The organism is Mesorhizobium zhangyense, assembly GCF_011045115.1.
Taxonomy (GTDB): domain Bacteria; phylum Pseudomonadota; class Alphaproteobacteria; order Rhizobiales; family Rhizobiaceae; genus Mesorhizobium_M; species Mesorhizobium_M zhangyense.
The window spans coordinates 168737-226407 of the sequence record NZ_JAAKZG010000002.1; the positions used below are offsets into that span (position 1 = coordinate 168737).

Genomic DNA, 57671 nt, shown 5'->3' on the forward strand with positions numbered 1-57671 from the left:
GTGATGGCAAACACCACCAATACGCCGACAAGACCGCGCAAGAATAGCAATAAGGACATTGTTATATCCTCATGCCATTAGTGTAATAGTTTCGGTTGCCCGAAATCATGCGCAGATACCTCCCTCCCAAACACACACCTACGATCTGCAGCCAGCACGCAATCTGATCTTCTGATTTTTCGGAGCCGTACGCCACTGCAAAGGCGCGTATAGAGGAGATATATTGAACCTGAGGTGAACGCGCAACATCACGAATTGGTTTCTCATCCATTCTTTCATTGTGCATCGCTTTGAATCCAAAGGATGTTGCAGCGCAATATCGGTTGGAAATAATTTCAATCATGACATAGATTTATTGGGCTAACATAGGTTAGAATATTAAGGATATACAAGAATGAGTTCAATTTTCTTCCAAGAGTTCCTCAATAAAGTTTGGATTGATTATAAGTATTATAAATAGATTTCAAAAAATGCACCTAAAACGATCAATTTTTACTAAAGCTCGCGGTAAAATATCCTCACCTAAATCGACTGTTATGTAAACGAGCGTCACAAATTATGATCTAAATCGGTTTTCCCGTCTGATTTTGATCACAGACATGACATATCCCCCGGTGTACAAATGTTATGTTGCGTTGCAGCATTTCGCATCGTTCCTGACCATTCTCGTGGAGCAGCCAAATGAATTACGCCGCCGTACTGGCAAACCTATCCCGACGATTCCGATCCGGCACCGAAGCCCAGCCGCCGATCGGAGGAGCTATCAAGAGGGGCTTCGACATTCTCGGTGCTGTGGGAGGACTCGTATTACTCAGCCCGCTTTTTCTGATGCTGGCAGCCCTGGTCAAATTCTCTGACGGCGGCAGCATTTTTTATGGCCATCGCCGGATCGGCCGGAATGGCAATGTGTTCCATTGCCTGAAGTTCCGCACCATGGTGCAGAATGGCGATGACGTTCTGGCAGCCTATCTCGCCACCAACCCGCAGGGCCGCGAAGAGTGGGAAGCCACGCGCAAACTGCAGAACGACCCGCGTGTGACCAGGGTCGGCACCGTCCTGCGCAAGCTCAGCCTCGACGAACTCCCGCAGATCATCAATATCCTGCGCGGGGATATGAGCATTGTCGGCCCGCGTCCGGTGGTGAAGGACGAACTCGAGCTCTACGGTCAGGCGGCAGACTACTATCTGAAGTCGCGTCCGGGCCTCACCGGCCTTTGGCAGGTCAGCGGCCGCAACGACGTTTCCTACAATGCGCGCGTCGCCTTCGACCGTCACTATGTCGAGAACTGGTCATTCGCTTCCGACCTGAAGATCATCTTCAAGACGGTTCCGGCCGTTTTCTCGTCGCGCGGCAGCTATTGACCACGCAATAAAGGCCGTTCCGTACGTTCGGGCCGGCCTGCGCTTCGGCGCCAAACACCAGATGACCCGACAAACGCAGCCAGAAAGGCATGCTTTGACTATATCCCATCCCGTATGGCGCGCCGGCAGGCGTTTTTTCTGCTTTAGCGCGGCCGCTATCGTCATGCTTCTGCCCATGGCGGCACAATCTGCCGACTATCAGCTCGGCACCATGGACAAGCTGCGCATCCGCGTCGTCGAATGGCGCACGGCAGAGGGCGCTGTGCGCGACTGGTCGTCGATCAGCGGCGACTACACCGTCGGCCCGGCGGGCAACATATCGCTGCCTTTCATCGGCGAGATGCCGGCGTCAGGCAAGACGACCACTGAAATCTCGACCGCCATCGGCGAGGAACTGCAACAGAAATTCGGCCTGCTCGACAAGCCCGATGCCTCCGTGGAGCTTGCCGAGTTTCGCCCGGTCTTCCTTTCCGGCGATGTGGAAACACCCGGCCAATACCCCTTTGCACCCAATCTGACGGTGCTGAAGGCGCTCAGTCTTGCCGGTGGCCTGCATCGTGCCGATTCGGGTCAGCGCATAGAACGCGACTTCATCAACGCGCGCGGCAACTACGATGTTCTCGTGTCGCAGCGAAACGGCCTTCTCGCCCGGCGCGCGCGCCTGATTTCCGAGGCGGAAGACAAGGATATCGAGTTTCCCAAGGAGCTGCAGGACAGCGCAGACGGAAAGAAGCTGATCACCGACGAGACCAATTTCAAATTGGCCCGCGCAAAGAAGCTCCGCGACCAGCTCCAGTCGAACGAAGACCTCAGGAACCTCCTGCAGAGCGAGATCGCCTCGCTTGAAAAGAAGATCGTCACGCAGAACCGCCAGATGGAGCTGTATCGCAAGGAACTCGACAGCATCGGCAACCTGGCCGATCGCGGACTTGTGGTGAATTCGCGTGTGCTTTCGCTCGAGCAATCCGTATCCGACCTGCAAGGCAAGGTGCTCGACATGGAAACGGCGTCGCTGCGCGCCAAGCAGGACATCAGCAAGGCAACGCAGGACGCCGCCGACCTTCAGAGCGATCGCGATACCGAGATCGCCCAGGACCGTCAGTCGACGGAGGCCGATATCGAGGGCCTGAGCCTGAAGATCGGCATGTACAAGGATCTGATAGCCGAAGCGTTGTCGCATGATCCGGCCGCCGGGCGCAGCTCAAGCGCCGGCGAGGCCCCGCCGGTCAGCTACTCCATCGTGCGGGACAACGACGGAAAGGCCAGCGAGATACCGGTAGACGAGAACACGCCGGTGCAGCCGGGTGACGTCATCAAGGTCGGGATATTGCCGATCCCCGCTAACTGATCGGCGGTGGACCGGATATGAAGATCGCCAAGGCACGCTTTGTCAGTCCCGACCATAATTTCTGGTATGGCTTCTTTGCGATCACCTTGTCGGTCTTCGTCTTCGCCTATTCGAGCCGCTTCGGCCAGGTTTCGATCCTGGCCTATTATGCGCTCTGGTTTCCGTTGATCCTGATTGACTATCGCCACTCGCTCGGCAACTACGCGAAGTTCTACTGGATCTTGGCCTTCGGCATTTTTGCCTGCCTGTCGGTTTTCTGGTCGGCAGCCCCTAGCGTCACCATGCGCGCCAGCCTTCAATATATGACGCATATCGTCTGCGCGCTGATCGTCGCGCGCACGATGAACATCCGCACGTTGACGATGGGCATGCTCGCCGGCGTCTGCATGGTGGTTCTCTTTTCGCTGGCATTCGGCGGCTACAATTACGATTCGATGGACGGCAATTTCAGTTTCGTCGGCGCTTTTTCGTCCAAGAACCAGCTCGGCTTCTACTGCTCGGTGGGCATTTACTTTGCCTTCGCCGCCATTTTCATTCTGCGCGAACGCGGCATCTGGCGTCTGCTGGCCCTTGGCACGCTGGTTCTCGCCGGCTACGCGCTGCTCGCCTCGCAATCGGCAACCTCCATCATCGCGACCGCCGGAACGCTCGCGGTCGTAATCGGGTTGAGCCTCCTGCTGCTGTTTGCGCCGCGCACGCGAAAGATGTTCTTTCTCGTCGGCCTTATAGCTGCCATCGGCCTCGCTTTCGCCGCCATCAATCTCGGCGGTCTCGACCTTCTGCTCGGTGCCTTCGGCAAGGACACGACGCTGACCGGCCGAACCTATCTGTGGGGCGAAGGCATAGCCGCCTGGCGCCTGTCACCCTATTTCGGCGTCGGTTACCAGGCCTATTGGGTCCAGGGTTTTTCGGAAGCCGAGCGGCTCTGGGAGGAATTCTACATCGCCTCGCGCAGCGGCTTCCATTTCCACAACACCTATATCGAATTACTGGTCGAGCTTGGCGTGGTCGGGCTTTTCCTGCTCGCCGTGGTGATCGTCCGGGTTCCGGTCGGCCACCTCATTCGGCTTCTTGATGACCGCGACGATGTCGCCTCCTACGTCGTCTTCGGCATGTCGGTCATGCTGGTCGTGCGCTCCTTCTTCGAGGTCGACATGATGCATCCTTATGCGATCGGCTCCTTCCTTCTCTATTATTCAGCCGGCCTGCTCGCGACCTCGCAATCGACGCGACGCTACGAGGCGCCTGCGAACCAGCACGAAATGCAGATGCGTCCCGCCTGATGAAAAAGCTCTACGGTATCCAGTATCTACGCGCCTTTGCAGCGCTTGCAGTCGTCGTCTTTCACGCCGCCGAGCGCACGGGCGGGCACTTCGCCATCGGGGCTGCCGGCGTCGACGTGTTCTTCGTCGTCAGCGGCTTCATCATGTGGACGCTTGCCCAGTCGCGGCCCGTCACGCCCTTGCAGTTCCTGCGAGAACGGCTGGAGCGCATCGCACCGGTCTACTGGATCGCCACGGCCGTGATGGTCGCAGGCGCATTTGCCGGGCTGTTCCCGAACATGAAGCTCACGCTCGGCCATGTGCTGGGTTCGCTGTTCTTCGTTCCGCACATTTCGCCGAGCAATGGCGAGATCTGGCCGGTTCTGGTCCAGGGCTGGACGCTGAATTACGAGATGTTCTTTTATGCCGTCTTTGCCTGCACCTTGCTGCTGCCAGCGGCCAGACGCCTGCCGGCGCTTGCGGGCTTGTTCATCCTATTGACCGCCATAGGCCTTTCATTCGACAGCGATAATCCGCTTTTCCGTACCTATACCAACCCGGCGATCCTCGAATTCCTGCTGGGCGCGGTCATTGGCAAGTTCTGGCTGGAGGGCAAGATTCCGTCGCCGGCGAGTGGTCTCGCGCTGATCCTGCTTACCGTTTTCGGCTTCGTTTTCGTTGGCGTCACCTATGTCGGCTTTCATCCCTTCGTCTTCGGTCCACTTGCCGTCGCCCTTGTAACTGGTGTGCTTTCGCTGGAGCGCGCTGGCATGATTTCCGATTTTCGCCCGCTGACATGGCTCGGCGACGCCTCCTATTCCATCTACCTCTGGCACACGCTGGCGGTTTCGGTGGTGGCGAAATTCGCGCCGGCGATATCCTTGCCGGCTCCCCTTGCGCTGGTCGTTGCCGTGCTTGCGGGCACCGCGGTCGGTGTTGTCGCCTACGAACTGCTGGAAAAACCGATTGCTGCCGCTTTCAAGGCATCGCGCCGGCGCGGCGCAATCAGGGCGTCGACCATGACACAGCCTTCCGAGCGCGGAATCGAAGCAGTGACGAAGACATAACTTCGTTCCGCGAAGTCGAGGCCGAATTTTTCTCGAGCCGAAAAATAAAATTGGCCTATTCAGCAGTAAAGCGTAATTGCGTTTCTTGTTGCTCGAAGGTATTTTTGCCCACCTGCGATGAGCGCAGTGGGGGAAGATTATGCAATTTTCGGATTCCGGGGTCGCAACGCTGTTTTGTGCGGCCATTCTTCTGTTTGCCGGCGTAAATCTTGCTGCCGCCGATGCCACTATTCCCACTGCCGACATCGAAGGTGCCGCCGACAATGCGCTGGCCAAGCGCTATGACGGCTCGTTCATCGTCAGCTACGAGAAATTCTCCTACACCGATTTCACCATTCCGCTTTCGCCGCTGAAGCCCAGCGAGGACGAAGATGCGCGCGATTCCAGCAACAACCGCGTTTTCGCCCCTGAAAAGAAGGTCGAGGTCGAAGGCGCGTTGACCCGCATCGCCTATGTGCTGCCCGGCGAACGCTCGCCGCTGGAAGTGCTGCGTAACTATCAGGATGTGATCGAAGAGGCCGGCGGCGAAGTCCAGTTCGAGTGCAAGAAGGAAGAATGCGGCGGCGACGCCACCCGTTCGAGCAGCGGTGGCGGCGGCCATATGAGCCTGATGCAATACTTCTTCCACGAGGCCGATGTGAAGGATACAGCCTTTTCCAACGGCAATTGCGCCCTGACCGCCGGCATCAATGACCAGCGCTATTTCACCGCCAAGGTGCCGCAGTCGGCCGGTGACGCTTACGTCACCGTACAGGCCTATCAGTTGGTCGACGACCTCTATTGCAAGGAATTCAACGGGCGCACCATTGCCGTCGTCCAGATTCTGGAACCGAAGCCGCGCGAAAAGAAGATGGTTCTGGTCGAGGCCAAGGAGATGGCCGATTCGTTGAGCGAAAAGGGCAGCATTTCGCTCTATGGCATCCTGTTCGACACCGACAAGACCGACATCAAGCCGGAATCCGAGCCGACCCTGAAGGAAATCGCGGCCCTGCTGAAGAACGAGCCGAATATCTCCGTCATCGTCGTCGGCCACACCGACAATCAGGGCGCCTTCGATTACAATCTCGACCTGTCGTCGCGGCGCGCCAATGCCGTGAAGGATGAGCTTGCCGCCAAATACGGCATCGAAGCTGCTCGCCTGACCGCCGCCGGCGCCGGCATGATGGCACCCGTCGCCAGCAATGACGACGAGGCCGGCCGCGCCAAGAACCGCCGCGTCGTGCTGGTCAAGCTCAACTGAGCAGGCATCGGGCTTCAGCCTGCCGATTTGCTTCGGATGATGGTAGACTGTGACTGGACGCGCGGCCGTTTCGTTGGCAAGACGGGCGCAATTCCCGTAACATCGTTCAGTTTTACCAAGCATCGGAATTGCCATGACCAATGTCGCCCTCACCGGGCTCGCCCGTGATCTTGCCAGACGTGCGGAGGAGGGGCGGCCGGTTCGTATCGGCGTTATCGGCTCGGGCGAAATGGGCACCGATCTGGTCACGCAGGCGATGCTGATGAAGGGCGTAGAGGTCTGCGCCATCTCTACCCGCCGCCCACATACCGCGCGCGAGGCGATAAAAATTGCATACGGCGACGAAGCCATGGCGCGCGAAGCCGACACCGCCTCGAAGATCACCGAAGCGATCGAGGCCGGCAAGATCGCCATCACCTCCAACGAAATGCTGGTCACCAACCCGCTGGTCGATGTCGTCATTGATGCCACGGGCAAGCCCGGCGTCGCAGCCGATTTCGACCTGAAGGCGATGGAGCACGGCAAGCATCTCGTCATGATGAATGTCGAGGCCGACGTCACCATCGGCGCTTATCTCAAGCAGGAAGCCGACCGGCTCGGCGTCGTCTATTCGGTCGGCGCCGGCGACGAGCCGTCGAGCTGCATGGAACTGATCGAGTTTGCGTCGGCACTCGGCTACACGATCATTTCCGCCGGCAAGGGCAAGAACAACCCGCTCAACCATGATGCCGTGCCCGACGACTATCGCGAGGAAGCGATCCGCCGCAACATGAACCCGCGCATGCTGGTCGAGTTCATCGACGGCTCGAAAACCATGGTCGAGATGGCGGCCATCGCCAATGCTACCGGGCTGGTGCCCGACAAGCCCGGCATGCACGGCCCCAAGGCCGACCGCGACCAACTGGCCAAGGTGCTGATTCCGCGCGAGGACGGCGGCGTGCTGAGCAAGAAGGGCGTCGTCGATTACACGATCGGCAAGGGCGTGGCGCCGGGCGTCTTCGTGATCGTCGAGGCGACCCATCCGCGCATCATCGAACGCATGGATGATCTGCATGTCGGCACCGGTCCCTATTACAGCTTCTTCCGGCCATACCACCTGACCTCGCTGGAAGTGCCGCTGACTGCGGCCCGCATCATGCTCTACGGCAAGCCCGACATGGTGCCGTTGCCGAGGCCGGTAGCCGAAGTCTGCGCGGTGGCCAAGCGCGACCTGAAAGCCGGCGAGACCTTCGATGCCATCGGCGAAACCTGCTACCGCTCCTGGACGATGACCGCAGAAGAAGCCCGCGCCGGCCACGCCGTGCCTGTCGGCCTGCTGGAAGGCGGCAAGGTGCTGAAGCCGGTCAAGAAAGGTGAGCTGCTAACCACCGACAACGCCGGGCCGGATGTAACGACGCGGCTGTATGAGTTGCGGCGGCGGCAGGATTTGATGCTTTATGGGGCTGCTGAGAGTTTGGCGGCCCTTGTTTGAGTGGTGGTCGACGGACGAGTGATGGAGCAGTCATGAAGAAGAAATTCAAGACTTCCCTGACCGAGGTGGCAATCGACGCCCCAGTGCCACCTGAACTCAAACGCGAAAACGGCCGCTTACCCTTGGCCGAGCGCCTTGCGACAATCGCCGGAAACCTCAAAGCCGGAAACGGTGAGGGCGGCAAATAGATGTCCAAGGACGAAATCGATCAGATGTGGGGCCACACCTGATATCTACCGAATTGCTGGCCGGCGCCCCCTACTTCCCCAACTCCACCGACCTCACTCGCGCCGCCTCTACCGCTTCGGTCAAGAGGTTCTTCAGCCGGTCCTGACCCATCAGTACCGCAAGCGCTGCCGCTGTGGTGCCGTTGGGGCTTGTCACCTGCTGGCGCAGAACGCCGGGTTCTTCGGCACTTTCGGCGGCGAGGCTCGCCGCGCCGAACACGGTCTGCATGGCGAGCAGCTTTGCCGTTTCCTTCGGCAGGCCGGCGTGCTCGGCTGCGGCAGTCAGGCATTCGATGAAGTGGAAGATATAGGCCGGGCCTGAGCCGGAAACCGCGGTCACGGCGTCCATCAGGCCTTCGTCATCGATGGTCGCCACCGCACCGCTGGCTGAAAGAAGCTCCTCAACGAAGCTCTTGGTTTCCGGCGATACATTGCCGTTCGCATAGACAACCATCATGCCCTTGCCGATTGCGGCGGGCGTATTCGGCATCACCCGGATGATCGGCGTCTTGCTGCCGAGGATGGCTTCGAAGGTCGCAACCGGCGTTCCGGCGGCGACGCTGACGAAGGTCGTCTCACCGTTGCCGAGATGCTTGTAGGCGGCTGTCACGTCGCGGATCACCTGCGGCTTGACCGCCAGCACCACCAGCTTCGGCGTTTCGCCAGCCGGCAGGCCGCCGGCATCCGGACTTGCCGCAGCACCCAGCGTTTCGGCACGCGCGCGCAAATCCGCATTCGGCTCGACGACGAAGGTTTCGGCTGGCTTCAACTGGCCCGATTTCAGCCAGCCCGCGAGCATCGCGTATCCCATATTGCCGCAACCGGCGAGCACGACTTTGATTGTCATTTCAGTTCTCCAGATCAGACCTCAATAGACGGTCATGTCCGGATAAAAAAGGGTGGCCGTGCAACTGGCCCAAATCCTCGTCAGGGCGTGTCCAGCTTCTTGCTGAAGGCATTGGTAAAGATCATCTCGCCCCTGTCGCCGACCGCCTCGGCCAGCGCGACATCCATGTAGTCGTTGGTGACATGGACGATGGCAAAGCCGCCCATATAGGCGGCCTTGGGCTTGAAGATATCGAGCCCGTCGCGCTGGTAGATCATCGCCGTCTCGTGCTGATGGCCGTGAAAGATGCCGACGACATTGTGGCCGGACAATACCGCCAGCAGTGCCTGGCGGTCGTCCTCGCTCCACCAATGCGGTGCGCCAGAGCCGTCATCGTCGAATTGTTTTTTCGCCGGGTCCCATTTTTCCGTTGAGAACGGATCCCAGCCATAGTGCTGGAACAGGATCACCGGCTCGCCGTTGCCGGCATAGGTCGCCAGATCCCGTTTCAGCCATGGCAAGCCGCTCACCGCACCCTTGGCGGTGTCGCCGGCAAAGCGGTGCGTCTGGACCAGATGTAGGCCGCCCCAGTTCCAGGAATAGTCGTCCGAAGCGCTGTCGTAGTTCTCGGCCGGCACCGGCGGCTTGAAGAACACACTCGGGCGGTGGTTGATTTCGATATAGTCGCGCAGTTCCTGCCGGTACCAGTCGGTTTGCGGCGGCGGGCCGTCCTGGTCGAGATCGTGATTGCCGAGGCCGGCATAGACGGGAAAATGCACGCGGTCCGGCCCACTGCCCTGCTGGTAGCGATGGCTGAATTGCAGCAACTGGGTACCTTCCCGCGGTTGCGTCATCTGCCCGCCGCCATCGTCGGTCAGGTCGCCGCCGACCACCACGCCGAGCGGCCGGGAAATCTTCCTGCCTGCGCCCGCAAGCCCGCTCGCCGCGCCATCGATATCCTGCGGCCAGCGATTGTTCGGAACCCGGTTAAGTGCTGCGATGTGGCGTAGCAGGTTCTGGTCCGTCTTGCCTTCCTGCAGGCAGTTCGGACTGAGGCCGCTGGCCATGCGGCAGGCGTGAACGTCGTTGGTGAAGATGAAGGTGGCGTCGATCATCCGGCCGGAAGCCGGCGCCACGGCGAAAGCCTCGCGCGGCAAGGCAGGCAGCACAGCCAGCCCGAGCCCGCCAAGGATCAGTTCTCGCCGGGACAGCCGGACCGGAGGAGCAATGTCACGCGCGCTCATGCGGTGAAGATGTGACGTCCGCATGCGCTTTGCAACTAGCGTTTCGTCCGTGTCGCCACCGGAAAACGCGCAACCAGCCTGAGCCCGATGATGCTGAAGACGAAGAACAGCCAGACCGGATCGGCGCGGCGGAAGAAAAAACTCTCCAGGAAGGAGTTCAGCGCGGTGAACAGAAGGATCATCATAAAGAAGTCGCCGAGATAGACGTTCTCCTTGCGCATCGGGATGCGCATGTAGTCGCGCAGCGGCGCGATGAAGAAGGCCCAGGCCGCCACGCAAAGTGCCGGAATGCCCATGATGACGGCGATGTCGAGATATCCGTTATGGCCATGTACGATGCTGCGGATGTCCCATGGCCGGTCGAAGGGCTGGTCCATGGTCCAGAGGAACATCGTGCCCCAAAAACTCTCATAGCCGTAGCCGGTCCATGGCTTCTTGGCGATCATTTCGCCGGCGAACTCCCACAGCGTGGTGCGGCCGGTATAGGTCAGGTCGGGGAAGTTGTGGTGGACGAACAAACGCAACGGCTCGATGAAGACGATGCCGAGCGTGCCGATCGTCGTGCCGATGATCGCCAGCAGGAACAGGGCCGGTGTCAGAGAGCGCACCCCGAAGATTCCCGGCACCGCCACCATCAGGATCGCAAGCGGCACCAGCCCGGCAGTGGTCTTGGAGCCGGTGTTCATCATGAAGATCATGGCGGCGACCAGCAGGAAGGGACCTGTGATCTTCCAGCCGCGCCGGAACAGATAAAGCCCGCCGAAGCTGAAACAGGCCATCACCGGACCGGCGATGTTCTTGTGGGTGAACACGCCGCGCCACAGCCCGGCATGTTGCGGCTCGGCGCCGGCGGTCGTGTGCTTGGCCTCGTTTGGAAACAGCACCAGCCCGACGAAACACAGCACCACGATGAAGATGCCGGAAAAGGCGATAACGGTCGAGAATGCGTCGGCGTCGCGCGGAATGGCCAGGACCGTCGCCATCACCAATATGCCGATGATGGTGAAGGAAGCGGCACGCAGTGCCGCCATCGGGTCCGTCGCATTGGCGACCGAAAGCATCAGGAAACCGAGCAGCAGCAGGAAAGACGGCGCAAACAGCGCCATCAGCACGCGCCGGTCGGCAAAGGTGAACAGCGAGAAGATCGAGATCGCGCCCAATGCGCCGAAGCCGAGCTGGTTGACGATGTCGCCGCCCGCCGACGGCATCTCGGCGCCGCCCGGCTGGAACGGCCGGAACGATATCATCACGATGGTCAGCAGCAGCGAGGCGATCGCGGTGGCGATGCCGGTGCGCGTGAAGGCGCCGGCCAGTGTCGTTCGCAATGAAATCTTTCGAGGACTCGTTCCGCCGAGGTGTATAGCGTGGTTTTCGAGAAGCGGAGCGGAGCGGACATGCGGTCCGTGAGCACCGGAAGCGGAGAAAATCGCGTCAGACGACCGGTGGGGCGAAGTCATCGAAAGGTTTCTCAGTTCTTTTCGGGCTGACGATATTGCTCATTGGCATATCCGAATTCGGCCATCACCCGGCCGAGCGCAACATAGACGGGATAAAGTCCGACAGAAAGCGAGCGCGTTTCATAGAGCCGCCGTGCGCCGCGGATCGGAGAAGCCGCCAGCAGCGCCAGGCTTTTCAACAGCACTTTCGTGTTGGCGAAAGGCGTGCCGGCCCGCTTCTTCTTTTCCACCAGCGTCGAAATCACGCCATTGCGCAAGGCACGGGCGCGGATCCAGTCGGCCTCGACCCGGCGAGCCGGTACAGCCTCGTGGACGGGCGCTTCCGCACACCAGCCGAGCCTGAAGCCGCGTTCGGCCGAGCGGCTCAGAAAATCGGAATCGCCGCCGCCCATGAAATTGAACCGCAGGTCGAGAAAGGGCGGGCCCATCGCCGCCAGAACATTGCGTCCGATCAGGAGATTGCCGGACGAGTAGAGCGCCGGCACGCGCCCGCTTTCGCTATAGGGTGGCGCAAAGACCGGATGCGTCGCCCACTTTTCGTGAGCAGGTTCTGCAAAGACGGGAATTTGCGGGCCGCCGACAATGTCGGCACGCATCGTCTCCGATGCCAGGCACATCCGCTCCAGCCAGTTCTCGTCGGCGATCTCATCATCGTCGATGACAAGCAGGTGGCGAAAGGCAGGAAAATAGCGGATCGCCGTCTGCCAGCCGGCATTGTAGGCGCTGCAGTTGCCACGATCATGCGCAATGATGACCATGCCGGGAAGATGTCCGGCCACGAACAGCGGCGTCGCTGCCCTGGCGCCTTCGCGCTTTTCAGCCTCGTTTTCCATGACGATGATGGCGAAGGGGCGTTGCGTCTTTTGCGCACGCAGTGAGTCGAGCGTGGCCAGCAATTGCTCCGGCCGGCGGAAAGTCGGCACGGTAACAACCGCTTCCATTGCCGCAAAGTCCAGGGCAGGAGACTTGCCGGCGATCGAAACGGCGCCGTTTGATGGCGAAAGGGTCATGCGCGGGCTGCCGATTGAGTTTGGGCTGTGATATCACTATCGCCGATAACGGTTCGTTAAACACCTTTCGTGGAACGGGCTTCGCCGACGGAGCAATCGCGACAATCATATGTGTCATTTAATCAACGGTTCACTGCGCTCTGCTAGCGAAAATGCTGACGTAGGGGTGTGATGCATCTTCTGTTTGCAACATCGATCGTGCCGGACGGCGCGCTGGAATCGGGCTACGAGATCGCCAACGCCGCGGTCATCGATGCTTTGCATCGTGCTGGCGTGCGCGTCACGGTCATCGGCTTTGCCTGGCCGGGCAAGCCGCCGGCCGATCCCGACAACACCGTCGTGCTCGGCGAAATCGACGTTCGCACGGAAGACGCCCCGTTCAAGCAGAAGATCGCCTGGCTGGCCAAGGCAATGCGCACCGGCCTGACCTTCTCATCGGTGAAGCTGCGCGCCGTCACTGCCGGGGAGTTGCGCCAGGAGATCGCTGCGGCCGGGCCTTTCGACGGCTATGTGCTGAATTCCGTCCAGTTTGCCGGCGCATTCGAGGGCGTCTTCGACGACCGACCCTCGATCTTCGTTGCGCACAATGTCGAGCATCGCTCGGCCATCGAGATCGCGCATTCGGTCAACAGCATGCTCCAGCGTTTCATGTATACGCGCGAGGCGAAGCTGCTGAAGACGCTTGAATTGCGGCTGTGCGAAAAGGCGCGTTTCGTGTTCACGCTGGCGGAGGAAGACCGCGCAGCCCTCGGCGTCGCCTCGGACGACAGGTCGGCGGCGCTCCCGCTCGTCACGCGCCACACGCCCCCGCCGCAGCCGTCGAAGCGGCAGATCGAGTGTGACGCAGCACTCATCGGCACCTGGACCTGGCAGCCGAACCGCATTGGGCTGGATTGGTTTCTGGGCGAGGTCGTGCCGCAACTGCCGAGCGATTTTCGCATCCGCATCGCCGGGCGCACGCTCGCGGGCGCAGCATCGAGCCATCCCGGCGTGGAGTTCGTCGGCCGTGTGCCCGATGCCGAAGCATTCGTGCGAAGTGCAGCGGTCATCCCGCTGATCAGCCGTGCCGGCACCGGCGTGCAGCTCAAGACCATCGAAACTTTCGAACTCGGCCTTCCCGCGGTGGCGACCCGAAGTGCGCTCCGCGGCATAGACCATATGCCGGAAAACTGTGTCGTCACCGACAATCCGGCGGTTTTCGCCAAGGCGCTCGAACGCGCAGCGTCCGGCAAGGTTGCCGACGCCGATGGCCGCATCTTCTACCGCCAGCAGCGCGCGGCACTCGATACGCAGGTCATGCGCGGCCTTGACAAGATCGGCTACCAGAGAGACGGAGCCGCCGCATGAACGTCCATGCCGGCCGCCGGTCCTCCGATGTGAAGTCCTGGAGAATGATACTTGGCATTCACGTCGCCAATATCGAATGGGGTGAGGCGATCACCATCCTGAAGCGCAAGCTGGATGACAACCGCTTCACCAAGATCAGCTTTCTCAACGCGCACAACGCCAACATTGCCTGCGTCGATGAAGCCTTCGCCGACGCGCTGAACGATTTCGTCATTCTGCCGGATGGCATCGGCGTCGATATCGCGTCGAAACTGCTTTACGGCGCGCCGTTTCCGTCGAACCTGAACGGCACCGATTTCATTCCCGCGTTCCTGAAAGCGTCTGCCCGTCCGCTAACGGTCGGGCTGATTGGCGCAACGCGCCGCAACGCCGACGAAGCCGCACGCAAACTCGCAGCATTGGCCGAACAGCACAGCTTTGCCGTCATCCATGACGGCTATTTTGCGCCCAAGGATGAGCCGGAAATCCTCGAACGCATCAGAATCCTGCGCCCCGACATCCTGCTGGTCGCCATGGGCGTGCCGCGCCAGGAATTGTGGATCGCCCGCAACCTCACCAAGCAGCATTGCATTCTGCCGATCGCGGTCGGCGCGCTGCTCGATTTCCTCAGCGGCTCCGTGCCGCGCGCGCCCGGCTGGATGCGCACCCTGCGGCTCGAGTGGCTGTTCCGCCTCATCATCGAGCCGCGCCGCCTGTGGCGCCGCTATATCGTCGGCAATCCGCTCTTCCTCGCCCGTGCCTTGCATCAGAAGTTTTTCGGCGTGAGGGAAGAACGGTGAACAGCCGGTTCGTTCCCTCCGATGACAGGCGCTCGAACATGCCGGTGACCTTGCAGTCGGCAATGGTGACCGCCAGCTACGCGCCCGATTTCGAACGCTGCCGGCTGCTTTGCGAGACCGTCGACCGCCACGTCACCGGCATGGCGCATCACTACATCCTGGTCGAGCATCGCGACGTGCCGCTGTTTCGCCAGCTTGAAACGCCGAACCGCACGGTGGTCGACGAGCGCGACCTGCTGCCGAACTGGCTTCATGTTCTGGACGACCCGCTCAGCCTGTTTCGCCGCCGCGTCTGGCTCAGCCTGCGCACCATGCCGCTGCGCGGATGGCATGTGCAGCAGTTGCGCCGCATCGCGGTAGCAGTGCATGCGAAGGAGGACGTTCTTGTCTATGTCGATTCCGACGTCGCCTTCCTGAAGCCGTTCAACTTCTCCGCCTTCCAGCGCGAGGGCAAGGTGCGGCTTTTCCGGCGCGACAACGCGATGGCAGGCGGCGATCAGGGCGAACACCGCATATGGTCGCGCAATGCGGGGGCAGCCCTCGGCATTAAAAACCCCGAAACATCACCGCATGACTACATCTCGACGCTGATCGCATGGCGACGCGACAGCGTGCTGGAAATGTGCCGGAAGATCGAGGCGGTGCATGGCCGCCACTGGATCGCGGTTCTCGGCTCGGCGCGAAAATTCTCCGAATGCCTGCTCTATGGCCGCTTCGTCGACGAGGTTCTGCAAGGGCAGGGCCATTTCCACGGCGCGGAGGAATTCTGCCGCGTGCACTGGACGGGCTCGGCCATGTCGGAGGCGGAATTCCGCGAATTCGTCGCCACCATGTCGCCCGAGCAGGTGGCGATCGGCATGCAGTCCTTCATCGGCACCGACCTCGACCGCATCAGGCGGTTGGTCGAGGCGTAGCGCTTACACGGCCTTGGCCGGCAGCTTCAATGCCGAATAGGTGAGGGCCGCCGAGGCCAGGTAGAGTGCCGCGAACACGCCGTTCAGCCACCAGATCAGGTCCGGCGTTTCCAGCCCTCGCGTCAGTATCCAGATCAGAAGCACGGCCTTCAGCCCGGCCAGCAGCGCTAGGTTTATCGCGCGGATCAGCGTCTGTCCTCGCGCGAACAGCAGCTCGGCCTGGTATTCCACCAGGTTGCGCAGGCCCGGAACGCATATAGCAAGCGCAACCAGCGGGGCGGCTTCGGCGACGTTTCTGCCGAGTGCGTTGGGGAAGAAATGCAGGACCACCGCAAGGCAGAACAGGGCCAGCGTCGAGACGAGGAACACGCCGAGCTCTATGCCACCGCGTACTTTCAGGCGTCTCAGCATTTCCGGCGCGCGCATCATGCGCTGCACCAGCATCATCGAGAAGGTTCGGATCGGTATGGCGGTGAGATCGACCAGCCGCATGATGATGGCGTAGAGGCCTGCAAGCTGCGGCCCACCGATCGACAGCACCAGCAGCTTATCGAACTCCATCTGCAGATAGAACAGCACTTCCGCGCCAGCGACATAGACCGAATCCGCCAGCCGCCGCATATAGAGCGGAATGCGCAGCCGCAGGCGCTGGCGTGGATAGAAGAAGCCGAAGGCGATGACTGCTGATATGGCGTTGGCGGCGATGTAGAACAGTACCCAGTCCTCCAGCGTATGCGTCGGCCAGAAGTAGAACGCCGCCGCGAAAGCTGCGCGCGCCACGGTTCCGAGTATCGCCATGATCGCCGCGCGACCGAAGCGGCCGAGACCGTTGTTGACGATCAGCGCCGCCTCGACGGGCCGCCACAACAGTGCTTCGGCAAAGACCACCGTCGCAAAGATCTTGAGCGGCAGTTCGCTTGAAAAGAACAGCAGATAGATCCCATAGGAAGCCGCCGCGAGCAGCGGCAGCGACAGGACCGCAAGCAGGATGAAACCCGCCGTGAAGGTGCCGATAAGGTTCGGCCGGATCGTGGCCGTCCGGTAAAGTGCTGAGATGAAGCCGAAAGCGAGGATGCGCGACAGCATGACGCCCGCTGCCGAGGCGGTTGCGAAGAGGCCGAAGTCAGCCAAAGACAATGTGTTGGCGAGTGCTATGAAATAGATGAGTGAGAAGACCAGCCGCCCGCCGGCGCCACTGATCGCCGAAAAATAGTCGCGTACGAGGTTGCGTCGTTCCGACAGGAACGCGGTCAGTCGCGCGGTTGGCCGCGCAGGCCTTGTGTTGTTGCTCTGGGTCATATTTGAGTCGAGAAACTACCGTTGAAAGCTTAATGTCCCGCAAAGCAGGATGCACGCTGGCGCTTACCGCAAGTTGCACCTAAATTAACGTTTTGTTTCCCATACTTGTTTAGCGTGACTTAACGATCGGTTCTCGATCACCGTGCCCCGTTTGGAAGCTGTCGCAGAATGTTCGACACCGAAAATCGTGATGATCGAAAGCGTTCGCTGCTTGCCTATGCCGGCGATGATCGTGATGCCCGAAAGGCACCACGCCCCGGTTCCCTGCTTTCTATGGCGAATTCGGAGCCGGAAGCCGATCCGGTAGAGCGCCATCGGGCAGCAAGGGCACAGCGCGAAAGCCGCCGGGAAGCACCTATTACGGCAGAAGCGCCGAGCGCGCAGCCGGCAGAAACCTCAACTGAGGCTCGATCTTCGTGGCACATCGCCGATCTGGTTCCTGGCTGGATGTCGCGTATGGCGCAGCATCGCCAGCATCAGCTATCATCGGTCTCCGCCGAAGCCGCCTCCGTCGATCAGGACCGGCGGCTTGCAACGCGGCGGCAGGATGATGACAGCGTGCGTGGCAACGAAGATCAGTTCGCTCAAAGGGGCGATGATGGTGACGACCAGCAGTGGAAGCCGCTGGTCGACCCGATGAAGGTCATCGGCGGTGTCGCCCGCTCCAAATTGCTAATTGCAGCGACGACGATACTCGGCGCGCTGCTCGGCATCGCCATCGCATTGTCGACGCCCAAGACATACGAGGCGGCAACCGAGTTGCTGATCGATCCGCGCGACCTCAAGCTGGTCGACCGGGACCTCACCCAGGCCGGCTTCTCCAACGAGGCGACGCTCGCCATCGTCGAGAACCAGGTTCGCGTCATCACGTCGGGAACCGTGCTCAACAAAGTCGTCGACCGCCTCAATCTCGAAAGCGATCCCGAGTTCAACGGGCAGGGCGGGGGCGGGCCTCTGTCATTCGTCCGCTCGCTGCTGTCACGCGGCAGCAACGGCGCCGACGATCCCGGCCGCCGCCGCTCGCTGGCCGTCGGCAACCTCGCCAAGGCCCTTTCGGTGGAACGCGGCGGCAAGACCTTCGTGGTCGTCATCGATGTGAAGACGCAGGACGGCGAGAAGTCGGCGCTTATCGCCAACACCATGGCGGATGTTTTCCTGAAGACCTATGGCGAGTTGCAGTCCGATACCGCCGGCCGCGCCACCGACGAACTGACGGCCCGTCTCGACGAGCTTCGCAGCGGCGTGGAAGCGGCCGAGCGCAAGGTCGAAGCCTTCAAGGCCGAGAACGATCTCATCAACGCACAGGGCCGCCTGATCAGCGACGACGAGATCCTGAAGCTCAACGAGCAGCTTTCGATCGCGCGCGCCCGCACGCTGGAACTCAATGCCAAGGCCGCCTCCACCAGAGGCGTCAATGTCGATTCCGTTCTCGGCGGCGTGCTGCCGGAAGAGATAGCGTCGGCGAGCATGACCGAACTGCGCTCGCAATATTCGACGCTGAAGGGTGAGGCCGACCGTCTCGCCGTCAAGCTCGGGCCGCGCCATCCGCAGCGCCAGGCGGTCGAAGGGCAGCTTGCCGGCGCGCGAGACCAGATCGCCGCCGAACTGCGCCGCATCGTTTCCTCGGTCCAGACCGAACTGAAGCGCGCCGTGCAGCTTGAACAGGAGCTCTCCTCGCGGCTGGCCCAGCTCAAGGTGCGTTCGGGCAGCGTCAGCAGCGAACTCGTGACCCTACGCGAACTGGAGCGCGAGGCGACCGCCAAGCGCGCCGTCTACGAATCCTTCCTGCTGCGTGCCCGCGAGACCGGCGAGCAGAGGGACATCAATACGGCCAATATGAGCGTGATTTCGGTCGCATATGCGCCGTTGCAGGCCAATGGGCCGTCACGCTCGACGATAACGATAGCCAGCACCATCCTCGGTTTTCTGGCGGGCATCGGGCTGGGCGGCATGCGCGGCGCTTATGAAAGCCTGCGCGATACCGCCGACGATCGCCGTCGCCGGCGCAATCCACGCAAGCGCGACGCCGCGCCGCTGGATGTCCCGCCGGGCAACCGCGAGCCAGCGCAGCATCCATACCAGCCGGCCCCGCAAGCTGCACCATCTCCATTTGCCGAACCCGCCTTCGCACGCGAACCCGCGGCGCCGGCTAGCGCGTACTCCGTCGCGGAACGCGCAGTTTCGCAGCCGGCTCCAATGCCGCAGCAGCCTTCCTACCCAGAGACAGACCCGAGGCAAAATCCCGCCGCCGGCTACCCGACTTATCATGCGCCACAGCCGGTTCAAGCGCCTGTGACCTATCAGCAGGCTGCGGTGCCGCCTTTCGTCCAGCCGACGCCTCAGCCGCAGGCCTATCCGCAGCAGCCGGCGCCGCATGTCGGGCATTATGGGCAACCGCCGGTGCAGCCCATGACTTATGCGCCACAGACAACGCCTTATCCGCAGGCGCCCGCGCAGATGTACCAGCCGCTGCATTCGCAGATTCAGCCGCAGGGCTATTATCCCTATCCTCAGCAAGCGCCTGCCTTTGAACAGCAAATGCCGGTTCAGCCTCAGCCGGTAGCGCCGCCCGCATATCAGCCGATGATGCCGGGGGCATTCCAGCCCGCGTCCGCACCGCAGCCGCACGCGCCGGCCGGCCAGCAAATGCCGGATCCTGCGGCCCATCAGCCGCCCATCGAAGAAATCCGCGCCAGCCTGCGCGACTTCCGCCAGGCCGTGGAAGAGCTCGCGACGTCACGCGCGCGCCGCCGCTATTTCTAAATAATTCACCGCTGTTTCACGTTAGCGGCACGCCGTGCCGTATTGACGGGATTGCGCTGCGAATTTTTCGTGACTATGCCTGATATACGGGTATGCTTGCTATGCAAGAAAAATTCATAGGAAGAAATAAATGGCTGAAGTGATCGATGGCAAGCTGGTAGCCGAAGATGTTGTCGCGACCGTCAAGCGCCTGACCGCCGATCTGTTGGCCAAGCATGGCGTGACGCCCGGCCTTGCGGTGGTCATCGTCGGCGAGGATCCGGCCAGCCAGGTATACGTCTCCTCCAAGGGCAAGAAGGCCAAGGAGTGTGGTTTCCACTCGGTCCAGCACACGTTGCCCGCCGACACCGGCGAAGCCGAGCTGCTCAAGCTCATCGGCGATCTCAACGCTGACCCGGCCATTCACGGCATCCTCGTTCAGCTGCCGCTGCCCGATCACGTCGATGCCGGCAAGGTCATCCAGACCATCGCGCCGGAAAAGGATGTCGACGGCTTTCACTTCATCAATGTCGGCAAGCTCGGCACCGGCGAACTGGCGACGGCCTTTGTGCCCTGCACGCCTGCCGGCTCGATGCTGCTGATCGAACGCGTGCGCGGCAAGGATCTGTCCGGCCTCAATGCCGTCGTCGTTGGGCGTTCCAACATCGTCGGCAAGCCGATGGCCAATTTGCTGCTCGCCGCCAACTGCACCGTCACCATCGCCCACAGCCGCACCAAGGACCTGCCGGCAATCGCCCGCACCGCCGATATTCTGGTAGCAGCCGTCGGCCGTCCGGAGATGATCAAGGGCGACTGGGTCAAGCCGGGTGCTACCGTCATCGACGTCGGCATCAACCGCATTCCGGCGCCCGAAAAGGGTGAGGGCAAGTCGCGGCTGGTCGGCGATGTCGCCTATGCCGAGGCGGCGAAGGTCGCGGGCGCCATCACGCCGGTGCCCGGCGGCGTCGGCCCGATGACCATCGCCATGCTGATGGCAAACACGCTTGTCTCTGCTAGTCTCGCTGCCGGCATCGAACGCCCGTCCTTCTAACTATCTTTCAGCCCAAACGCAGGTGGCATCTTTGCCGAAGCTTCCCGTTCCGGTAGATATGCCGCCCATGGCCGATTTGGTTCAAGGCGGCCGGCAGTTCGCTTTCCTGCTGGTCGACAAGTTCTCAATGTTTTCCCTGGCAGCCGCGATCGACACGGTTCGTTCGGCGAACCGTCTGCTCGGCCAGGATTATTACGGCTGGACGACGGTCTCCGCCGATGGCGATTCCGTCATTGCGTCCAACGGCCTGCCTTTGAAGGTCGATTACAGCGTGGCCGATGTACCGCCCGTCGACATATTGTTCGTCTGCGTCGGCCTGACCACGGAATTCCCCGGCAAGAGCAAGGTGCTCGGCGCGCTTCGCAACTGGGGAAGGCGCGGCGGCACGCTCGGCGCGCTCTCGGTCGGCTCCTACCTGCTGGCCGAAGCCGGCCAGCTCGAGGGCCATCGCTGCACCATCCATTGGGAAAACCGCGCCGGCTTCACCGAGCGCTTTCCCGACATCAACTGCACCGGCAACGTCTTCGAGATCGACCGCAAGCGCTACACCTGCGCCGGCGGCACCACCTCCATCGACCTGATGCTGGAGATCGTCCGCACCGATTTCGGTTCCAACATCGCCAATGGCGTCGCCAACCAGTTCCAGCACGAGCGTATCCGTTCGGCCGGAGACCGCCAGCGTGTCGGGCCGGAGCGGGACCTCACCGGCAAGTCGGAAAAGCTGCGCAAGATCGTCGAATTGATGGCCGACAATCTCGACGAGCCGTTTTCGGCGGTGCAACTGGCGAAGTCGGCCGGCCTCTCGGTGCGGCAGGTAGAGCGCCTGTTCCTGCGCCATCTCACCGTCACGCCCGGCCGCTACTACATGCGCCTGCGGCTGGAGCGCGCGCGCGAGCTTTTGCGTCAGACCAACATGCCGATCCTCGACGTGGCCATCGCGACCGGCTTCACCTCGCATTCCTATTTCGCGCAAAGCTATCGCCTGCAATTCGGCCGCCCGCCCAGCGAAGAGCGCCGCACGACCTATTAGAGCATGTCGCATTTTATGCGCCCCAGCGCTCCCTGCCTTCCAACGTCGGCGCTGCCCCTCACCTGCCTGCCGGCTTCCTCTCCCCGTATAGAGACGGGGAGAGGAAGGCTGGCCGCAACGATGACGCCTCCCTCTCCCCGTTCTTACGGGGAGAGGGTAAGGGTGAGGGGCAGCACGACATCCAAAGGCCATGCCCCCGCAGTGAGATGAAGGCCATCTCCATCAAGTTGTCTCAGGCCGCGAGGAACCCGCCGTCAGTCGCCAGCACATGCCCGACGACAAAGGCCGACTGGTCGGATGCAAGCCACACCACGGCTTCCGCCACTTCTTCGGGTTCGCCCATGCGCCGCAGCGGCAGCCCCGCCGCCACCGCCTCCAATCCTCCGACGCCGGACGCCGCCAGCTTCATCATGTCGGTCACCACCCGGCCGGGCGCGACCGCGTTGATGCGCACGCCGCGCGACGCATAGGTCATCGCCGCCGAGCGCATCAGCGAGATCACTGCCGCTTTCGAGGCCGAGTAGAGCGCGAAACCGGGGTTGGGATTGCGCACACCGCTGACGGATGTGTTGATGACGATGCGCCCGCTGCCTTGCGGCAACATCACCGCCAGCTGCTGCTTCAGGCACACGAACACGGAGCGCACATTGGTGTCGAACACAGCGTCGAATGTCTCGGTGCTCTGCGTCTCCAGCGGCCCGGGCCGTTCCTGATAGCCGGCATTGTTGAAAGCCACATCCAGCCGCCCAAACCGCTCGACTGTCGCCCGCACCAGATGCTCGACTTCCTCGTCATTGGTCACGTCCGTGCGCACGAACAAGCTTTGCGCCCCGGTGGCGCGGCATGCTTGCGCAACGGCTTCACCTTCCTCGGCGCGACGCCCCGCAATGACCACTGCGGCGGCACCTTCGACGGCCATCTTGAGCGCAGTCGCCTGTCCGATGCCGCTGCCGCCGCCGGTGATCAGGCAGACGCAGTCAGCCATTCGGGCATGTGCTGCTTGCTCGTTTGAATTAAAGGTTTCCACGGACATGTCTGCCTCGTTTACGCAACTCTGATTGATTTCAGATAAGTTGTATCTTACAACTAATTATAAACAAGAGGATCATGAAATGCTGGAAAGCGAAGAGATCGAAAAGGTCCGCGATTCCTCGCGCAAGCTCGTGCGCGAACTCGGTTTCATGCGGCCCACTCTTGCCTCAACCGGCCTGCCGATTTCCGCCGTTCATGCGCTGATCGAGATTGGCGGCAACGAGGCGATGACTGCCGGCATGCTCAGCGAAATCCTCAACCTCGAAAAATCGAGTGTCAGCCGGATGCTGCGCAAGCTGGTCGATACCGGCGAAATCGAGGAGCGGACAAGCCCCGGCGATGCCCGCTCAAAGCTCCTGACGCTGACGGCGCGCGGAAAGGCGACGCTCGCGGCAATCGACAGTTTTGGGCAAAATCAGGTTGCCGCGGCCTTCCGGCATTTGTCCGACGATCAGCGGAGCACGGTTGTTGCCGGGTTGATCGCCTACGCTGAGGCGCTGCACACAGTCCGCGCCGGCAAATGATGCGAAGTTCGACGCTCCTCTAAGGAGACAGGCGCTTGCGGAGGGACCCCTACCCCTAACCCCTCCCCACAAGGGGAGGGGGACTTTGCTGCACGGCTGCTCAGCCCCAATCTTTAACGTTCTTGGTGGCAAAGGCGATGAAATCGTCCCCCTCCTCCTTGTGGGGAGGGGCTAGGGGTGGGGGTCCCGCCGCAAGTGCTAATCCTCGATGAGAAACAGGCCGCCCGTCTTCAAACCATCCCGAACGCGCTCGCGCCCTGATCGGCACGAGCAACCATCTGCCGGAATCCAGCGAACAACTCGCGCCCGAAACCATATTCGTTTGCCGTGAGGTCGATCAGCGGCACCTTGCGCGCCTTCAACTCAGCCTCGGGAACGAACACTTCCAGTGTCCCATTGTCGGCATCAAGCCGCACGATATCGCCGTCGCAGATTTTGCCGATCGGCCCGCCTTCCAACGCTTCCGGTGTCACATGGATCGCCGCCGGCACCTTGCCGGATGCGCCCGACATGCGGCCGTCGGTGACAAGCGCCACCTTGTGGCCGCGGTCCTGCAGGATGCCCAGAATGGTGGTCAGCTTGTGCAGTTCCGGCATGCCGTTGGCGCGCGGTCCCTGGAAGCGGATGACGGCGACGAAATCGCGGTCGAGTTCGCCGGCCTTGAAGGCGTCGTTCAGCGCCTGCTGGCTGTCCAGCACCACGGCGGGTGCCTCGATCAGGCGGCGTTCGGGCTTGACGGCAGACGTCTTGATGACGGCGTGGCCGATATTGCCCGACAGCATTTTCAGGCCGCCATTCGACTGGAACGCCTTGGCAAACGGCGCCAGCACCTTCTCGTCGCCGCTCTGCTTGGGCGCGGCTTCGCGGGTGACGCTGCCGTCTACGCCAAGCTTGGCTTCGACTGCATAGGGGCGCAGGCCTTCGCCCCACACGGTCTGCACATCCTCATGCAGCAGGCCGGCGTCGAGCAGTTCGCGGATCAGGAAGCCGAGCCCGCCGGCGGCGTGGAAATGGTTCACGTCGGAAAGACCGTTCGGATATACGCGCGCCAGAAGCGGGGTCGCGTCGGAGAGATCGGAAATATCCTGCCAGGTCAGCTTGATGCCTGCCGCTGCCGCCATAGCGAGCAGGTGAATCGTGTGGTTGGTCGAGCCGCCGGTGGCGTGCAGGCCGACGACGCCGTTGACGATCGACCGCTCGTCGATCATCCGCCCGACAGGCGTATAGGCGTTGCCGAGCGCGGTGATCGCCAGCGCGCGCTTGGCGGCTTCCCTGGTCAGCGCATCGCGCAGCGGCGTGCCCGGATTGACGAAGGATGCGCCCGGCGTGTGCAGGCCCATGATCTCCATCAGCATCTGGTTGGAATTGGCCGTGCCATAGAAGGTGCAGGTGCCAGGGCCGTGATAGGACTTCGATTCCGCCTCAAGCAGTTCGGGACGGCCGACCTTGCCCTCGGCATAGAGCTGGCGAATCCGGGCCTTTTCGTCGTTGGGCAGGCCCGACGTCATTGGCCCGGCAGGAATGAACACGGCCGGCAGATGGCCGAAGGTCAGGGCCCCGATGAGCAGGCCCGGCACGATCTTGTCGCAGACGCCGAGGAACACGGCGGCGTCGAACATGTTGTGGCTGAGGCCGACAGCCGCCGCCATGGCGATCACGTCGCGCGAAAACAGCGAAAGCTCCATGCCCGGCTGGCCTTGGGTGACGCCGTCGCACATGGCCGGCACGCCGCCCGCCACCTGCGCGATGCCGCCCACTTCGCTCGCCGCCTGCTTGATCATCTGCGGAAAGGTCTCAAAAGGCTGATGCGCCGACAGCATGTCGTTGTAGGAGGTGATGATGCCGAGGTTCGGCACCTTGTCGCCGCCGAGCGCGATTTTTTCAGACGGGCTGCAAACCGCAAAGCCGTGAGCGAGGTTGCCGCAGGAAAGCACCGCGCGGTTGGCCGAGCGGCTGGAGGCTTCGGCGATGCGCCCGAGATAGATTTCTCGCGAGCCCCTGGACCGCTCGCGGATGCGGTTGGTGATGGCTTCGATATCGCTTCTCGCGGTCATGGCTCTCGGTCCTGTCTTGTTGTTTGACCATGACCTTTTCGAAAACCGGTTCCCGTCTTCGGGATCATGGTCTGGATCATGCCGCGGAAAACGTGGAGGAGCGTTCTCCGGCTCGACATGCAGAATATTACAGCGTCCAGAACACCTGGACGGGTGTCTTTGCGTGGTCGAATACGGCGCGCACAGGCAGGTGGCTTCCATCGCCGAGCGCTGCTTCCAGAACGCGGCGCTTCTCCACGCCTTCGATATGCAAGGCGACGAAGCCTGCCTCGGCAATGCGCGGTAGCGTCAGCGTCAGGCGGGGCTCGATGCCGCTTGCCGCATGCACCGGCAGCACGTTCGACTTGGAAGCCGGGTCGAGCAGCGCGGCCAGATTGCCGGCGTCGGGGAAGAAAGAAGCCGTGTGGCCGTCGCCGCCCATGCCGAGGATCGCGGCATCCAGAGGCAGCGCGCTGCGGGCGATTGAATCATTGGCGCGCTGTGCGGCACTCTGCACGTTGCCTGCCTCGGAATAGAGGCCGACGAAATTTGCCGCCGCCGCTTCGTGCTGGAGCAGGTTCGCGGCCACCAGTCCGGCGTTTGAGCGCGGTGAATCCGCCGGCACGAACCGCTCGTCGATCAGCGTCACCGTCACCTTGGCCCAGTCGAGCTTTTCGCGCGAAAGCGTGCGGAAAAACAGACCGGGCGTGGTGCCGCCGGAAACGGCGATCGTCGCTTTTCCGCGCAAGGCGATTGCATCGCCGAGAACCTTGGCGACCGTGCCGGAAAGCCCCAGCGCCAGCGTCTCGGACGAGGCGAATTCGTGCCAGCTGCGGGCAGCCACGTCCATCGCTCAGCTCTCGTGCCAGGTGCGGCCGTCGCGTTCGATCAGCGCGATCGAGGCGGACGGACCCCAGGTGCCCGAGGTGTAGCCCTGCGTTTCCTGATGGCTGTCGGCCCAGGCGCCCTGGATCGGGTCGATCCACTTCCATGCCGCCTCGACCTCGTCGCGGCGCATGAACAGCGTCTGGTTGCCGCGGATCACGTCCATCAAGAGGCGCTCATAGGCGTCCGGATTGCGCTCCTGGAAGCTTTCGGCAAAGCTCATGTCCAGTGCGACATTGCGCAGGCGCATGCCGCCCGGACCCGGATCCTTGATCATGATCCATTGCTTGACGCCGTCGTCGGGCTGCAGGCGTATCACCAGTTGGTTGGCGATGACGTTGCCGGCACTTTCCTCGAAGATCGAATGCGGGATCGGCTTGAACTCGATGACGATTTCCGAGACGCGCGAGGCCAGCCGCTTGCCGGTGCGCAGATAGAAGGGCACGCCGGCCCAGCGCCAGTTCTCGATCTCGGCCTTGATGGCGACGAAGGTTTCGGTCTCGCTTTGGCCGTTGCCGAGTTCCTCGACATAGCCCTTCACCGGGCCGGTGGCCGATGCGCCGGCGCGATATTGCCCGCGCACGGTCGATTTCGGCGCTTCCTGCCCGTTGATGCGCTTCAGCGAGCGCAGCACCTTCAGCTTTTCGTCGCGCACCGCGTCCGCTTCCATCGAGGCGGGCGCTTCCATGGCGACTAGGCACAGAAGCTGCAGCATGTGATTCTGCACCATGTCGCGCAGCGCGCCGGCCTTGTCGTAATAGGTGATGCGGTCTTCCAGGCCGACGGTCTCGGCCACGGTGATCTGGACGTGGTCGATATGGGCAGAATTCCACAGCGGCTCGTAAAGCGCGTTGGCGAAGCGCAGCGCCATCAGGTTCTGCACCGTCTCCTTGCCGAGATAGTGATCGATGCGGAAAATCTGCTGCTCGGAAAAGACCTTGCCGATCTGGTCGTTCAGTTCGCGCGCGGAGGCGAGGTCGCGGCCGATCGGCTTTTCCAGGACGATGCGCGCGGTTGGCGTGACGAGATCGTTGGCCTTCAGGTAGTTCGAGATATCGCCGAACAGCGCTGGCGCCACAGCAAGATAGAAGACCAGCACGTTCTTGCTGTTGCCGATGGCCTTTTTCAGCTTCGGGAAACCATCGCCGGTTTTCGCGTCCACCGCGACATACGAGAGGCGTGCAATGAAGCTTTCGAGCTGGGCGGGGTCGATTTCCTCCGCTTTTACATGCTCGGAAATCGCCTTGCTCGCGAATGCGCGATACTCGTCGTCGGTCATCGTGGTGCGCGAGGCACCGATAATGCGGGTAGGTTCGGAGAATTGCCCGGCGCGCTGGCGCTGGTAGAGCGCCGGCAACAGCTTGCGCTCGGCAAGGTCGCCCGTGCCTCCAAAAACGACAAGGTCGAAGGCTTCGACGGGGATGATCTGGCTAGTCATTGCAGTTCCGTGTTCACGACGGCGGTGAGTCCGCCGTCTATTAATCTAATCGATTTAAAATTACCAGTGTCAGACTGTCACAGCTTCAACCTTGACACTGGTCCAACCGGGGCGTTTCTCATCAGGCGATAGTCACTCCGGTCTGTTCGCAAACGCAACATAAGACTTGAACGTGACGATTTCCAAAGGAGATTGCGATGGGAACGCATCTTTCCAGAACGGTGGCGGAAGGCCGCGCCTTCATGCAGATCGTCGATGGAAAGCAGGTCGACGCGCTTTCGGGCGAGCGGATCGACGTGCGCTGCCCTTCCGACGGCAAGGTTTTCGCCTCAATTCCCGCCGCCGGCGCTGCCGATGTCGACCGTGCCGTGCAATCGGCCCGCACAGCTTTCGATAACGGGCCATGGAGCCGCACGCCTGCTGTCGAGCGCGGCCGCTGCCTCACCCGGCTTTTCCAGCTCATCGAGAAAAACGGCACCGAACTCGCCGCACTCGAATCGCGCGACACCGGCAAGCCGGTCCGGCAGGGCAGGGCGGATGTGAACGGCGCCATGCGCTATTACGAATTCTACGGCGGTGCAGCCGACAAGATCCACGGCGACACCATCCCGTTTCTGGAAGGCTACACGGCGCTGACCTTGCGCGAGCCGCATGGCGTGGTCGCCGGCATCATTCCCTGGAACTATCCACTGCAGATCCTTGCCCGTGTAGCGGGTGCAGCACTTGCCATGGGCAACACGCTGGTCGTCAAGCCGGCCGAAGACGCCTCGTTGACCACGATCCGCATTGCCGAACTGGCGCTGGAAGCCGGCATTCCAGCTGGCGTGTTCAACGTCGTCACCGGCTATGGCCGCGATGCGGGGGCAGCCCTTTCGGCGCATCCGCTGGTCGACTACGTCACCTTCACCGGCTCGCCGATGACCGGCACCGCTATCCAGCAGGCGGCGGCAATCAACAATCGCGGGGTGACGATGGAACTCGGCGGCAAGTCGCCGCAGATCGTCTTTGCCGACGCCGATATCGAGGCGGCGCTGCCCGTTCTCGTCAACGCGATCATCCAGAATGGCGGCCAGACCTGCTCGGCGGGCAGCCGCGTGCTGATCGAAAAACCGGTCTATGACAGGATTGCCGCCGGCCTCACTGAGCGGTTCTCAAAACTCGTCGCCGGCCCGCATGATGCCGATCTCGATCTCGGCGCGCTGATCAATCCCAAGCAGAAGAGTCAGGTCGCGGGCATGATTGCGGCGGCGCAAGAGGCCGGCATTACGATCCTCGCGCGCGGCTCGATCCATCCTGACGCGCCCACTGAGGGCTATTATCAGGCACCCGTCCTGCTCGGCTCGGTCGATCCGGCGGCGGCAATCGCCCAGAACGAGGTGTTCGGGCCGGTGCTGACGCTGTTTCCCTTCGAGGGTGAGGAAGAGGCCATCCGTCTCGCCAACGGCACCGATTTCGGCCTCGTCGCCGGCATCTGGACGAAGGACGGCGCACGCCAGCACCGCGTCGCCAAGCGCGTGCGCGCCGGCCAGGTTTTCGTCAATGGCTACGGTGCCGGGGGCGGCATAGAACTGCCCTTCGGCGGTTTCAAGAAATCCGGCCATGGGCGAGAGAAGGGGTTCGAGGCGCTTTACGATATGTCGGCCACCAAGACGGTGGTGTTCAATCATGGGTAGTTTGCGGAGGTCGGCGCTCTACGGCGTCCCTCTCTGTCCTGCCGGACATCTCCCCCACAGGTGGGGAGATCAGATGTCATTACTGTTTTCGCCAATCGCCAGCATTGCAGGAAGAGCGCCGTCAATGCGGCCGGCTAATCTCCCCACCTGTGGGGGAGATGTCCGGCAGGACAGAGGGGGGCAACGTAGAGCGCAAGCCTCCGCAACATTTGAGGATCATGCATGCCACGTTTGAAGAACAAGGTCGCAATCATCACCGGTGCAGCAGCGGGTTTCGGCGAGGGCATGGCCAAGCGCTTTGCCGAGGAAGGCGCAAAGATCGTCGTCGCCGACCTCAACGTGAAGGACGCCGAGCGCGTCGCCGCCGAGATCGGTCATCAGGCGATCTTCGTTCAGACGGATGTGTCACTGAAAGCCGAGTTCGACGAACTGGTCGCAGCGACCATGAAGGCGTTCGGGCGCATCGACATCATGGTCAACAATGCCGGCTACACCCATCGCAACGGCGACATGCTGGAGGTCGAGGAAGACACCTTCGACCTGATCACCGCCGTCAACATGAAGGCGATCTACCATGCCGCCCGCGCCGTCGTGCCGATCATGGACGCACAGGGCGGCGGCTCCATCATCACCACGGCCTCCACCGCCGGCCTGCGGCCACGTCCGGGGCTGACCTGGTACAATGCCTCCAAGGGCTGGGCGATCACCGCGACCAAGTCGATGGCGGTGGAACTCGCGCCGAAGAACATCCGCGTGAACTGCCTTTGCCCGGTCGCCGGCGAAACGGGAATGCTGGCCCAGTTCATGGGCGAGGACACGCCCGAGCTTCGCGCCAAGTTCCGTGCCTCGATCCCGCTCGGCCGCCTTTCGACGCCGCTCGACATCGCCAATGCGGCGCTCTGGCTGGCTTCCGACGAGGCGAAATTCATCACCGGCGTAGCGTTGGAAGTGGACGGCGGCCGCTGCATATAGCGCGGCGACCCCGCCTTTATGCTGAGTTCTCCGGCGGGTGAGGCAAGCGAAAGCCGACATGGTTAAGGCTTTCGCCATCTTTTAGCCTGAAAAATGCACAATCTCGATTCTGGGCTGGGGACGACCAAGGAGTAAGGGGCCCTTTTGCTAAATCTCCCAAGGTGGAGGACGTTTCTTGCGTTCGGCACCGTCGTATCCGGTTGTGTGCTTGCTGGTTGTACCACGCAGGGCGCTGGCGGCTTGACGGAAGGCCTCAAGACCTCGTCCCTCGGCAAGACATCGTCCAAAACGTCCTACGCCTACACGGCCAAGGACAAGGAATGTCTCGCTCGCGCAATGTTCTTCGAATCCAACCGCTCGAGCCGGTCGGGGCTTGTCGCCGTCGGCACGGTGGTGATGAACCGCCTGAAATCCGGCGAGTATGGCGACACCGTCTGTCAGGTCGTCGGCCAGAAAGGCCAGTTCGCGCCCGGTGTGCTGTCGCGCCGTATGGACTCCAAAGCGCTTCCCGACGTCGTCGATGCAGCCGATTCCGTGCTGAAGGGCGAGCGCCATCCGAAGGTGGAGAGCGCCATGTTCTTCCACACCGCCGGCCTGCGCTTCCCCTACAAGAACATGCACTACGTGCTGGAAGCCGGCGGCAACGAGTTTTACGAAAAGCGCAGCCGGCGCCGCGCAAAGCCGGCGGTCGAAGAGACCCAGGTCGCAGAAGCCAGCCCGCTTCCCGGCGTGCAGGAGACGACGGCAAAGGCGGCTGCTCCGGTCGAGACGCAGATCGCCATGACCGAGAACGGACCACGTGTCGTATCGGCGAGCGCACGTTCTGCAGATTCCGCGCCGGTTGCAACAATCGCCTCCGCCTCGGCAAAGGGCGCTCGCGTTGTTGCCCGCAGCAGCAGGTCCGACGACGCCGCGCCAGTCGAGACGCGGGCGAGCACCACCGGCAAGGGACCTCGGATTCTCGCACAGGATGCGAAGCCCGAAGCCTCTACACCGCAGGTCGCGGAAGCCACGCCGTCTTTGCCGGCCGAAGCGCCGCAGCCATCCGATCTGGCGCAGACGGCGATGTCCTATGAGGCCGACCCCAAGGCTGTCGACGCCATCGGCGCCATGATCGCCTCCCAGACGCGGCCGATGCCGACGGTGGAATGAGGGGTAGCTCGGCGGCGCGCTTCATCATCGCCACGCCTGCTTTCGCATCTGGCCATTGTCAAAGATCGGGAAGCGGGGCGCATGGCCGTGCCTTCCTAGTGTTTAGTAAGTGGCGCGACTTCCGCGCCCCGCCGGCAATTTCTGTTCCCGTCCGTTCCGCTGCTCCCTGCTTTCATTCATTTACGAATGAACGCAAAGCCTATGTGCTCGTCCAGCACGCGCGGGCCGTATTACCCGCAGGGGAGCCCTTGGACGGAACCTCCCCGGCCTCGCGGCTACGTTTGCCACAAGACGGAAGCGCCGGTTCCTCCCCACAGATCACCGTCGCGACCGGTGTTCCCGTGGGAGGAACTGGGGCGAATTATGAAAGGTGCTCGAGGGGTGTGGAAAAATCGGGCGTTAGAAAGTTCGAGGCATAAGTAAAAACAATAGCTTGAGTGAAACCCGCCTGAAAATCTTTCCCCCCCCCCACTTCGCAAGCTTCAGCTTCGGCAGTTCTGCACCGCTGCGGCCTTCGCGGATGGTCCGGCATGGATCCCCGGGTTCTTCGCCCTTCGCTTCGCCCTTCGCTTCGCTCGTGCTGCGACCCGAGGATGACGAGCTTGTTATTTGCCGCCTTCGCAAACCGCCAACGCCAAATCACCAACGCTTGGGATTGGCAGCAAGCCTAAATGCAATTCGTCATTCTCGACCTCGTGAGCGAGGAACGAGCGGAGAGTGTCGGGAATCCATGCCGGAACGCAAAAGCGCTTCGGCGGTGCAGACCGCAATGGCGTCAGGATCGGTCCGTGCCTGACGATACCGGCCAATGGATCCCGGATAGCCTCCGCTTCGCTCCAGCTTCCGGGATGACGAATTGCATATTTGGCCTTCGCTGATGGTCAACGCTGGGGCGCAGCAATTGCGTCTCTGGTCTTAAGCAACGTTTGCGATTAGCGGCGACACCCCTCCCTTCGTCATCCCGGGCGGAGCATGAGCGAAGCGAATGCGGAGACCCGGGATCCATGCCTGAATGGAGAAGAGCTTCAGCGGTGCAGAACGCGTCAACAGCAAGACCGGGCCGTGCCTGACGATGCTGCGGCCAATCGATCCCGGATAACCTGCGCTTCGCTTCGGTTTCCGGGATGACGAGCTGCCTTCGCTAGTCGTCGACATTGGATGGCGACTTCACGGTTGTCACGGCTAGTCGCCCCTGCGCCAAGACGCGAAGACCACTTCCCGCATGCCGCACGAGCCCCGCGCAAACAAAAACCCCGGCGCGAGCGCCGGGGCAGTTCAGCCAATGAGACGGTTCGTTAGAACTTGTAGTTGAAGCCGAGGCGAATGCCGTCGGACTTCCATTTGGCTTCGACAGGCGCGCCATCCGACAGAGTGTAGTCATCCTTGCCGAGATCGATATGCAGGTATTCGAGCTTGGCGGTGAACTGGTCGGTGAAGGCATATTCGAGGCCGACGCCGGCCGCCCAGCCGAACCGCGTCTGGTCGTCGCTGACGCTGGTGTTCGTCGCGGTGTCGCGCGTCGTCAGTTCGACATTGCCGAAGGCCGCGCCGCCGGTGATATAGGGCAGGAAGCGGTCATACGCATAGCCGAGGCGCGGGCGCACCGTGCCATACCATTTTACTTCCGAGTCGCAGGAGAAGGTCGGGTTCGGGCAGGTTACGCTGCCATCGGCGCCCGACCAGGAGAGATCGCCTTCAAGGCCGAGCACGACATTGTTGGGGAATTGATAATTGTAGCCGACGGTGCCCCCGACCGAGCCGCCATTGGTGTCGAAATCGTTGTTGTCGCCGGTGTCGGTGAAGGTCCAGTCGGTCTTGCCCCAATTGTAGCCGCCGACGATACCGACATAGGCGCCGGTCCAGCTGAAAATCGGCGTTTCGGCAATGGGGGCCGGTGCTTCGGGCTCCACAACGTCAGCGGCATAGGCCGCCGTTCCGGTGGAAAGAAGTGCTGCGAGAACCGCAGCGCGTGCAAACCCTTTGGTCAAGGCTGCCTCCTGCATCTGCAAAGTTATCAACCCGCCTGACTGCATGCCTTATACTAGCGTAAAACCGACAAGAAAACTGTTGCTGAGGTGCAATACTGCCCAGAAACGGTCACGAAATCGCGATTGCGAACTGTGGGCATAAAAACGGAGTGCTTTTTCAATCAGTTAGGGTAAGCCGAACCAGTTTCAGCAAGCTATCCTAAAACCTGTCCCTGAGCGCGAACCAGTTGAGCGCGAGGAACATCAGCGGCGCGCGGAAGCGCCGGCCACCGGGGAAAGGCGGGATTTTCAGGTCTTCGAACAGCTTGAGCCGGTCGCGGTTGCCGGCGATGGTCTCGGCGTAGAGCTTGCCGACGAAGTTGGACAGCATCACGCCATGGCCGGAATAGCCGCCGGCGAAAATGACATTGGGCATGACCTCGCGTACATAGGGCTTTCGCGGCACGGTGATGCCGACATAGCCGCCCCAGCCATGGGTGATCTCGACATCCTTCAAGGCGGGATAAAGCTCGGCGATCTGCTTGCGGATGTGGATGTGAATGTCCTTGGGATCATCGACGCCATAGACCTCGCGCCCGCCGAACAGCAGCCGGCCATCCCTGGATTTGCGGAAATAGCGCACGACGAAGCGTGAATCGTCGACCGATTCACCGCCCGGAATGACAGGGCTGTCAGCACCCAGCGGCACGGTCGCGCCGATGAAGGAGCCGATCGGCATGACATGGGCGGCACTCACCGGTTCGAGATTGCCGCCATAGGCATTTACCGCGATCAGGCATTTGTCGGCGGTTATGGTGCCAGTCGGCGTCGTCACGCGCACCTTGCCGGCGGCGGAGACGATGCCGGTCGATGGCGTCTCTTCGAAAAGCTGTGCGCCTGCCTCCGCGGCCACGCGCGCCGTGCCGATGACCAACTTCAGCGGGTGGATATGGCCGGTGCCGGTGTCGCGCGTTCCACCGAAATAGGCGGTTGAGCCGAGCCGCTCGGCCGTCTCCTTCTCGTCCATGAAGGAGATGTGCTCATAGCCGAAGCGCGTCGCCATGATCTCTGCATGGGCCTTGTAGTCGTCGACATAGCGCTTCTTGTGCGCCACAGACAGTTGTCCGGGCATGAAGTCGATTTCGATATTGTTGGCTGCCGAAAATTCCAGCAGATGCGCCTTGGCTTCTTCGGCAAGGCCGAACAACGCCTTGGCGCGCGAAAGGCCGAGCTCGGCCTCGAGGTCTTCGGCCCAGGCGCGCTGGCCGGTGCCGAGCTGGCCGCCATTGCGCCCCGACGCGCCATCGCCAAAGCGATGCGCCTCGATCAGCACGACATTCGTGCCCGCCTTGGCCAGATGCGCCGCCGCCGACAGGCCGGTAAAACCGCCGCCGACGACGACGACATCGGCGCTGCGGTCGCCGTCCAGCGCCGGATAGACCGGCCGCTCGCCGGCCGTCGCTTCGTACCAGGAATGGCCTGGGGAGATGGGGGAATGATGCATGGAAACTCGATGAGGGGAATAGGGCAGTAGGGCAGTAGGGCAGTAGGTTTAACCGGTCGAGAGCTTCCGGATAAGGAGCCGTAGCAGTTTTCCTATGCTCTCGCTCAGGGTCATCAGGGGCTCGATTGCTGGGCGGGACGTTATTCCGACCCGCTGTGCAATCAACAGGTGCGTCTCTAATTCCTTGAGCGAACCTTGGGCGATCCTCAGAAATTGCTGGTAGGAAGCACGGCTTTCTCTGCCGTATCCTTCCGCAATATTGGCAGGCACCGACGTTGCCGCTCGGCGTATTTGGCTTGTCAGCCCATAAAGTTCGTCTTTCGGCCAGGCTTTTGTCACTTCGTAAATCGAAACCGCGAGTTCCATTGCCTGCTGCCAAACGACAAGATCCCTGTACGAATCAATCCTCGTCGACATTCTCTCCTACTGCCCTACTGCCCTACTGCCCTACTGCCCTACTGCCCTACTCCCCTAACTCACACATTCAACAACAGATACTCCCGCTCCCACGGGCTGATCACTTCCATGAAGGTTTCGAATTCGGCGCGCTTGATGGCCGCGTAGGTGGCGGCGAAGGATTCGCCCAGCATCGTTCGCAGTTCCTTATCGCCTTCGAACAGGTCGACCGCTTCGAGCAGTCCGCGGGGCAGGTCGATCTCGTCCGCATTGGCTGTGGTCAGGACCGGCGCATCCGGCTTCAGGCCGTTGTTCATGCCGATAAGCCCGCAGGCGAGCGAGGCAGCCAACGCCAGATAGGGATTGGCGTCGGAGGAGGGGATGCGGTTCTCGACGCGCCGTCCCGCCGGGTCCGACCGCGGCACGCGGAAGGCCACGGTGCGGTTGTCGTAGCCCCATTTCGCGTTGACCGGCGCAGACGCTGCCTGCGTCAGCCGGCGATAGGAATTGACGTAAGGCGCAAACATCACCAGCGCGTTCGGCACATGGCGCTGCATGCCGCCGATGAAGTTGAAGAAAGCCTCGGTCTCCGAACCGTCTGGTGCCGAGAAAATGTTCTTGCCGGTCTTGCGATCGACGATCGACTGATGGATGTGCATGGCCGAGCCCGGCTGGCCCTGGATCGGCTTGGCCATGAAGGTGGCGTAGGTGTCGTGCTTGAGTGCTGCCTCGCGGATGGTGCGCTTGAACAGGAACACCTGGTCGGCAAGCTCGATCGGATCGCCATGGCGCAGATTGATCTCGAGCTGGCCGGCACCCTCTTCGTGGATGAGCGTGTCGATCTCGAGGCCCTGGTTTTCGGAGAAATGGTAGATGTCGTCGATCAGCTCATCGAACTCGTTGACGCCGGCGATCGAATAGCCGGCGCCGCCGCCGATCGGCCGGCCCGAGCGTCCGACAGGCGGCGTCAGCGGATAATCCGGGTCCGGGTTCTTGCGCACGAGATAGAATTCGATTTCCGGCGCAACGACCGGGCGCAGGCCCTTCTTCTCATAGGCGGCGACCACCTTCTTCAGCACGTTGCGTGGCGTGAACTCCACCGCACGCCCGTCCTGATGGACGAGATCGCAGATCACCTGCGCCGTCGGGTCTTCCTCCCAGGGCACGGCGGTCAGCGTCGAAAGATCGGGCATCAGCTTCAGGTCGCCGTCGTCTTCCGGATAGGAGAAGCCGTTGCCGTCTTCGGGATAGTCGCCCGAAATCGTCATCATGAAGGGCGCCGACGGCAGCGCCAGCGAGGTGTTCGAGGTGAATTTGCTCGATGGCATCATCTTGCCGCGCGCGACGCCCGCCTGATCGGGAGTGATGCATTCTATGTCTTCGATGCCGCGCCATTCGAGCCAGTCGCTGACTTCCTTCCAGTTCTTTACGCCGCGAAGGTTTTTTACGTAGGCGGGGGTTCGCGCGCGCCCTCCGGCTTTGGAGGGGCGGGCTTCCTTTTTAGGGGCAGGCATCAATCACCAGGATTTGATTTCGGATTGCCGAGTATAGCCGCGCCCCATCAGGGAAGGAAAGGGGGGCTTTCGCGGCCTTTTGTGGGCCACGCGCGGTCTTAGCCGCGCAGCCGATCCAGCAGCCGGTCGACCACAGGCTGGAGCAGTTCGGGCGTGATCGGCTTGGCGACGGCGGCATCGATTGCCGTCAGCGCCGAGAGATCGTCGGCATCCATGATCCGGGTTGAGAGCAGGATCACGCAGGGCGCTTCCGTTCCCGACAGCCGCCGCAGGGTCACCAACTGGCCCATCAGCGCCTCGCAGTCCGTATTGTCGACGCCGCCGTCGAGCACCACCGTGCCCGGCACCATCGTCTGCAGCGTCCTGAGCGCGGTTTCCGGATCTTCCGAAATCGGCCTGAGCCCGGATTTCTCGACAATCTTGGAAACCACGATCCGGTTGATCTGCGATTTGCCGACGACCAGAACCTTGTTTAGATCGACCGTGAAAACAGCGGGGTTTTGCTCTGTCGGGCCGGTGCCCGGGCGACGGCTGCTGTCGCTACGTGACTTGATCATGCACTAGCCTGTCCGCCCGTAGCTCAATTTATGGTTGAGGAGTGATGCAGCTAACCGCACGCCCGACCTTCATGTCAAGCGTAAAACCATTGCGTGGCGAGCGTGAGCAAAAAGTGAAGGGATTGGCCACGCCGCGCTTGCGACCAAAGGCGCAGCAAGGGCCATGGGGTTAAAAAAAGATCACCCACGCGAAACCGCGCGGGTGATTGAGTGGGCCTTGGAACTGTTTGTCGGCTGACGGATGCCGGTTGTTAGCGGGTGCCCTGGGTGACGATCACCGGGATGAGCAGGTCGCCCCAGTTGCCGTCACCGCCATGATGGCGCGCCGAGCGCACGAGCTCGACCGAGACGCCGGCCTCCACCGCCTTCATCACCGACTGGTTGAGGCGGTGCAGGTCGTTGGCGACGATGCGTATGACCGCCTGCTGATCCATATTCATGGCCGAAGACTGTTCCTCGGCCCGCTCCTTGACGCGTGTTCTGGTTGCCATGGTCTTCTCCCGTGCACTGTTTATTGCCCTTCGGGCGTTTCCTCTGTTTGTTGCCCGGGGCTAGTCGCCCCGGGATATTGCCTGCGGCCCGATTATTCCGCTGCCGGGCGGAACTGGTCGTGCTCGGTCGATTCCTTCATCGCCGTGGTGGACGACTGGCCGCCGGTGATCGCCATCGACACGGCGTCGAAATAGCCGGTGCCGACTTCGCGCTGGTGCTTGGTCGCGGTGTAGCCGTTGGCCTCCGAAGCGAACTCGGCTTCCTGCAACTCCGAATAGGCTGCCATCTGGCGATCCTTGTAGCCGCGCGCCAGCTCGAACATGCCGTGGTTGAGCTGATGGAACCCGGCCAGCGTGATGAACTGGAACTTGTAGCCCATGGCGCCCAACTCGCGCTGGAACTTGGCGATCGTGGCGTCGTCCAGATGCTTCTTCCAGTTGAAGGACGGTGAGCAATTATAGGCGAGAAGCTTGTTGGGGTGATGCTTGCGCACGCCCTCGGCAAACTTCTTCGCCTGCGCCAGATCCGGCTTGGAGGTCTCGCACCAGATCAGGTCGCAATGCGGGGCATAGGCAACGGCGCGCGCAATGCAGGGCTCGATGCCGTTCTTGACGTTGTAGAAGCCTTCGACCGTCCGGCCGGCATCGTAATCCACGAAAGGCTGGTCGCGCTCATCGATGTCTGACGTCAAGAGCTTGGCCGCTTCCGCGTCGGTACGGGCGATCACCAGCGTTGGCGTGCCCATCACGTCGGCGGCAAGCCGCGCGGCGTTGAGGTTGCGGATGTGGGCAGCGGTCGGGATCAGCACCTTACCGCCGAGATGGCCGCACTTCTTTTCCGAAGCGAGCTGGTCCTCGTAGTGGACGCCGGCTGCACCCGCTTCGATGAAGGCCTTCATGATCTCAAAGGCGTTGAGCGGTCCGCCGAAGCCGGCTTCCGCGTCAGCCACGATCGGCGCGAACCATGTGTCGACCGACAGGCCCTTGCCTTCCGAGGTTTCGATCTGGTCGGCGCGCTGCAGCGTCTTGTTGATGCGCTTGGCAAGCTCGGGCGCGGCATTGGCCGGGTAGAGCGACTGGTCGGGATACATGGCGGACGCCGTGTTGGCGTCGGCAGCGACCTGCCAGCCCGACAGGTAGATCGCCTTCAGCCCGGCGCGCACCATCTGCATCGCCTGGTTGCCGGAGAGAGCGCCCAGCGCGTTGACGAAGCCTTCCTCATGGATCAACTGCCAGAGGCGGTTTGCGCCCATTTCGGCCAGGCTGTGCTTGATCTGCACGGAGCCGCGCAGCTTCTTGACCGTCTCGGCGGTATAGGGCCGCTCGATGCCTTCGAAACGGCCTTCAGGCGCGGATGGGACGAGATTGTAAAAATCGGTCATATTTCTCTCCGAACAGTCAACGGTGTTACATTGGCGGAGCAGCTTCCCGCTGCTTCTATGTTACGGAATTTACATTGCGATGCGATATAAGCGAGATAATTCGGGAAAATCGTCCGGGAAATAGGGAAAACCTGTATTGTGTTTGACAGGATCGCGTTGTAAATTTGTAAATGTTGTAAAGGATTTTGGCGGTGAGGAATTTGTCAATTCCTGTAAATGAGCGCGATCTGTCATACAGCGAGCCTGCAGTCGTCATCCCGGAAGCCGGGCGTAGCGAAGCGGAGCTGGGCTATCCGGGATCCATTCCGCGACGACAACCAGCAGACCGGAATGGGTCCCGGGTATCCCGCCGCTTTGCGTCGCTCGTCCGGGATGACGGCGTCTTCCGGTGTATTGAAGGTCGAGACTGATGGCCGAGCAAAAAATCTTCGCCGGGCCGCGCATCCGCCGCATCCGCAACGCCAAGGGCCTGACCCAGACGGCGATGGCCGAAGGGCTCGGCATCTCGCCCTCCTATCTCAACCTCATCGAACGCAACCAGCGCCCGCTGACGGTGCAGCTCATCCTGAAGCTCTCATCCGTCTACAAGGTCGAGCCGGAAGAGTTGCAAGGCGAGGCGAGAGGCTCGATCGCGTCACTCAAGGAGGTGTTTTCCGACCCGCTGCTGGCCGGCGAACTGCCGGGCGACCAGGAATTAGTCGAGATCGCCGAAGGCGCCCCGAACGCAGCGGCGGCAGTAATAAAACTGTTCCGCGCCTATCGCGAGCAGGCCGAGCGCCTGTCCGATCTTTCCGAGCTTCTGGCGCGTGAGGGCAGGGCGACCGCTCTGTCCGGCGCGCGGCTGCCCATCGATGAGGTGCACGAGGTTTTCGAACGTCGGCCCAACCATTTTGCGTCGATCGAGGAGGAGGCGGAGTCGTTTACCGCCGTGCTCGATCCCGGCGATGATCTGTTCGGCGCGCTGAAGGCGTGGCTCAGGCGCGAATATGGCATCGTGGTAAAAGTTCTGCCGGTCGCCACCATGCCCAACTGGCGCCGCCGCTACGACCGCCATTCGCAGCGCCTGTTCATTTCCGAGCGCCTGTCGCCCTTCGACCAGCTGCGCGAGGTGGCGATGGAAGCCTGCCTCATCCGAATGTCGGTGGCCGTTGCTGCCGAAATACAGGCGCTGAAACTGTCGTCCGACGAGGCGCGGCGTCTCGCCCGCTTCGAACTTGGCCGCTATGCGGCGCATGCGCTAATGATGCCCTATCAGGCGTTCCAGTCGGCGGCGCAGCGTTCGCGCTACGATGTCGACGTGCTGCGCTCGCGCTTCGGCGTCTCCTTCGAGCAGGCGGCAAACCGGCTCACCATGCTGCAAAGGCAGGGTGCTTCGGCAGTGCCGTTCTTCATGCTCGAAGTCGACAATGCCGGAAACCGCTTCCGCAAGGCCGGCGCCCAAGGTTTTCCGCAAAGCCGTTTCGGCGGAGGCTGTCCGAAACTGCCGGTGCATGCAGCCTTCACCCAGCCGGGACAGATATTCGTCGAAGCGGTCGAGATGCCGGACGGGGCGGAATTCCTGTGCGTCGCCCGCACGCTGGAAGGACCGCAAGGCGCTTTCAACGAACGCCCGCGCCGCACCGCCCTGCTCATCGGCTGCGACATCGCCTTCAAGGATGAGATCGTCTACGGTGCCGCACTCCCCGGAGCCACTGGCGCGAAGCCCGGCCAGGTTCCCGCAACCCCGGTCGGCCCCGCCTGCCGGCTCTGCGAGCGCACCGGCTGCCTGTCCCGCGCCGAGCCCCCCGTCACCCGCCCGCTCGGACTGGACGAGATGGTGACGGGGTTGAGCGCCTTCGATTTTCAGTAGTGGATAGCCGATGCGCGAGCGTGCAACAGCTTGCAATGCTGGGTTGTCAGGCTATCATTCCGCGCAGCATTTGATGGGGCGGCAACCGCATTGAGATGCCGGTTGCGATGACTTTTCGGGGGCATGCTTTGAGGAAAACGGCTTTGTTGCTGGGCTTGACACTCATGTTGTCAGCCGGGTCGGCTTTGGCGGAAACATCGGCGGAATTCTTCAAGTCCTATCAGGACTACGGAGATACGGGAAAAGAATTTCTCGACAAGATCGAGCCGAAAACCGGTGCCATCGATCTCGCCGATGGCGTTCACCTGGAACTCAAGGACAAGTTCTATTTCCTCGACCACGACGACGCCGTGCAGGTTTTGACCGAAGGCTGGGGCAATCCGGCCGACACAACCGTCGAAACGCTGGGGATGATCTTCCCCAAAGATTACGACCCTCTGGCCGACGGCACCTGGGGTATCGAACTGCGTCACGAAAAGATCGGCTATGTCGATGATCTGGATGCGGCCACCATCGACTACAGCGATTTGCTTAGCACGATGCAGTCGGACACGAACGCGCGCAACGAGGAGCGCGTCAAGGAAGGGTTCTCGCCGGTAACGCTTGTGGGATGGGCTTCGCCGCCCACCTATGACACCGTCAACAAGCGGCTTCATTGGGCCAAGGAGCTTCAGTTCGGCGAGGCGACCTCGCGGACGCTCAATTACGATGTGCGTTTCCTCGGCCGCGAGGGCGTCTTTGTCATGAGCTACATCGCGACAATGGATCAACTGCCCGAAATCAAGCAGAGCCTCGGTGAGGTGCTGAACCTTGCGAGCTTCGCCGAAGGCAAGCGATATGCTGATTATCTGCCGGGCGTCGACAGCGCCGCCACGATTGGCATCGGCGGGTTGATCGCGGGCAAAGCTGCGATCAAGACCGGGCTCCTGGCTGTGGCGCTGGTTGCACTCAAGAAGTTCGGCTTTGTCTTGCTCCTGCCATTGATCGGGCTTTGGCGGTTCGTTCGCAGCAAGTTCTCGCGCAACGGCGCATAAGCGTTCATCATCGTCGCCACGCGTCCGATAAGCGCGTGGCGACGTGGTGGCTTCCTTTGTCAGTGGGAAACCGCCGCCGGGACGCGCGCAGCCTGAAATACCGCGATGCCGGCAGCTATGATCGCGACGGCACCGACTGCAGCGCCGGCATAGAGATAGGTCTGCTCGAAACCGAATGTCGCGATCATCGGCTGGCTGACGAAGGGCGAGATGAAATGACCGGCGAAGACGCTGGCCGTCATGCCGCCGGCGACCCGGCCTCTCATCTCCGGTGCGGCTGCGGTCATGGCGGCGGCAGCGATGTTGGGCATCATCATGCCCAGACCGAGCCCGACCACGCTGGCCGCTGTCAGCACCGCCGGTAGCGAGCCCGCCAATCCGAGTAGCGCATAGCCGGTCGCCATCAGGCCGAAGGCGAGGCCGAAGACGCCCGTCACGCCCAGTCTTGCGCGCAAGGGAGCGTAGAACAGCGAGACGCCAGCGCTGACAACGTTGCCCAGCCCGATGGCGAACCCCGCCAGCGTCGGCGAACCGATCCCCATGGCGTTGAGGTAGAAGGGAAGTTGCGTCGGTATCAGGTAGTAGGCGACGCTGTTGAGAACGGAAGCGAAGTACACTGCGGCAATGGCAAGCCATGCCGTCGTGCCCACGGCTCCGGCGAGCACGGTCGTGCCGCGGGCGAGATTGGGCTCCTTGATGAAGGCCAACATGGCCGGGATCAGCAGGAGGGAAAGGCCATAGACGGCAAAGGGCGCGCGCCAATGCAGTTCGGCCAGCAGGCCGCCGCCGGTCAGGAAAACCAGCCCGCCTATGCCGACGAAAGCCGCCTGCAACCCCATGAAGCGGTCGCGCGCCGGTCCGGTGAAATAGTCGCCGACCAACGCGGTCACCGTCGTCATGACGCCCGCCACCGCAATGCCGAGTGCGGCGCGGCCGATCAGCAGGCCGGCAAGCGAATCCGCCAGCAGGCCCGACATGCCGCCGATGCCGTAGAGCAGGGCGCCAGCCATCAGCAAAGGCCGGCGGCCGAAGCGGTCGGCAAGGCCGCCGGCGAAGGGCGCGCAGATGACGATGAAAAGCGCCGGCAGCGTCAGCACCAGCCGGGTCAGGATCTCGACATTGTCGCTGCCGGCGAAATGCGCTTCGATGGCCGGCAGGGAAGGCGCGATCGTGGCGCCCGACATGATGGTCAGCGTGGCCGCCAGCAGCAGCGTGATGTTACGCCCACGATGCGGCTGACGGGCTGGTGCCGTATCTATCGGCCGAAGTTGCGCATTCATGCCGCCGCCTCGAAGTAAGACGAGGTTGCGCGCGCATCGCGCAGGGTCACGGCCCACCAGTGAAGGCGGGCGAGTAGCGTTTTCATCGCACGCTCTGCGTCCTTCGGCTCGACCAGCGCGCCGGCGCTATCGAATCTGTTCCACGGGTTGGCGAAGCTCACCGTGTCGCGAATGCCGACGGCATGAAGCTCGGCGAAGATCAGCCGAAGCTGCTCGACCGCCCGCAGCCCGCCTGAAACGCCGCCATAGGAGACGAAGGCGACCGGCTTGATCTGCCATTGCTGGTTGTAAGCGTCAATCAGCGATTTCAGCGCGCCGGTGTAGCCGTGATTGTATTCGGGCGTGACGATGACGAAGGCGTCCGCCTCGTCGAGGTTGCGGCCGATTTCGGCGCTATTCGTCTCCATATCTCGCGGGTCGATATGGCTTGCGGCAAACCGCCCGTCACTGAGAATCTCGGCTGCTGCCCAATTGACCATGGTATCGCAAAAGCGGCCTTCTCGGGCGCTGCCATAGATCAGGCCGAGCTTTGTTTTCTGGGGCATTTTGGGTAGGCACTCCGTTCAATGAAAGTTCAGGAGCACCCCTATAAAACCTCAGGTATAGTTGAGGTCAAGCATTAAAAAGCACCGCCGTGATTTTTGGAAGCGCAGCGGGTCAGGGCCGGCATTCAGTCGCCTCCCAGGGGTCGCTCCCCGGCAAACAGCGGCGCATGCGCGGCGATCAGCGCGGCCATCCGTTCGATGACCTTTCGTACCTCGGGGCGGTGGCGGTCGTCGTCATGCATGACGATCCACTGACGGTGGTGTAGTTCGGCAATCGGCTCGCCGGCGCGTTCGAGCAGCGGGTCGCGGTCGCCGGCAAAGCAAGGCAGGACGCCGGTGCCGACGCCGGCGCTGATGAGATCGTAGAGCGTGCGCGGCGTGTTTGCCCAGGCGGCAATCGTCAGGTTCGGTTGCGCATTCGTCCAGCGGGCCGACGGCGTGGCGGCGTCGTCGGGCGCGATCGCCACCCAGTTCTCGGCCCCCTGCACCGGCTGGTTGCGCGCCCTGAAGGGCGCATAGGCGACTTCACCCGCCGGCCGTGACGCCAGATTCATGCCCTCGGCCGGCCGATTGCGAACGCCGATCTCGACTTCGCGATGGGCGATGTCGAGCCGCGCTTCCGCCGTCTTGAAGCCGATGTGGAAAGGGTCGTCGGGCGTCCATAGCCGCGAGAAATTGGCCGAGAGCAGATTGGCGATCCAGGTACCGGCCGATATCCGCACCACCGGGCGTCGCATGTCGGCCGAAAGCCAGTCCTCGATGGGTCGGGCGCTCGCCTCCATCGCCTGCGCCTTGGCAAGCAATGCTCGGCCGTCTTCGGTGAGTTCATAGCCGGTCTGGCGGCGGATGAAGAGCCGCCGCGCGAGCGCCTGTTCCAGCGACAGCATCTTGCGGCCGATGGTGGCCGGGCTGGAGCGCAGTTCGATGGCCGCTGCCGAAAGCCCGCCGCTGCGCGCGACATGGATGAAGGCCTTCAGGTCGTTCCAATCGAGATTTTTCATAATTGAAAAAGATAGCGCGAAATCCGCTGGAGATACATCCGAAATCGCCCACTATCTTTTCGATTATGAACTTCGAACGAAAGGATATGGCCATGGAGCCGCTTCACGTCTGGACGATGATGCAACACGAACTGACCCGAAAATCCCGCGAGCGCCAGCGCTCGTATAAGGGCGAAGCACAGGAGATTCCCTCGAGAGGCATCCTGCGCAGGCTGTGGTCCGGCCTGTTTCGCAGCCGCCGCGAAAGGCGCGACAACGCCTGCTGACCAGCCGGGTGCCACAACCACAAGCCCGGACTGGACCACCCGCAAAAAACATCTTTCGACTATCGGATTCCGAACGTGTTTGTCGCTTGGCGACATGCGCGGCCTTTTCGAAACATCGATAGTCGAGCCATGACAGAAACCGCCGTTTCACACGCAGGCTCCCACATCTCTCGGCGCGAGGAGCGCATCGGGATGCTGCTGGTGTTCCTGTCGGCGCTGATGTGGAGCTTTGGTGGCGCGATCGCCCGCTTCATCGAGGTTGACGATAGCTGGACGGTCGTGTTCTGGCGCTCGTTCTGGGCCGCCGTTTTCCTGCTCGGCTTCATGGCCTGGCGCGATGGCCTGCGCGGCACGCTGAAGCTGTTCCGCAGCATGGGCCTGCCCGGCCTTGCGGTGGCGCTCTGTTTTGCGGTGGCCTCGACCTCTTTCGTCGTCGCGCTCGCCTACACCACGGTTGCCAACATCCTTCTGATGCAGGCCGGTGTTCCGTTGTTTGCGGCGCTGATCGGCTGGCTGGTGTTCCGCGAACGTGTCAGCGGGCCGACCTGGATAGCCATTGCCGCCGTGATCTGCGGTGTCGCCATCATGGTCTCGGAATCCTTCAACGGGCAGGTATCGCCCATCGGCGACGGTCTCGCGCTGCTGATTGCCATGGTGTTTTCGATCGCCACCGTCATCACCCGCCGCTTCGCCCATGTGCGCATGACACCGGCGACGTGCCTGGGCACGATTCTCGCCGGCATTTTTGCGGCCACTCAGGTCGAAGCCTTTGTCGTGTCGCCGCGCGACATGGGGTTCCTGTTTGCCTTCGGCGCGCTCAATCTCGGGCTCGGCCTTGCCTTCTTCGCCACCGGCGCGCGGCTGGTTCCGGCTGCCATCGCAGCCCTTCTCGGCTGTTTTGAGCCGATCCTCGGACCCATCTGGGTATGGCTCATCCACGGCGAAGTACCATCGGCCCGCACCATCGTCGGCGGTGCGGTCGTGTTCACGGCATTGCTGGTTCACATCGGGCTGGAATTCCGGCGCCAGTCGCGTCCGGTGAGACCGGGCGTCACAGGCATGCCGTCTCCCCATTGACATAACTGTTACAGAGCAGGCAGGTTATGTGATCTTCAACCAGTAAACAGGTATATCTTGCGTGAAATAACCGGAAGCATAGAAACCGGAACCAAACCTTCTTCCACAGGCGGCTCTTCTTTTCCCTCAAGCGGCACCGCCGGGAAAAAACGCCCGCCCGAAATTCCTTCCCCTGAAATTCCCCCGGTTCCAGCCTCTTCCGGCCAGAAGTCCTCATTCATTTCCCCAGAGCACGAGGCCGAATATCGCGCCTTCGTCGAAAAACATCCCGACATCGAAGCAGTCGAATTTCTGCTGGTCGATCCCAACGGGATGATGCGCGGCAAGTGGGCGCCCGGCGATGCGCTCAAGAAAGCTTTCCAGGACGGCGTCAATTTTCCGATGTCGCTGCACGGCCTCGACGTCTGGGGCCGCGAGGTCAGCGAGACCGGCCTGCATATCGAAACCGGTGACAAGGACGGCTACTGCCGCGCCACGCGCGGCTCGCTGTCGATCGTGCCGTGGGCCAAGCGCAAGACCGCACAGGTGCTGCTCCAGACGTTCTCGCCAGAAGGCGAACCTTTCATGGCCGATTCCCGCCAGGTGCTGAAGCGCAAGGTGGCCGAGGTCAACGCCAAGGGCTTCTTCCCGGTCGTCGCCTTCGAGCTGGAATTCTATCTCCTCGATCCTGAGGTCGAATGGGACGACGGCATGCCGGCCCCCGTCGGCGCCACCGCCGGCCCGGACCGGTTGCGCATGTATGGCCTCGACGATCTCGCCGAACATGCCGACCTGTTCGACATGATCCGCGACGCCGCCGACGATCAGAACCTGCCGATCGACACCATCATCAAGGAAGCCGCCCCCGGCCAGTTCGAGGTCAATCTCAAGCACCGGGGCGATCCGCTTCGTGCCGCCGACGATGTCATCATGCTCCAGCGCATCGTCATCGGCTCCGCCCGCGCCCATGGGCTGACGGCCACCTTCATGGCCAAGCCTTTCCTCGAATATGCCGGCAACGGCATGCACGTCCACGCTTCGATGCTCGACGCCGATGGCCGCAACATCTTCGGCGGTGTTGCGGGTCGCAAGACGCTCGAATCGGCCGTAGCAGGTCTCTTGAGGACCATGCCGGAATCGCTGCTCCTGTTCATCAACACCTGGAACGGTTTCAGGCGCATCACGCCGGGTTCCTACGCGCCGACCCGCGCTGTCTGGGGCGAAAACAACCGCTCGGTCGCCCTGCGCATTCCGGTTTCCTCGGAAGAGAACACGCGGCTCGAGCATCGCATCGCCGGCGCCGATGCCAACCCCTATCTCGTCATGGCGACGCTGTTGCAGGGCATGGTCGAAGGCATCGAGAACAAGGAAGTGCCGCCGCCGCCCGTTCAGGGCAACGCCTATGACGATGGCGGGCTTTTCCTGCCCGACGACATGGACGATGCGCTGCAGCTGATGGCCAAGAGCGCTTTCGTCGACAGGGCGCTCGGGCCGTTGATGGCCAAGGTCTACCAGGACCTCAAGCGTGCCGAAATCCTGGCCTTCTGGGCCGAGATCACGCAGCTGGAACGCACAACCTATCTGTGAACTACCGGCGCGATTTCGCGCTTGTCGCACTGCAAAAACGCCAATAGGCTAAACCAAAAACCGCCCGGGGCAGGCTTGGCCCCGGAGCCGGAATGGAACACTAAAAACAGGAGATTGAGATGATACGCAAAGCGCTTTGGCTCACCGCCACGACGACTTTCGCAGCGGTTTTGACATTCTCGGCCAACGCGCAGGAGCGCGTCGTCAATGTCTACAACTGGTCGGATTACATCGATGATTCGATCATTGCCGACTTCACCAAGGAAACCGGCATCAAGGTCGTCTACGACGTCTTCGATTCCAACGAAATCCTCGAAACCAAGCTGCTCGCCGGCGGCAGCGGCTACGATGTCGTGGTGCCGACCGCGAACTTCCTTGCGCGCCAGATCACGGCGGGCGTCTTCCAGAAGCTCGACAAGTCCAAGCTGCCGAACCTCTCCAACATGTGGGACGTGGTTTCGGAGCGCACCGCCAAATACGATCCCGGCAACGAATACTCCATCAATTACATGTGGGGCACGGTCGGCATCGGCTACAACAAGAAGAAGGTCGAGGAAGCGCTCGGCACCGACAAGGTCGATACCTGGGAAACGGTCTTCAATCCCGAGAAGCTCGCCAAGCTGAAGGATTGCGGCGTCTACATGCTCGATTCGCCGACGGATATGGTCCCGACCGTTCTGAAATATCTCGGCCTCGATACGGAATCGACCAATCCCGACGATCTCGCCAAGGTCGAGGAGACCTTGCTGAAGGTACGGCCTTTCATCCGCAAGTTCCATTCGTCCGAATACATCAACGCGCTCGCCAATGGTGACATCTGCCTCGCCGTTGGCTGGTCCGGAGACGTGTTCCAGGCACGCGACCGCGCTGCCGAAGCCAAGCAGGGCGTGGAAGTCGCCTATGTCGTGCCGCAGGAAGGCGCGGAAATGTGGTTCGATCAGATGGCGATCCCGGCCGACGCCAAGCATGTCGAGGAAGCACATGAATTCCTCAACTACATCATGAAGCCGGAAGTGATCGCGAAGGCGACGAACTTCGTCTACTTCGCCAACGGCAACAAGGCCTCGCAGGAGTTCATCGAAAAGGACATCACCAGCGATCCGGCGATTTACCCGGACGAGGCGATGCTGGCCAAGCTGTTCACCGTCTCGCCCTACGATCCGAAGTCACAGCGCAACATCACGCGCCTTTGGACCAAGGTCGTCACCGGCCAGTAACTGACAAAAAGAGCCCCGCGAAAATCTTCGCGGGGCTCTTTTCGGAAGCTCTCCCGCAAGCGCCCGCAAAGGGCCGGGGAGGGACTTCCAGACCATTTAAGTCAGCTAGAGTGGGAATCCGTACAAAGCGGAGAGGGACATGAAATCGCTTGGAAGCATTCGCAGGAGCTTTGCGCCGTGGAGCGATCCCGCCGCCAAGCCCTACATCGTCTTTGAAAACGTCACCAAGCGCTTCGGCGATTTCACCGCCGTCAACGACCTGTCGCTGAGCATTTTCGAGCGCGAGTTCTTCGCGCTTCTCGGCGCGTCCGGCTGTGGAAAATCGACGCTGCTGCGCATGCTGGCCGGTTTCGACGAGCCGACGTCGGGCCGCATCCTGCTCGACGGTCAGGATCTGCGCGGCATCCCGCCCTACAAGCGGCCGGTCAACATGATGTTCCAGTCCTATGCGCTGTTCCCGCATATGACGGTCGAGAACAACATCGCCTTCGGCCTGAAGCAGGAGGGCATGGCGAAAGCCGATATCGAAAAGCGCGTCGCCGACATGCTCAAGCTGGTCAAGCTGGAGCAGTTCGCCAAGCGCAAGCCGCACCAGCTTTCCGGTGGCCAGCGCCAGCGCGTGGCACTTGCCCGTTCCGTCGCCAAGCGACCCAAGGTGCTGCTGCTCGACGAGCCGCTCGGCGCGCTCGACAAGAAGCTGCGCGAGGAAACGCAGTTCGAGCTGATGGACCTGCAGCAGGAACTCGGCCTCACCTTCGTCGTGGTCACCCACGACCAGGAGGAGGCCATGACCATGGCCGACCGCATCGCCATTCTCGACAAGGGCGAAGTCATGCAGGTGGCGACGCCGACGGAAGTCTATGAGGCGCCAGCCTCGCGCTTCGTCGCTGGCTTCGTCGGCAACGTTAATATGTTCGAGGGCAAGGTCGCCAGCCGCGATGCCGGCAGCGCGCGCATTTCGGGCGGCAACGGCCTGACCATCAAGACCGAGAATGCCGGCGATGCTTCAGCCGGAAGCGATGTCGTCTTCGCCATCCGCCCCGAGAAGATCAAGGTCTCGTCCAAGAAGCCGGCCGATGCGGAGGCCAATGTCGCTGAAGGCGAAATCTACGACATCGCCTATCTCGGCGACATGACCGTCTATCACGTCAGGCTCGCCGACGGGCAGGTCGTCAAGGCAAGCTCGCTCAACGCGGTGCGCATCTCGGAAGACCCGTTGAGCTGGAACGACAGGGCCTGGATTTCCTTCCGCCCCGATGCGGGCGTGGTTCTGACACGGTAGGTGCGGCCATGACGGATACAGCCATAGCCGCTTCCAGCGCCACCGAATATGCCGGCAGATCGGGCTTTGCCCGCGCCTTGAACGCCTTCGTCAGCCGCCTCGTCATTATCGTTCCCTATCTCTGGCTGCTGTTCTTCTTCCTCGTCCCCTTCATCATCGTCTTCAAGATTTCGCTGTCGCAGACGGCCATCGCCATGCCGCCCTACATTCCGGTGCTGGGCTTTGGCGAGGGCCTGAGCGGATTCTGGGCGCAGCTGAAGCAGCTCAGCATCGACAATTACCTCTGGCTGACGGAAGACGCGCTCTATTTCAACGCCTATGTGTCGAGCGTCGTCATCGCCGGCATCTCCACCATCCTGACGCTGCTGGTCGGCTACCCCATCGCCTATGGCATGGCGCGCGCGCCGGCGACGCTGCGGCCGACGCTCTTGATGCTGGTCATCCTGCCGTTCTGGACTTCGTTCCTGATCCGCGTCTATGCCTGGATCGGTATCCTGAAGCCCGAGGGCCTGCTCAACCAGTTCCTGCTCGCCACCGGCATCATCGACCAGCCGCTGATCATCCTCAACACCCACACGGCGATCTTCATCGGCATCGTCTATTCCTACTTGCCGTTCATGATCCTGCCGCTCTATTCGGCGCTGGAGAAGATGGACTTCTCGCTGATCGAGGCGGCGCAGGATCTCGGCTGCCCGCCGATCAGCGCCTTCTGGAAGATCACCTTCCCGCTGTCGATCCCCGGCGTCGTCGCCGGCTGCCTGCTAGTGTTCATTCCGGCGGTGGGCGAATTCGTCATCCCCGATCTGCTCGGCGGTTCGCAGACACTGATGATCGGCAAGACGCTGTGGAACGAGTTCTTTGCCAATCGCGACTGGCCGGTGTCATCGGCCGTGGCCGTCATCCTGCTTCTGCTTCTGGTGATACCGATCATGATCTTCCAGCATGCGCAGGCACGCGCTCAGGAACAGGGCAGGTGACATGAACAGCAGCTGGAGCCGTTTCAACATCACCTCGATCGTGCTGGGCTTTGCCTTTCTCTATCTGCCGATCGTGCTTCTCGTCGTCTTCTCCTTCAACGAGTCGAAGCTCGTCACCGTCTGGGGCGGGTTCTCGACCAAGTGGTACGGCACCCTGTTCCAGAACAAGGGCCTGATGGATGCTGCCTGGGTCACCGCCCGCGTCGGCGTCATCTCGGCGACGGTCGCCACGGTGCTCGGCACGCTGGCAGCACTCACGCTGACGCGTTACACGCGTTTTCGCGGACGGGTGCTGTTTTCGGGCATGGTGTTCGCGCCGCTGGTCATGCCGGAAGTCATCACCGGCCTGTCGCTGCTGCTTTTGTTCGTGGCGGTCGGCCTCGACCGCGGCTTCCTGACGGTGACGCTGGCGCACATCACCTTCTCCATGTGCTTCGTCGCCGTCGTCGTGCAGTCGCGCCTGCTCACCTTCGACCGGTCGCTGGAGGAAGCAGCGATGGATCTCGGCGCGCCGCCGGTAAAGACCTTCTTCCAGATCACGCTGCCGGTCATCCTGCCCGCGATCGTCTCCGGCTGGATGCTGGCCTTCACCCTGTCGCTCGACGATCTGGTGATCGCAAGCTTCACCTCCGGTCCGGGCGCGACCACCTTGCCGATGAAGATCTATAGCCAGGTGCGTTTGGGCGTGACGCCGGAAATCAATGCGGCCTGTACCATCCTGATCGCGGTTGTGGCGGTCGGGGTGATTGCGGCTTCGGTGGTTAACAAGCGCCGTGAGGTCCAGCGCCTGCGCGACGAACAGGCGGCCCAGCGCGGGTAAGCGAGAAGGTTTATTGAACCGGTGCTGCCGGCCCGGCCAATGCCGGCGGCGTCGAGCGTATCGGCGAAATGAAGGGCGCGTTCCACGAGCCGCCGACGAAGAACATCGCCTGCGGTGGCGTTGCGCCGTTCTGCGCCGCGGGCTGGTCCGGCGGCACGATGCCGCCCGAAAGCGCCAGCCCCCGTCCGACATAGGGAACGATGCCGGTCAGCCAGAGCCTGCCCTGCGGGCTCTTTGCTTCCGCCTTGTCGATCTTGACGACGCCGCGCGAGATGCTTGCCTTGAACTCCGCGCCGTCTATCGGCAACGTGCCTTTCGAGACGTCGCCGAGCGCGAAAAACCCACCCTCGGCGCTGCGCTTCTGGAATCCTGCCAGATCGAAATCGGAAAGCGCACCAGGACCGAAGGTCGCCGATATCGTGCCTTCGGCATTATCGAGAATGGAACCCCAGGTCCGTCCAGGCCCCTTCATGATCAGCGAAATGTTGCCGCGTCCGATCGGGAACAGCCGCGGCATGCCGGTTGCCGCACCGAAGGCGCCGCCCTCGATGTCGGAGGCCAGAAGCCGCATTTCCACCTGCGTTCCTTCCGGCTTCCGGTCGAAGCGTATGCCAGCCTGAAGGTTGCCGTCGAAGGCGGCGGCATCCGAAATGTCGAAGGCAGCCAGCCCGTTCTTGACCTGCACATTGGCGGCGACCTCCGACAGCGTGACCGAGCCGGCAACCGCGTGCCCGGCCGACAGGCGCAGGTCCAGGTTCATGCGGTTGGCGAAAGTCGTGTCGATCTCGGAAGGTCCCGTCTGAGCCGCATCGGCCGCACCCGCTACCGGCGCCAGCGGCGTGAAAGCGGCGAGGAACGAACGCAGGTCCAGCGTCTCGAACGCCAGCGTGCCGGCGATCGAAGGCACCCCGTCGGCGAAGGACGCATTCAGCACGCCCATGCCAGGATTGCCGTCCAGCCCGATCTCCGCGTTGTCCAGCTTGAGCCGCTGTGCGTCCCCGCTCATGCGCCCTGCTATCGAAAGCGAGCCGATGGCACTGCCCGGCGAGACGTCGGCCCGCGACCATTCCAGCATGCGCCGCAGCGACGGTGCTGAAAATTTCACCGTGCCATCGACGAAGGGGTTCTCCGTCGTCTTCACGATGCCGTCGAAGGAGGCCGTGGCCGGCTTTGCGGTGAGAGACGCCGTGACGGGCGCTTCGCCGCCGGCGAAAAGCATCAGGGGCTTGGCCGATGAAGCCTCGATGGCAACGGATTCGCCGCGCCAGATGCCGGTAACGCTGAGCGTCGCGGTGCTGTTGAGCGTCGGCCAGCTCACCCGGCCGGCGACACCCGTCAGGATTTCGCGGTCCTTGCCGTCGGCAAACACAGTCACGCGGCCGTCACTGACCTCGACCATGCCGAACGGATCGGAGGAGACGCGTCCCGGTTCGGCCTGGCCGGCATTTGCCGCCACTGCTTCCCGGGTCGCCTTGACCGAACTGGCGATGCGTCCGCCGGCCGGCAGGGCCGGCAGATAATGGCCATCTGCCGTGCGCTCGACGCGCAGTGTCGGCCGGATCATGCTGGCGGAGGAAAAGACAACATTGCCGCCGAGTGCGGCCAGTGCCGAAAGCTTGATTTCCATGCGCTCGGCTTCGATCACCGGCGGGTGGTCGGGCTCTCCCCATTGGGTCATCGCCACATTGGTCAGGACGGCGCGAAAGCTCGGCCAGACTTCTATCTCCGGCGTCGAATCGATGGTGACGCGGTAGCCGCTCCATGAACTCATCTCGTAGGCGATGCGATCGCGCACCAGCCGCGTCGAAGCGATAAGCGGGAGCATGGCGATGATCAGGCCGACGATCAGCGCAGCCGCGCCAATCACCCAGATGCTGCGCCTGACCAGAGGTGACGGCATTGTGCCTCATTCATGCTTGTGGTTGATCGGCCGCCGTGCCGATTACCTTGTTGTCCGGTTTAGCGGACATGCGCGGCATTTCAACCCTTTGTGTCAGAGCTATGGCATTTTGTGAACGATGACGCCGCGACAGGGCCAGACGCCTTGCCTTGTTGCGCTGCAATATGCATAAGAAACCGCCGCTGGGAGGAAGATGCATGACCGAGAAAACGCCACTCTGGACACCCTCGAAGGACCGGATAGCCGCAGCCCCGCTCACGACTTTCATGTCGCAAGCCTCGAGCCGCGCCGGCGCGACATTTTCCGATTATGCCGAACTGCATGCCTGGTCGATCGATGACCGCGAAGCCTTCTGGAACCTGGTGTGGGACTTTTGCGGCGTCGTTGGCGACAAGGGCGCCCGCATCCTGGCCGATGGCGACCGCATGCCGGGCGCGAGCTTCTTTCCCGATGCAAAACTCAATTTCGCGGAAAACCTGCTGAAGAAGACCGGGCCCGGTGAGGCGATGGTCTTCAAGGGCGAGGACAAGATTGAGCGGCGGCTCTCCTGGGACGAGCTTCACGGTCTGGTGTCAAAGCTGCAGCAGCTGTTCGTGAGGTTCGGCGTCAAGCAGGGCGACCGTGTTGCCGCGATGATGCCCAACATGCCCGAAACCATTGCTGCCATGCTGGCGACTGCCTCGCTGGGCGCTGTCTGGTCCTCCTGCTCGCCCGATTTCGGCGAACAGGGTGTGCTCGACCGCTTCGGCCAGATCGAGCCGGTCGTCTTCATCGCGCCGGACGGCTATTTCTACAACGGCAAGGAAATCGACGTTGCCGCCAAGATCGCAGCGGTGGCGGAGAAGCTTCCGACCGTCCGCAAAGTGCTGGTCGTCGACTATGTCGGCAAGGCGAAAGATGTCGCGGCAGGCGTCGACAAGGCCGAGGCGCTGGATGCGGCACTTGCGCCCTTCACCGCAGGTAAGGTGAGCTTCGAGCGACTGCCCTTCGCCCATCCGCTCTACATCCTGTTCTCGTCGGGCACGACCGGCATTCCCAAATGCATCGTCCACTCGGCCGGCGGCACGCTGATCCAGCACGTCAAGGAACAGCGCCTTCACGCCGGCATCGAGGATGGCGACCGCTTCTTCTATTTCACCACCTGCGGCTGGATGATGTGGAACTGGCTGGTTTCCGGGCTGGCGTCGGGCGCGACGCTGCTGCTCTATGACGGTTCGCCCTTCTATCCCGACGGCAATGTGATCTTCGATTTCGCCGACGCCGAGAAGATGACCTATTTCGGCACTTCGGCAAAATTCATCGATTCCGTGCGCAAGGCCGATCTGCATCCGATAAGGACGCATGACCTGTCGACGGTCCGCACGCTGTCCTCCACTGGCTCGCCGCTGTCGCCGGAAGGGTTTTCATTCGTCTATGACGGCATCAAGAAGGACGTGCATCTGGCCTCCATTTCCGGCGGAACGGACATCGTCTCCTGCTTCGTGCTAGGGGTGCCGACAGAGCCTGTCTGGGTCGGTGAGATACAGGGTGCCGGCCTCGGCATGGCCGTCGATGTCTGGGACGATGATGGCAAGCCGATCCGCGGCGAAAAGGGCGAACTGGTCTGCACGCGCGCCTTCCCGGCCATGCCGATCGGCTTCTGGAACGATCCCGACGGCGCAAAATACAGCGCCGCCTATTTCGAGCGCTTCGACAACATCTGGTGCCACGGCGATTTCGCCGAGTGGACGACGCATGGCGGCATCGTCATCCACGGCCGCTCCGACGCGACGCTCAATCCGGGCGGCGTGCGCATCGGCACGGCCGAGATCTACAATCAGGTCGAGCAGATGCCGGAAATCCTCGAGGCGCTGTGCATCGGCCAGACCTGGGACGACGATGTGCGCGTCGTGCTGTTCGTGCGGCTGGCTGAGGGCGTCACACTCGACGAGGCGCTGGACAAGCGCGTCAAGGCCAAGATCCGCACCGGCGCCAGCCCGCGCCATGTGCCGGCAAGGATAGTCGCTGTCGCCGATATCCCGCGCACCAAGTCGGGCAAGATCACCGAACTTGCCGTGCGCGACATCGTTCATGGCCGGCAGGTCAAGAACAAGGAAGCGCTGGCCAATCCCGAGGCGCTGGAGCTCTACCGCGATATTCCGGTGCTGCAGAACTGAGGCGTCGGCGGGGTTCCTCGGTCTGAAGGCGATACCAAATTAGAAGTACATCTGTTTCGATTCCGCTTTTGTTTATAGCATCTTACCTGAATCGATTTGAATACGGATAATTCATTAAAGCATCTTCGGTTGAAAATACGAAGTTGCTTAAGTATTATTATGTCATCGCGAAGGGTGCGACGGCATACCATAAAATTGTATTTTAATAATAGGCGCTTGCGGTTGCGGCAACGCACGCCCGTCCTTTGTCTCATCGTTGGATTTCGCGAGGGTAGTGGGGGTTATCTCATGCGTCGGCCCGATATTGGTCGATGTATTCAGGAGGATGGCAATGTCCCTGAAAACAAAGAGCTTGCCCAAGAGCTCCAAGGCAGGCGGACTTCCAACGGAATTGTTGAACACGCTCAAGCTGGCCGCCACTGCGGTCAAGACTACCCCCGGCCATGGCGTGGCCGGGCGGCATCCGAACAGGGAAATGCTCGACACGCTTACCGGAAACAAGGATCCGGGCATGTTCGGCCGGATGTTTCCCAGGCTGCCGCCATTGCAGGTTTCCGATGCCAAGTTGAAGGCGCTGGCCGAGGCGATGGTGGACGCAAATCCCGGCGATCCCAATGGAAACAACCCGAATGTGCCGGCCGGCTTCACCTATTTCGGCCAGTTTATCGATCATGACATCACGCTCGACCTCACCTCGCTCGGCGAGAAGGAGAAGGACCCGCTCGGCATCGAGAATTTCCGTACGCCGAGCCTCGACCTCGACTCCCTCTACGGCCTCGGCCCGGACGGCAGCCCGCAACTCTACGCCCGCAATCCCGTCGCTGGCGAAAAGCATGGCCCGAAGTTCCTTATCGGCAAGAACTTCAATTCGGGTGAGGGCGAGTTCCGCAACGACCTGGCGCGCAGCCCGGAAGGCTTTGCACTGATCGGCGATCACCGCAATGACGAGAACCTGCTCGTTGCCCAGACCCATCTCGCTCTGCTGAAGTTTCACAACAAGGTTTGCGATACGCTTTCGGCAGCGCCCAATCCGCCGCCGGACGTCTTCCAGGAAGCCCGCAGGCTGGTGACATGGCACTATCAGTGGATTGTGCTGCATGATTTTGTCGAGCGCATCACCGAACCCGGCATTGTCGCCAAGATCCTGCACAACGGCCGCAAATTCTACCGCTTCAAGCGCGTGCCCTTCATGCCGGTGGAATTCTCGGTGGCGGCTTATCGCCTTGGTCACAGCATGGTGCGGCAGCGGTATGCCCACAACAAAGTCTTCACCGCGGCGGATTTCAACCTGTTCTTCGCCTTCACCGGCTTGTCGGGCGGCATCGTCGGCGATCTCGCCCCGACGCCGCCGACCCCGCCGCCCAACACGGCGTTCCCGCGTCTGCCCAGCAACTGGATCATCGACTGGCGCCGGTTCCATGAACTCGGCGACATGGGCGGCGCGCCGGTCAACATGACGGCCTCGCGCAGGATCGATCCTTTCCTCGTGTCCTCGCTCCACACTC

General features: G+C 62.0%; 49 protein-coding genes and 1 pseudogene (2 of these 50 running past the window's edge). 28 read left to right on the forward strand and 22 right to left on the reverse strand.

Annotated features, from left to right (window positions below; all coding sequences use genetic code 11):
- Window positions 1-59 (reverse strand): annotated as a pseudogene (locus tag G6N74_RS31475) (exopolysaccharide production repressor protein); its annotated part reaches 52 nt to the left of the window's first position; the annotation flags it as partial.
- Window positions 60-681: 622 nt separating this feature from the next.
- Here G6N74_RS31475 and G6N74_RS04430 point away from each other — a divergent pair.
- The 7 genes from G6N74_RS04430 (at window position 682) to G6N74_RS04460 (ending at window position 7938) form a co-directional block, all read left to right on the forward strand.
- Window positions 682-1362, forward strand: coding sequence for a sugar transferase (locus G6N74_RS04430; protein WP_165114814.1), 681 nt, complete (start codon window positions 682-684; stop codon window positions 1360-1362).
- Between the two features lie 163 nt (window positions 1363-1525).
- A complete protein-coding gene (locus G6N74_RS04435) occupies window positions 1526-2710 on the forward strand; it encodes a polysaccharide biosynthesis/export family protein (protein WP_246245642.1) in 1185 nt (394 codons plus the stop codon).
- Window positions 2711-2727: 17 nt separating this feature from the next.
- Window positions 2728-3993 (forward strand): O-antigen ligase family protein, encoded by a 1266-nt coding sequence (locus G6N74_RS04440; protein WP_165114818.1) that lies wholly within the window; start codon window positions 2728-2730, stop codon window positions 3991-3993.
- Window positions 3993-5039, forward strand: coding sequence for an acyltransferase family protein (locus G6N74_RS04445; protein WP_165114820.1), 1047 nt, complete (start codon window positions 3993-3995; stop codon window positions 5037-5039). The genes G6N74_RS04440 and G6N74_RS04445 overlap by 1 nt, the downstream gene beginning before the upstream one ends.
- 139 nt (window positions 5040-5178) lie before the next feature.
- Window positions 5179-6279 carry an OmpA family protein gene (locus tag G6N74_RS04450; RefSeq protein ID WP_165114822.1) on the forward strand — a complete coding sequence of 367 codons (1101 nt, stop codon included), beginning with the start codon at window positions 5179-5181 and terminating at the stop codon, window positions 6277-6279.
- A 133-nt stretch (window positions 6280-6412) separates the two neighbouring features.
- The gene (locus G6N74_RS04455) at window positions 6413-7750 is read left to right on the forward strand and encodes an NAD(P)H-dependent oxidoreductase (protein ID WP_165114824.1); all 1338 of its coding nucleotides are present in this window, start codon (window positions 6413-6415) and stop codon (window positions 7748-7750) included.
- A 32-nt stretch (window positions 7751-7782) separates the two neighbouring features.
- Window positions 7783-7938 (forward strand): hypothetical protein, encoded by a 156-nt coding sequence (locus tag G6N74_RS04460; RefSeq protein ID WP_165114826.1) that lies wholly within the window; start codon window positions 7783-7785, stop codon window positions 7936-7938.
- A gap of 70 nt (window positions 7939-8008) precedes the next feature.
- On the opposite strand, the gene proC is transcribed toward G6N74_RS04460, so the two are convergent.
- From proC to G6N74_RS04480, 4 genes are all read right to left on the reverse strand, one after another.
- A complete protein-coding gene (proC, locus tag G6N74_RS04465) occupies window positions 8009-8824 on the reverse strand; it encodes a pyrroline-5-carboxylate reductase (RefSeq protein WP_165114828.1) in 816 nt (271 codons plus the stop codon).
- Window positions 8825-8904: 80 nt separating this feature from the next.
- Window positions 8905-10071, reverse strand: a complete 1167-nt coding sequence (locus G6N74_RS04470; protein WP_246245643.1) for a metallophosphoesterase — start codon at window positions 10069-10071, stop codon at window positions 8905-8907.
- 11 nt (window positions 10072-10082) lie between these two features.
- Entirely contained in the window at window positions 10083-11372 is a 1290-nt protein-coding gene (locus tag G6N74_RS04475) for an O-antigen ligase family protein (RefSeq protein ID WP_205826530.1), read from the reverse strand.
- Between the two features lie 143 nt (window positions 11373-11515).
- Window positions 11516-12514, reverse strand: a complete 999-nt coding sequence (locus tag G6N74_RS04480) for a glycosyltransferase family 2 protein (RefSeq protein WP_165114830.1) — start codon at window positions 12512-12514, stop codon at window positions 11516-11518.
- A 171-nt stretch (window positions 12515-12685) separates the two neighbouring features.
- Between G6N74_RS04480 and G6N74_RS04485 the strand changes: the two genes are divergently transcribed.
- From G6N74_RS04485 to G6N74_RS04495, 3 genes are read left to right on the forward strand one after another with little or no spacing between them, the layout of a single operon-like run.
- Window positions 12686-13861 carry a glycosyltransferase gene (locus G6N74_RS04485; RefSeq protein ID WP_165114831.1) on the forward strand — a complete coding sequence of 392 codons (1176 nt, stop codon included), beginning with the start codon at window positions 12686-12688 and terminating at the stop codon, window positions 13859-13861.
- On the forward strand, window positions 13858-14640 hold the full coding sequence (locus G6N74_RS04490; RefSeq protein WP_165114833.1) for a WecB/TagA/CpsF family glycosyltransferase: 783 nt from the start codon (window positions 13858-13860) through the stop codon (window positions 14638-14640). The genes G6N74_RS04485 and G6N74_RS04490 overlap by 4 nt, the downstream gene beginning before the upstream one ends.
- Window positions 14637-15554, forward strand: coding sequence for a DUF6492 family protein (locus G6N74_RS04495; RefSeq protein WP_165114835.1), 918 nt, complete (start codon window positions 14637-14639; stop codon window positions 15552-15554). Before G6N74_RS04490 ends, G6N74_RS04495 begins: the two co-directional genes overlap by 4 nt.
- Window positions 15555-15557: 3 nt before the next feature.
- On the opposite strand, the gene G6N74_RS04500 is transcribed toward G6N74_RS04495, so the two are convergent.
- Window positions 15558-16853 carry a lipopolysaccharide biosynthesis protein gene (locus G6N74_RS04500; protein ID WP_165114837.1) on the reverse strand — a complete coding sequence of 432 codons (1296 nt, stop codon included), beginning with the start codon at window positions 16851-16853 and terminating at the stop codon, window positions 15558-15560.
- A gap of 168 nt (window positions 16854-17021) precedes the next feature.
- On the opposite strand from G6N74_RS04500, the gene G6N74_RS04505 reads away from it, so the two are divergent.
- The 3 genes from G6N74_RS04505 to G6N74_RS04515 all read left to right on the forward strand — a co-directional run bounded on the left by G6N74_RS04505 (window position 17022) and on the right by G6N74_RS04515 (window position 21676).
- Entirely contained in the window at window positions 17022-19616 is a 2595-nt protein-coding gene (locus G6N74_RS04505; RefSeq protein WP_165114839.1) for a GumC family protein, read from the forward strand.
- Between the two features lie 130 nt (window positions 19617-19746).
- Window positions 19747-20646 (forward strand): bifunctional methylenetetrahydrofolate dehydrogenase/methenyltetrahydrofolate cyclohydrolase FolD, encoded by a 900-nt coding sequence (folD, locus tag G6N74_RS04510; protein WP_165114841.1) that lies wholly within the window; start codon window positions 19747-19749, stop codon window positions 20644-20646.
- A 67-nt stretch (window positions 20647-20713) separates the two neighbouring features.
- Window positions 20714-21676 (forward strand): GlxA family transcriptional regulator, encoded by a 963-nt coding sequence (locus G6N74_RS04515; protein ID WP_205826531.1) that lies wholly within the window; start codon window positions 20714-20716, stop codon window positions 21674-21676.
- Between the two features lie 232 nt (window positions 21677-21908).
- On the opposite strand, the gene G6N74_RS04520 is transcribed toward G6N74_RS04515, so the two are convergent.
- Window positions 21909-22661: an SDR family NAD(P)-dependent oxidoreductase gene (locus tag G6N74_RS04520; protein WP_165114845.1), complete on the reverse strand. Its 753-nt coding sequence runs from the start codon at window positions 22659-22661 to the stop codon at window positions 21909-21911.
- A gap of 127 nt (window positions 22662-22788) precedes the next feature.
- Between G6N74_RS04520 and G6N74_RS04525 the strand changes: the two genes are divergently transcribed.
- Window positions 22789-23232, forward strand: a complete 444-nt coding sequence (locus G6N74_RS04525) for a MarR family winged helix-turn-helix transcriptional regulator (protein WP_205826532.1) — start codon at window positions 22789-22791, stop codon at window positions 23230-23232.
- A 230-nt stretch (window positions 23233-23462) separates the two neighbouring features.
- On the opposite strand, the gene edd is transcribed toward G6N74_RS04525, so the two are convergent.
- From edd to zwf, 3 genes are all read right to left on the reverse strand, one after another.
- Window positions 23463-25286 carry a phosphogluconate dehydratase gene (edd, locus tag G6N74_RS04530; RefSeq protein ID WP_165114847.1) on the reverse strand — a complete coding sequence of 608 codons (1824 nt, stop codon included), beginning with the start codon at window positions 25284-25286 and terminating at the stop codon, window positions 23463-23465.
- A 127-nt stretch (window positions 25287-25413) separates the two neighbouring features.
- Window positions 25414-26115, reverse strand: a complete 702-nt coding sequence (gene pgl, locus G6N74_RS04535) for a 6-phosphogluconolactonase (RefSeq protein ID WP_165114849.1) — start codon at window positions 26113-26115, stop codon at window positions 25414-25416.
- Window positions 26116-26118: 3 nt separating this feature from the next.
- Window positions 26119-27588: a glucose-6-phosphate dehydrogenase gene (zwf, locus tag G6N74_RS04540; protein WP_165114851.1), complete on the reverse strand. Its 1470-nt coding sequence runs from the start codon at window positions 27586-27588 to the stop codon at window positions 26119-26121.
- Window positions 27589-27785: 197 nt separating this feature from the next.
- Here zwf and G6N74_RS04545 point away from each other — a divergent pair, with 197 nt between their 5' ends.
- From G6N74_RS04545 to G6N74_RS04555, 3 genes are all read left to right on the forward strand, one after another.
- Complete coding sequence (locus tag G6N74_RS04545) at window positions 27786-29261, forward strand: aldehyde dehydrogenase family protein (RefSeq protein WP_165114853.1); 1476 nt, start codon at window positions 27786-27788, stop codon at window positions 29259-29261.
- A gap of 222 nt (window positions 29262-29483) precedes the next feature.
- Window positions 29484-30233, forward strand: coding sequence for an SDR family oxidoreductase (locus G6N74_RS04550; RefSeq protein WP_165114855.1), 750 nt, complete (start codon window positions 29484-29486; stop codon window positions 30231-30233).
- A 240-nt stretch (window positions 30234-30473) separates the two neighbouring features.
- Window positions 30474-31385, forward strand: a complete 912-nt coding sequence (locus G6N74_RS04555) for a cell wall hydrolase (protein ID WP_246245644.1) — start codon at window positions 30474-30476, stop codon at window positions 31383-31385.
- Between the two features lie 1295 nt (window positions 31386-32680).
- Here G6N74_RS04555 and G6N74_RS04560 read toward each other — a convergent pair.
- The 7 genes from G6N74_RS04560 to aceA form a co-directional block, all read right to left on the reverse strand.
- Complete coding sequence (locus G6N74_RS04560) at window positions 32681-33373, reverse strand: outer membrane protein (RefSeq protein ID WP_165114859.1); 693 nt, start codon at window positions 33371-33373, stop codon at window positions 32681-32683.
- A gap of 199 nt (window positions 33374-33572) precedes the next feature.
- A complete protein-coding gene (locus tag G6N74_RS04565) occupies window positions 33573-34856 on the reverse strand; it encodes an NAD(P)/FAD-dependent oxidoreductase (protein ID WP_165114861.1) in 1284 nt (427 codons plus the stop codon).
- A gap of 48 nt (window positions 34857-34904) precedes the next feature.
- On the reverse strand, window positions 34905-35273 hold the full coding sequence (locus G6N74_RS04570) for a four helix bundle protein (protein WP_165114863.1): 369 nt from the start codon (window positions 35271-35273) through the stop codon (window positions 34905-34907).
- A gap of 59 nt (window positions 35274-35332) precedes the next feature.
- A complete protein-coding gene (locus G6N74_RS04575) occupies window positions 35333-36766 on the reverse strand; it encodes a glutamine synthetase family protein (protein ID WP_165114865.1) in 1434 nt (477 codons plus the stop codon).
- 98 nt (window positions 36767-36864) lie between these two features.
- On the reverse strand, window positions 36865-37323 hold the full coding sequence (locus G6N74_RS04580) for a PleD family two-component system response regulator (RefSeq protein ID WP_246245645.1): 459 nt from the start codon (window positions 37321-37323) through the stop codon (window positions 36865-36867).
- Between the two features lie 251 nt (window positions 37324-37574).
- Complete coding sequence (locus tag G6N74_RS04585) at window positions 37575-37814, reverse strand: SMc00767 family acetate metabolism repressor (protein WP_091914306.1); 240 nt, start codon at window positions 37812-37814, stop codon at window positions 37575-37577.
- 92 nt (window positions 37815-37906) lie between these two features.
- Entirely contained in the window at window positions 37907-39196 is a 1290-nt protein-coding gene (aceA, locus tag G6N74_RS04590) for an isocitrate lyase (RefSeq protein WP_119820240.1), read from the reverse strand.
- Between the two features lie 409 nt (window positions 39197-39605).
- Between aceA and G6N74_RS04595 the strand changes: the two genes are divergently transcribed.
- Both G6N74_RS04595 and G6N74_RS04600 read left to right on the forward strand, forming a co-directional pair.
- Window positions 39606-41045, forward strand: coding sequence for a helix-turn-helix domain-containing protein (locus G6N74_RS04595; protein ID WP_165114867.1), 1440 nt, complete (start codon window positions 39606-39608; stop codon window positions 41043-41045).
- A 146-nt stretch (window positions 41046-41191) separates the two neighbouring features.
- Window positions 41192-42079: a DUF2167 domain-containing protein gene (locus G6N74_RS04600; RefSeq protein WP_165114869.1), complete on the forward strand. Its 888-nt coding sequence runs from the start codon at window positions 41192-41194 to the stop codon at window positions 42077-42079.
- 59 nt (window positions 42080-42138) lie between these two features.
- On the opposite strand, the gene G6N74_RS04605 is transcribed toward G6N74_RS04600, so the two are convergent.
- From G6N74_RS04605 to G6N74_RS04615, 3 genes are all read right to left on the reverse strand, one after another.
- Window positions 42139-43359, reverse strand: a complete 1221-nt coding sequence (locus tag G6N74_RS04605; RefSeq protein WP_165114871.1) for an MFS transporter — start codon at window positions 43357-43359, stop codon at window positions 42139-42141.
- On the reverse strand, window positions 43356-43904 hold the full coding sequence (locus G6N74_RS04610) for an NADPH-dependent FMN reductase (protein WP_165114873.1): 549 nt from the start codon (window positions 43902-43904) through the stop codon (window positions 43356-43358). The genes G6N74_RS04605 and G6N74_RS04610 overlap by 4 nt, the downstream gene beginning before the upstream one ends.
- A 125-nt stretch (window positions 43905-44029) precedes the next feature.
- Window positions 44030-44905: a LysR family transcriptional regulator gene (locus G6N74_RS04615; protein WP_165114875.1), complete on the reverse strand. Its 876-nt coding sequence runs from the start codon at window positions 44903-44905 to the stop codon at window positions 44030-44032.
- 92 nt (window positions 44906-44997) lie between these two features.
- On the opposite strand from G6N74_RS04615, the gene G6N74_RS04620 reads away from it, so the two are divergent.
- Together G6N74_RS04620 and G6N74_RS04625 are read left to right on the forward strand one after the other, a co-directional pair.
- Window positions 44998-45171: a hypothetical protein gene (locus G6N74_RS04620; protein ID WP_165114877.1), complete on the forward strand. Its 174-nt coding sequence runs from the start codon at window positions 44998-45000 to the stop codon at window positions 45169-45171.
- A 129-nt stretch (window positions 45172-45300) separates the two neighbouring features.
- A complete protein-coding gene (locus G6N74_RS04625) occupies window positions 45301-46248 on the forward strand; it encodes a DMT family transporter (RefSeq protein WP_165114879.1) in 948 nt (315 codons plus the stop codon).
- Between the two features lie 35 nt (window positions 46249-46283).
- On the opposite strand, the gene G6N74_RS30665 is transcribed toward G6N74_RS04625, so the two are convergent.
- A complete protein-coding gene (locus tag G6N74_RS30665) occupies window positions 46284-46574 on the reverse strand; it encodes a hypothetical protein (RefSeq protein WP_246245646.1) in 291 nt (96 codons plus the stop codon).
- Here G6N74_RS30665 and G6N74_RS04630 point away from each other — a divergent pair.
- From G6N74_RS04630 to G6N74_RS04650, 5 genes are all read left to right on the forward strand, one after another.
- Entirely contained in the window at window positions 46561-47814 is a 1254-nt protein-coding gene (locus tag G6N74_RS04630; protein ID WP_246245647.1) for a glutamine synthetase family protein, read from the forward strand. The genes G6N74_RS30665 and G6N74_RS04630 overlap by 14 nt on opposite strands.
- Window positions 47815-47933: 119 nt before the next feature.
- Window positions 47934-49031 (forward strand): polyamine ABC transporter substrate-binding protein, encoded by a 1098-nt coding sequence (locus tag G6N74_RS04635; protein ID WP_165114881.1) that lies wholly within the window; start codon window positions 47934-47936, stop codon window positions 49029-49031.
- 139 nt (window positions 49032-49170) lie between these two features.
- A complete protein-coding gene (locus tag G6N74_RS04640) occupies window positions 49171-50313 on the forward strand; it encodes an ABC transporter ATP-binding protein (RefSeq protein WP_165114883.1) in 1143 nt (380 codons plus the stop codon).
- A gap of 8 nt (window positions 50314-50321) precedes the next feature.
- The gene (locus G6N74_RS04645) at window positions 50322-51290 is read left to right on the forward strand and encodes an ABC transporter permease subunit (RefSeq protein ID WP_165114885.1); all 969 of its coding nucleotides are present in this window, start codon (window positions 50322-50324) and stop codon (window positions 51288-51290) included.
- Window position 51291: 1 nt separating this feature from the next.
- A complete protein-coding gene (locus G6N74_RS04650; protein WP_165114887.1) occupies window positions 51292-52110 on the forward strand; it encodes an ABC transporter permease subunit in 819 nt (272 codons plus the stop codon).
- A gap of 10 nt (window positions 52111-52120) precedes the next feature.
- On the opposite strand, the gene G6N74_RS04655 is transcribed toward G6N74_RS04650, so the two are convergent.
- Window positions 52121-54010, reverse strand: coding sequence for an AsmA family protein (locus tag G6N74_RS04655; RefSeq protein ID WP_165114889.1), 1890 nt, complete (start codon window positions 54008-54010; stop codon window positions 52121-52123).
- Window positions 54011-54207: 197 nt separating this feature from the next.
- Between G6N74_RS04655 and G6N74_RS04660 the strand changes: the two genes are divergently transcribed.
- Window positions 54208-56166, forward strand: coding sequence for an acetoacetate--CoA ligase (locus tag G6N74_RS04660; protein WP_165114891.1), 1959 nt, complete (start codon window positions 54208-54210; stop codon window positions 56164-56166).
- A 331-nt stretch (window positions 56167-56497) separates the two neighbouring features.
- A protein-coding gene (locus G6N74_RS04665) for a peroxidase family protein (protein WP_165114893.1) crosses the window boundary here: on the forward strand, window positions 56498-57671 show its 5' portion. 416 nt of this gene lie beyond the right edge of the window; the window shows 1174 of its 1590 coding nt (coding positions 1-1174); it begins with the start codon at window positions 56498-56500; the stop codon falls past the right edge of the window.

Excerpts from the sequence above, each read along its gene's own strand:
- G6N74_RS04430 (WP_165114814.1), top strand. The coding sequence starts at position 682 with ATGAATTACGCCGCCGTACTGGCAAACCTATCCCGACGATTCCGATCC.
- G6N74_RS04435 (WP_246245642.1), top strand. The coding sequence starts at position 1,526 with ATGCTTCTGCCCATGGCGGCACAATCTGCCGACTATCAGCTCGGCACC.
- G6N74_RS04440 (WP_165114818.1), top strand. The coding sequence starts at position 2,728 with ATGAAGATCGCCAAGGCACGCTTTGTCAGTCCCGACCATAATTTCTGG.
- G6N74_RS04445 (WP_165114820.1), top strand. The coding sequence starts at position 3,993 with ATGAAAAAGCTCTACGGTATCCAGTATCTACGCGCCTTTGCAGCGCTT.
- G6N74_RS04450 (WP_165114822.1), top strand. The coding sequence starts at position 5,179 with ATGCAATTTTCGGATTCCGGGGTCGCAACGCTGTTTTGTGCGGCCATT.
- G6N74_RS04455 (WP_165114824.1), top strand. The coding sequence starts at position 6,413 with ATGACCAATGTCGCCCTCACCGGGCTCGCCCGTGATCTTGCCAGACGT.
- G6N74_RS04460 (WP_165114826.1), top strand. The coding sequence starts at position 7,783 with ATGAAGAAGAAATTCAAGACTTCCCTGACCGAGGTGGCAATCGACGCC.
- proC (WP_165114828.1), bottom strand. The coding sequence starts at position 8,824 with ATGACAATCAAAGTCGTGCTCGCCGGTTGCGGCAATATGGGATACGCG.
- G6N74_RS04470 (WP_246245643.1), bottom strand. The coding sequence starts at position 10,071 with ATGCGGACGTCACATCTTCACCGCATGAGCGCGCGTGACATTGCTCCT.
- G6N74_RS04480 (WP_165114830.1), bottom strand. The coding sequence starts at position 12,514 with ATGACCCTTTCGCCATCAAACGGCGCCGTTTCGATCGCCGGCAAGTCT.
- G6N74_RS04485 (WP_165114831.1), top strand. The coding sequence starts at position 12,686 with ATGCATCTTCTGTTTGCAACATCGATCGTGCCGGACGGCGCGCTGGAA.
- G6N74_RS04490 (WP_165114833.1), top strand. The coding sequence starts at position 13,858 with ATGAACGTCCATGCCGGCCGCCGGTCCTCCGATGTGAAGTCCTGGAGA.
- G6N74_RS04500 (WP_165114837.1), bottom strand. The coding sequence starts at position 16,853 with ATGACCCAGAGCAACAACACAAGGCCTGCGCGGCCAACCGCGCGACTG.
- G6N74_RS04505 (WP_165114839.1), top strand. The coding sequence starts at position 17,022 with ATGTTCGACACCGAAAATCGTGATGATCGAAAGCGTTCGCTGCTTGCC.
- folD (WP_165114841.1), top strand. The coding sequence starts at position 19,747 with ATGGCTGAAGTGATCGATGGCAAGCTGGTAGCCGAAGATGTTGTCGCG.
- G6N74_RS04515 (WP_205826531.1), top strand. The coding sequence starts at position 20,714 with ATGGCCGATTTGGTTCAAGGCGGCCGGCAGTTCGCTTTCCTGCTGGTC.
- G6N74_RS04520 (WP_165114845.1), bottom strand. The coding sequence starts at position 22,661 with ATGGCTGACTGCGTCTGCCTGATCACCGGCGGCGGCAGCGGCATCGGA.
- G6N74_RS04525 (WP_205826532.1), top strand. The coding sequence starts at position 22,789 with ATGCTGGAAAGCGAAGAGATCGAAAAGGTCCGCGATTCCTCGCGCAAG.
- edd (WP_165114847.1), bottom strand. The coding sequence starts at position 25,286 with ATGACCGCGAGAAGCGATATCGAAGCCATCACCAACCGCATCCGCGAG.
- pgl (WP_165114849.1), bottom strand. The coding sequence starts at position 26,115 with ATGGACGTGGCTGCCCGCAGCTGGCACGAATTCGCCTCGTCCGAGACG.
- zwf (WP_165114851.1), bottom strand. The coding sequence starts at position 27,588 with ATGACTAGCCAGATCATCCCCGTCGAAGCCTTCGACCTTGTCGTTTTT.
- G6N74_RS04545 (WP_165114853.1), top strand. The coding sequence starts at position 27,786 with ATGGGAACGCATCTTTCCAGAACGGTGGCGGAAGGCCGCGCCTTCATG.
- G6N74_RS04550 (WP_165114855.1), top strand. The coding sequence starts at position 29,484 with ATGCCACGTTTGAAGAACAAGGTCGCAATCATCACCGGTGCAGCAGCG.
- G6N74_RS04565 (WP_165114861.1), bottom strand. The coding sequence starts at position 34,856 with ATGCATCATTCCCCCATCTCCCCAGGCCATTCCTGGTACGAAGCGACG.
- G6N74_RS04570 (WP_165114863.1), bottom strand. The coding sequence starts at position 35,273 with ATGTCGACGAGGATTGATTCGTACAGGGATCTTGTCGTTTGGCAGCAG.
- G6N74_RS04575 (WP_165114865.1), bottom strand. The coding sequence starts at position 36,766 with ATGCCTGCCCCTAAAAAGGAAGCCCGCCCCTCCAAAGCCGGAGGGCGC.
- G6N74_RS04580 (WP_246245645.1), bottom strand. The coding sequence starts at position 37,323 with ATGATCAAGTCACGTAGCGACAGCAGCCGTCGCCCGGGCACCGGCCCG.
- G6N74_RS04585 (WP_091914306.1), bottom strand. The coding sequence starts at position 37,814 with ATGGCAACCAGAACACGCGTCAAGGAGCGGGCCGAGGAACAGTCTTCG.
- aceA (WP_119820240.1), bottom strand. The coding sequence starts at position 39,196 with ATGACCGATTTTTACAATCTCGTCCCATCCGCGCCTGAAGGCCGTTTC.
- G6N74_RS04595 (WP_165114867.1), top strand. The coding sequence starts at position 39,606 with ATGGCCGAGCAAAAAATCTTCGCCGGGCCGCGCATCCGCCGCATCCGC.
- G6N74_RS04605 (WP_165114871.1), bottom strand. The coding sequence starts at position 43,359 with ATGAATGCGCAACTTCGGCCGATAGATACGGCACCAGCCCGTCAGCCG.
- G6N74_RS04610 (WP_165114873.1), bottom strand. The coding sequence starts at position 43,904 with ATGCCCCAGAAAACAAAGCTCGGCCTGATCTATGGCAGCGCCCGAGAA.
- G6N74_RS04615 (WP_165114875.1), bottom strand. The coding sequence starts at position 44,905 with ATGAAAAATCTCGATTGGAACGACCTGAAGGCCTTCATCCATGTCGCG.
- G6N74_RS04620 (WP_165114877.1), top strand. The coding sequence starts at position 44,998 with ATGGAGCCGCTTCACGTCTGGACGATGATGCAACACGAACTGACCCGA.
- G6N74_RS04625 (WP_165114879.1), top strand. The coding sequence starts at position 45,301 with ATGACAGAAACCGCCGTTTCACACGCAGGCTCCCACATCTCTCGGCGC.
- G6N74_RS04630 (WP_246245647.1), top strand. The coding sequence starts at position 46,561 with ATGATGCGCGGCAAGTGGGCGCCCGGCGATGCGCTCAAGAAAGCTTTC.
- G6N74_RS04635 (WP_165114881.1), top strand. The coding sequence starts at position 47,934 with ATGATACGCAAAGCGCTTTGGCTCACCGCCACGACGACTTTCGCAGCG.
- G6N74_RS04640 (WP_165114883.1), top strand. The coding sequence starts at position 49,171 with ATGAAATCGCTTGGAAGCATTCGCAGGAGCTTTGCGCCGTGGAGCGAT.
- G6N74_RS04645 (WP_165114885.1), top strand. The coding sequence starts at position 50,322 with ATGACGGATACAGCCATAGCCGCTTCCAGCGCCACCGAATATGCCGGC.
- G6N74_RS04650 (WP_165114887.1), top strand. The coding sequence starts at position 51,292 with ATGAACAGCAGCTGGAGCCGTTTCAACATCACCTCGATCGTGCTGGGC.
- G6N74_RS04655 (WP_165114889.1), bottom strand. The coding sequence starts at position 54,010 with ATGCCGTCACCTCTGGTCAGGCGCAGCATCTGGGTGATTGGCGCGGCT.
- G6N74_RS04660 (WP_165114891.1), top strand. The coding sequence starts at position 54,208 with ATGACCGAGAAAACGCCACTCTGGACACCCTCGAAGGACCGGATAGCC.